The following is a 47,677-nucleotide window of genomic DNA, read 5'->3' on the forward strand; positions in this document are numbered from 1 at the left end:
GCCCCGATGCCACGCTGGCTTCATGCATCGTCATCGCGGCAGGCGCCGCGGGCCACGACGTCGTGCCGCTCTACAAGGCCATCCTGCACGCCCAATGGTGTGCCGACCTGGACATCTCGAGTCCGCAGACACTCGCCGAGATCCTGCAAGCCTGCGGTCTCGACGCCCAGGCCCTGATCAGCCAGGCGCGCACCGACGAGGTGGCCCGCTCCTACGCCGCACTGACCGACCGCGCGGTTTCGGCAGGGGTGTTCGGCTCGCCGAGCTACGTCTTCCGCGATGAGCTCTTCTGGGGACAGGACCGCCTGGACTTTCTCGAAGAAGCGCTGGCGACGTCCGATGGAGGGCGCGCTGGCCGGCTGAATGCCCGGTCCTGTTTCGACGACTTGGAAACGTAATGTGTGCAATTCCAGGGCCGACACATAGGCATACGCAATGTGCGCCGGAAGGGGAGGGCGCAGCGAACAATTCATTCGCTCCCTACCTGAGCTCGCTTCACTACCAAGGAATCACCATGAAGTTCTCTCGCATTGCCAGTGCTGCCTCGTTCTCGGTCCTTGCCGCTCTCGTTGGAGCGCAAGCCCATGCCGAGGAATACCAAGGCGTGTTGCAGACGCACTCGACGCTCGGCCGCAGCGACGTTCGCGCCCAGGCCGTCGCGGCCGCGCACTCCGCAGATCCCTATGCCGATGGCGCCTCCTCAGGTGTGGTTGCGGCGCTGCCCTCCCCGCTCGACCGCTCGGCAGTGCAGGCCGAAGCCCGCGCACTCGCTCACGCGCCGGCCCAGAACCTCTATGTCGAGGCCTTCGTCAACAGCCGGGTGCCTGTCCAGTACGGCATCCACGGGGCGCTCCCCACGCGCCAGGCGGGCATCGCCGATGGCGTCACCTTGCGCTGAACGCCGGAGCTCACCGTGACCATGAGATCCAACGTGCTGATCGGCGTGGCGGCTGTTGCGGCCTCGGTCGGCATACTCACCGCGGCGGCAACGCCGCCGGGAGGTGAGATTCCCGCCGGCGTTGCGCAGATCGCGCCCGAGTTCCAGAACATCGACCACTGGCTCAACTCCCAGCCGCTGAAGCTGCAGGACCTGCGCGGCAAGGTCGTGCTCGTCGACTTCTGGACCTACACCTGCATCAACTGCCTCAACCACCTGCCCCATGTCCAGGCGTGGAACGAGAAGTACAAGGACAAGGGCCTCGTCGTCGTGGGCGTGCACACGCCAGAATTCGCGTACGAGAAGTCCACCAAGAACGTGCAGGACGCGATCAGCCGGCTGCAGATCAAGCACGCCGTTGCGCAAGACAATCACTACGCCACCTGGAAGGCCTTCAACAACCAGTACTGGCCCGCGGTCTACCTGATCGACAAGCAGGGAAAGATCGTCTATTCGCACTTTGGCGAAGGCAGCTACGGCACCACCGAGAAAAAGATCCAGTCGCTGCTGGCCGAACCGGCGCCGGCAGCGGGAAGCTGAGATGAAGAAGCTCTGGTTCGCGCTCCTCTTCCTTGCGGGCGGCTTTGCGCATGAAGTGCGCAACCCGGTGAGCTGCCAATGCATCACCGCCCGCGGATTCACGGGGGCGACCCGGCGCCGCGCCCGTCCGATCGACCCGCCGCCTCCAGAAGAAAACTGACCAGTGCCTGCACCCGCGCGCTGCGCCCCTTGCGCGTGGGCACGAGCACCACCACCGGGGCCGCGCCGAATTCCCAGTCCGCCATCACGCGCTCGAGGCGGCCGGCGGCCAGCGCTTCGGCGGCATCCCATTGGGAGCGCAGCACGATGCCCAGGCCGTCCTCGGCCCACTGGCGCGCCACGCTGCCGTCGTTGCTGACGAAGGCCGGGTTGATGCGCAGCGTCTCGCTCTTGCGGGCGGCGCTGCCCGCGGGTCGCATGTGCCACAGCGTCACGTCCTCGTCGTTCTCGCGGATGCAGATGCAGGCGTGGTAGGCCAGGTCCGCCGGATGGCGGGGCGTGCCGTGCTCGCGCAGGTAGCCGGGGCTCGCGCACAGCCACCGTTCGTTGGAAGCGAGCGTGTGCGCCACCCATGAGGAGTCGCGCACTGCGCCCACGTGCACCACCGCGTCGGAATCGTGCTTGTCGGGCCACGGCGTTTCGCGCAGGTCCAGTTGCAGCCGCAGGGCCGGATGCAGGCGGGAGAAACGGGACAGCCATGGCGCGACGTGCGTGCGGCCATAGCCGAAGGACGCGGCCACGCGCAGCGTTCCGCTCAGGCGCCGGTCGTCGCGCTGCAGGGATTCGCGCAGGCCGTCGAACTTCAGCAAAAGTTCATAGGCCTCGCGCCCGAACCGTTCGCCTTCGGAGGTCAGGTGCAGCTTGCGCGACGTGCGGTGGGCCAGCGCCAGGCCCAGCGAGGCCTCGAGCTTGCGCAGGCGCATCGACAGCGCGGGCGGCGTGACACCCAGCGAGCGCGCAGCCGCGCTGAGCGAGCTCTCGCTCAGCAGCGCGGCAGCCAGGCGAAGGTCTTCGATCTGCATCATTCAGCAGAGCTTAACTATTGATGACGCAAGAGTGAAGCTCGAAGACGCCCTGGCACACCTAAAGTGAGCGCCATGCAAAACACTTCGACTCCCCATGCCGCGGCCGGACGCTATCCCCGGGCCGTGCTGTTCGACCTGCTCACCGCGCTGCTCGACTCGTGGACCGTCTGGAACGCGGCTGCCGGCTCCGAGCGGATGGGCCGCGCCTGGCGCGCCGAATACCTGCGGCTCACCTATGGCTGCGGCGCCTACGTGCCCTACGAAGACCTGGTGCGGCAGGCCGCCGCCGCCGTGGGGTTGCCCGCGAGCGCCCCGCAGTCGCTGGACGACCGTTGGGATGAACTGCCTGCCTGGAGCGGCGCCACCGAACTGCTGCGGGCGCTTCAGCCCCACTGCAAGCTGGCCGTGGTGACCAACTGCTCGCGGCGCCTGGGCGAACGCGCTGCCGAACGCCTAGGCATCGACTGGGACGTGGTCGTGACCTCCGAGGAAGCGGGCTTCTACAAGCCCGACCCCAGGCCCTACCGGCTGGCCCTGGAGCGGCTGGACGTGCAGCCGGGCGAGGCGGCCTTCGTTGCCGGCTCCGGCTACGACATGTTCGGCACCGCCAGCGTCGGCCTGCGTACCTACTGGCACAACCGCGCCGGCCTCGACCGGCCCGAAGGCGCGCCGTTGGCGGAGGTCGAGTCGCCCGCGCTCGACGGCGCGCTGCCATGGCTGCGCGGCTTCCGGCCGGCCGCTTCCTGATTCAATCCACCACCCCAGGACCTTGTCCATGATCTGCTTTCTTCGCCTGGCCGGCAGCCTTGCCGCCTTCTGCGCCGGCTTGCTGGCCGCGCCCGGCGCTTTCGCCCAGCCGTTTCCGAACCGCCCGGTCACGCTGATCGTTCCTTTCCCTGCCGGGGGCCCCAGCGATGCACTGGCCCGCGCCATCGCACAGAAGATGGCTGCGCCGCTGGGCCAGCCCATCGTCATCGAGAACCTCGGCGGCGCCAACGGCGTCATCGGCCTGACGAAGGCCAGCAAGGCTGCCGCCGACGGCAACACCATCTCGTTCGGCGGCATCGGCACGCACGTGGCCAACCTCGCGCTGTACAAGAAGCTGGCCTACGACCCTGTCGCGGACTTCGCGCCCATCGGCCCCGCGGGCGCGGCACCGATGCTGCTGCTGGCCCGCGCCGATCTTCCGGCCAACGACCTGCGCGAGTTCGGCGCCTGGCTGGCGAAGCACAAGGACAAGGCCTCCTACGGCAGCGCGGGCGGGGGGTCGATCTCGCACTACGGCTGCGTGTTGCTGCTGTCTTCCCTCGGCCAGAACGCCACGCACGTGCCCTACAAGGGCGTCGCGCCAGCGGTCAACGACCTGATGGGCGGCCAGACCGATTTCATGTGCGACCAGACCACCACCGCACTGCCGCAGATCGCCGGCGGGCGCATCAAGGCCATCGCCGTGCTGTCGGGCACGCGCCTTGCGCAGCTGCCTCGTATCGGCACCGCCGCGGAAGCCGGCCATGCCCTGGACGTGCGTTCCTGGAACGCCTTCTTCGCCCCGCGCGGCACGCCGCAGCCCGTGCTCGCGAAACTGACGAGCGCGCTGCAGCAAGCGGTCGCCGACCCGGCGCTGCGCAAGCAGATGGAAGGACTGGGCGTCGACCTGCCCGGACCCGCCGATGCAACGCCCGCGGCCGTCACCGCGCTCATTGCGCGCGGCATCCGCGACGACGTGCCGGCCCTCAAGGCCAAAGGCCAATACCTGGACTGATCCGAATGAGCAACATGCAGAACATCTCCCAAGATCTCGCCCACATCGACACCCCCGCAGCCATCGTGTCGCTGCCGTGCATGCAACGGAACATCGCGCGCATGCAGCAGCAGGCCGACGCGCTGGGCGTGCGCTTTCGCCCGCACGTGAAGACCAGCAAATGCGCCGACGTGGTCGCCGCGCAGCTTGCCGCCGGCGCGGCGGGCATCACGGTGTCGACGCTGAAAGAGGCCGACCAGTTCTTCGCCCACGGCGTGACCGACATCCTCTACGCCGTCGGCATGGCGCCGCACCGGCTCGCGCATGCGCTGGACCTCTGCCAGCGCGGCTGCGCGCTGCAGATCCTGACCGACAGCGTCGAAGGTGCACGGGCCATCGCCGAGTACGGCCGCGCACGTGGACACGCGTTCGAAGTTCTCATCGAGATCGACACCGACGGCCACCGCTCCGGCATCAAGCCGGGCGAGGATCTCCTGCTCGAGGTCGGCCGCATGCTGCACGAGGGCGGCATGCGCCTGGCCGGCGTGCTCACGCATGCGGGCTCCAGCTACGAACTGCATACGCCCGAGGCCCTGGCCGCCCTGGCCGAGCAGGAACGTGCCGGCTGCGTGCAGGCTGCGGAACGCCTGCGCGCAGCGGGCCTGCCGTGCCCCATCGTCTCGGTAGGCTCCACTCCCACGGCGCTGGAAGCCGCGTCGCTGGAAGGCGTCACCGAACTGCGCGCCGGCGTCTATGTCTTCTTCGACCTGGTGATGCGCAACGTGGGCGTCTGCCGCACCGAAGACATTGCGCTGAGCGTGCTCACCACCGTCATCGGGCACCAGGCCGACAAGGGCTGGGCCATCGTCGATGCCGGCTGGATGGCCATGAGCCGCGACCGGGGCACGGGCAGGCAGCAACGCGACTATGGCTATGGCCAGGTGTGCACCGTGGACGGAATGCCAATCGAGGGCTACCTGCTGTCGGCCGCCAACCAGGAGCACGGCATCCTGTCGCGCGAGGGCGCTGCGGACACGGACATCGTCGCGCGCTTTCCGGTCGGCACACGGCTGCGCATATTGCCCAACCATGCCTGCGCGACCGGCGCGCAGTTTCCCGCCTACCAGGCGCTGGCCGCGGACGGCACGGTGCAAACCTGGGAGCGTTTCCATGGCTGGTGAGAACGCCGCCGAGTCGCACAACATGCCGGGCCCGGTCCATGTCGCCGTGCCCGCGCTGGCCAGGCCGGGCGGCCACTACAGCCACGCTGCCATCGGCGGTGGCCTGGTCTTCATCGCCGGGCAGCTGCCGATCACGCCGGACGGCGAGCGCCTGACCGATGCGGCTTTCGAGGCGCAGGTGGCACAGACGCTGGCGAATGTGCAGGCGGCGTTGCTGGCCGCGGGCTCGGGCATCGACAAACTGCTGCAGGTGAGGGTCTATCTCGACGACATCGCCAACTGGCCGGCCTTCGACAGGATCTACGCGCAGTGGGCCGGAACCTCGCGCCCGGCCAGGGCCATCGTACCGACTGGGCCGCTGCACTTCGGGTTCAAGGTCGAGGTGGAGGCGATGGCGCTTGCGTGAATGGGCGTTTGCAGGGTGGAGGATTGGACGCTAGACTGACGTTAAAGCAAACATTAACGGATACTGCAATATGCCATTGAGAGCATCGGACATTGTTCCCATCAGCGAAGCGCGTGCCCGGCTCACCGAACTGGCGGAAGACGTGGTCGGCAGCGGCTCGGAGAAGGTGCTGACCAAGAACGGCGCGAGCTACGTTGCCTTGGTCGATGCACGCCGGCTGGATTACTACCATGCTCTCGAATCGGAGCACGCCAGCCTTGTGCTGGCCGAGGACGCCATCACCGGCCTGCGGCAGGCCTTGGCAGGCCAGTTCGTGTCTGACGAGGAACTGGACCGGGCACTCGGCGTCGCAACGGCGCCGTGAGCATTCCTGTCAATGCAAGCGTTCGGGCGGTTCCGAACTTTCTGGTGTGCCTGCATGCTGCACGTAGCTTCATGGAGGCACAGGACGACGCTTCTGCGCCGGCGCGCTTCAAGAAATTGCAGGCTGAAGTGGTCAAAGCGCGCGCGCTTCTTTCGTTCGCGCCCACAAGCGGGCGACCTGCTCGATTCCTCGATGCCAAGTCGGGCTGGGGGCAGTTTCAAGCTGAGCAGGCAAGACAAACTGCCGAGGCACTTGGCTTGCCTGTGTTGCGGGAGTTGGTGCTGGCTCGTCACGTCCTGCTCTATGCCCATTCCGAGAAAGAAGTGGTGTTGCTCTCACTGAGGCACGAGCGTCAGCTGGGTTACGGATTGCCCTGGCACCCCGTCTGACGGGCGCTGAGGAAGGCCTGATCCCTCAAGGCGCGCTGCGGCGCAGAAACACATGCGTGGCGCGCTCGCCTGCCACCTGCCGATCGCAGCGGTAGCCCAGCGCCGGCAGGTCCAGGCCTGCGAACAGCGCCTCGCCCTTGCCCAGCAGCACCGGACGCACGGCCAGGTGCAGTTCGTCGATCAGGCCGGCCTTCAGGTATTCGCGCACCGTTGCCACGCCGCCGCCCACGCGCACGTCGCGCCCACCAGCGGCGGCCTGCGCCAGCGCGAGCGCTTCGTGGATGCCGCCGGTGACGAAGTGGAAGGTGGTGCCGCCCTGCATCGTCAGCGGCGCGCGGGCATGGTGGGTCAACACGAAGACCGGCACGTGGTAGGGAGGCTCGTCGCCCCACCAGCCTTTCCAGCTTTCGTCGGGCCAGGGACCGCGCACCGGCCCGAACATGTTGCGCCCGAGGATCCAGGCACCCATCTCGGCGAAACCCAGTTCGGCCATCTCGTTGTCGATGCCGGTCTCGCCGTTGGCCTCGCCCGTCTTCTGCATCTGCTGCCAGACGCGCGTGGGAAAGAACCAGTTCATGAGTTCGGGACCGCGAACGCCCAGCGGATGCTCCAGGCTCTGGTCCGGGCCGGCGGCAAAACCGTCGAGCGAAACGCCGAAGCTGCGCACGAGCAATCGGGCCATGGGGTCGTCTCCTGCAAGAAGAAGGGGGCTGAAGTTTAGCGCGGGCGGTGCCTCGCGAACCACCGTTCGAGGCCATGGGCATCGCACAAAATGCGCGCATGAGCATCGAATACAGCAGCGTTGAAGAAGCCATTGCCGGCACCGGCCTGCGCATGGTGGTGGTGGGGCATATTCCCAGCCCCTGGTCGGAGGCGGCCAAGGGCATCCTGCATGTGAAAGGCATCCCGTGGAAAGCGGTGCGCCTGGCCTACGACAGCCCGCGACTCAAGGAGTGGGCCGGCCAGCGCAGCGCGCCCGTGGCCATCTGCAACAACGAGGCGCCGCGCTCGGGCTGGGCGGACATCCTGCTCCTGTGCGAGCGGCTCGCGCCGCAGCCCTCGCTTCTCCCGGCCGATGCGGCCGACCGGGCGCTGATGTTCGGCCTGGCCCACGAGATCTGCGGCGAGCAGGGGCTGGCGTGGTCGCGCCGCCTGCAGCTGGTGCAGGCCGGCCTGGCGGGAGAGGGCGGTTTCGCCGCACAGGCCGCCGCATACATCGGCAAGAAATACGGCTTCAGTCCGCAGGCGGGCGCGAGTGCACCCGGGCGTGTGGTGGCTGTGCTGAAGATGCTGGCAGCGCGCCTGAAGGCACAGCAGGCGGCCGGCAGCGACTACTACATCGGCAGAAGTCTTAGCGCCGTGGACATCTACAGCGCGACCGCGCTGGCGCTGATGCGTCCGTTGCCGCAGGCGGTTTGCCAGATGGACCCCGTCACGCGCCAGGCTTTCGAATTCCGCGAGCCGGTGACCGATGCGGCGCTGGACGCTGTGCTGCTGCGGCACCGGGACCTGATGTACGAGCGGCACCTGGGGCTGCCGCTGTCGCTGTGACGGTCCTGCGGAGCCCCGCGTTCGGCGGCGATGCCGGCGTTCAAGGTCGATGCATTCAATGCAATCACTGCGCTCTTGTCCGCTCGTCCAGCGGCCGGCAAACCTCCAGCACCATCCCGCGCAGCCACCGATGCGCAGGATCCCGATCCAGGCGCGGATGCCACATCTGCGACACGGTGATCGGCTCCGTAGGCATCGGCAGGGGGAAAGAGCGCAGCGTGCCGCGCGCCCTCAGGTGTTCGAAGTAGGAGGACGGTATCAATGCAACCAGATCGGTCGCGGCCGCTATCGACAGGGCGGTACCGAAGCTGGGCACCACGACCGCGGCATTGCGCACCAGGCCCACTGCCGCGAGCGCGTCGTCCACCGGTCCCACGCTCCGGCCGTGGCGTGAAGTGACCACGTGGTCGCAGGCCGCGTAGCGCTCGGCCGTGATCTCGGGTCCGGCGAGCAGCGGATGGCCCTCGCGCACGACCGCGATGAAGCGGTCGCGATAGAGCGCCTGAACGCGGACCTCCGGGCCCGACTCGCCGAGAACGCCGATATCCAGGTCGAGCAACCCCTCGCGCAGGGGACGGACGTCCTTGTCGGGCTTGGGCGCGAAGCGCAGGCGAACGCCGGGCGCCTCGCGCGCGGCGCGGGCCACCAGCTGAGGCGCGAAGCCCTCGATGAAGCCGTCGTTGGCCCGTATCGTGAACAGGTGCCGGAGCGTGCGGGGGTCCATGTTCGCGCCGGCAGGCTGAAGCACCGCGCGCGACTCCTGCACCAGCTCCCTGACGCGATCGCGCAGTGCCAGCGCATGCGGCGTGGGCACCATGGCGCGGCCCGCGCGCACCAGGAGCGGGTCCCCGGTCGATTCCCGCAGCCGCGCGAGCGCCCGGCTCATCGCCGACTCGCTCAGGCCCAGGCGCTCGGCAGCTTTCGCGACGCTGCCCTCGGAGAGAAGTGCGTTCAACGCAATCAGCAGGTTCAGGTCGGCTTCTGTCGGCATGCCCGAAGCTAGCACGGCCGCGAGGATTTCGACAGGCGCCGCATGCAGGAACAAGCTGCGCGCCGCGCGCTGTGCAAGCCGTGTGCGCAGTCCTAAGCTGGACTCATGCTGACATCCACACTTCGATCCAACTCCTCCTCCACCGCTTCGCCCACCGTCGAACCCCGGGAGGCGAACGATGCGAACGCGGCGCATGACGCCGACGGCCTGCCGCTGCCGCGGCGCTGCCTGGCCGTCGCCGCGATCCTGGGCGCGGGCGTGCTGGTGGTGCTCGATGGCGCCATTGCCAACATCGCGCTGCCAAACATTGCCCAGCAGTTGCAGGCGACACCCGCCGATGCCGTCTGGATCATCACCGCCTACCAACTGGCTGTGGTCATGTTCCTGTTGCCGGCTTCTGCGGTCGGGGAGAGCTTCGGGTATCGGCGGGTCTTCGCGGGTGGCGTTGCGCTGTTCACCGCGGCGTCGGTGCTGTGCGCGTTGGCGCCATCGCTGCCATGGCTCGTGGCCGCGAGGTGCCTCCAGGGCCTGGGCAGTGCGGCCGTGATGCCACTGGGGCTGGCGTTGCTGCGCTTCACTTATCCGCGCCGGCTGCTGGCGCGCTCGATCGCGTGGAATGCACTCGCCGTCGCAGCCGCTTCGGCGTCGGGACCCGCCCTTGGCGCCTTCATACTTTCCGCGGCGAGTTGGCCGTGGCTCTTTGCGGTGAACCTGCCGATCGGCCTCCTCGTGCTCGCCGCTTGTGCGGGGTTGCCGAGCCCGGCGCGCTCGGTGCGCCGCATCGATGGCTGGAGCATCGCGCTCAATGCGGTCATGTTCGCGGCTTTCGTGCTGGGGAGCGACCGGCTGGTGGCGCAGCCGCTGCACGGCGGCGCTCTGCTCGCGCTGTCGGCCGTTTGCATGGTCTGGCTGGTGCGGCGCGAAATGCCAAAGGCGGCACCGTTGATCCCGCTCGACCTGCTGCGCGTGCATTCCTTTCGGGTCTCGATCATTGCCTCCGTGTGCTGCTTCACCGGCCAGATGGCCGGCCTTGTGGCGCTGCCGTTCTACATCCAGCACGAACTCGGCCAGAGCGCGGTGACGGCCGGCCTCTTGATGACTCCCTGGCCCCTGGCGGTGATGCTGGCCGCGCCGCTGTCGGCACGCCTGGCCCAGCGCGTGCCCGGCGCCTGGCTGTGCGCGGCCGGCAGTGCATGCTTCGCGAGCGGCCTGGCCCTGTGTGCGCTGTGGCCGCTGCACGGCAACCCGGCCCTGCCGATCGCTGCGTTCACGAGCCTCGCAGGCCTGGGTTTCGGCTTCTTCCAGACACCGAACAACCAGAACATGCTGCTCTCGGCACCCAGGGAGCGCAGCGGTGCGGCCGGTGGCGCGCAAGGCACCGCCCGGCTCACGGGGCTGACGCTCGGCAGCCTGTTGATGAGCTTGATGTTCGAGCTGCTGCCATCCCACAGCGCGGTGCACTGGGGCTTGGTGATGGCGGCTCTGGCTGCGTTGGCAGGGAGCATGGCGAGCTTGCTCAGGAGTACCGCAAGGGTGCACGCCGCGTGATTTATATCGGAAGGCGGGGCTCTTTTGGGCTCCGACTTGCCGGTGCGAACGACCGCTTTTTGAGGTGCCTTGTATCGCCGCATCGGGGAAGCTCGCGCGCAGCCTCATCTTGCATGCGACGAGGGGCTTATCTGCGATCTCGTGAAGGTTCAAGCAGCCGACAATGTAAGCGCACGGCGCGCCTGTTCGACCCGGGCGCGTGTCACGCAGTCGGCAGCATGATCGTTGATCAGCCCTGCAGCCTGCATGAAGGCATACACGGTGGTGGGCCCGACAAACTTCCAGCCCTGTTTCTTCAAGACCTTGGACAAGGCCTGCGAGGACGCGGAAGCGGTTTGCGGCTCTGCGAGCTGCGCAGGGTCCGGCTCATGGCGCCAGAAGTAAGACGCCAGCGATCCCTCGCGCTGCGCCATCTCCTCGGCCATGCGCGCGTTGTGAATCACAGCCTCGATCTTGCCGCGATGGCGCACGATGCCGCTGTCGCCGAGCAATCGCTCGACATCAGGTGCGCCGAAGCGCGCGATGCGCCTGTAATCGAAGCCCAGGAAGGCCTGCCGGAAGTTCTCTCGCTTGACCAGAATGGTGCGCCAGCTCAGGCCCGACTGAAAGCCTTCCAGGCACAGCTTCTCGAAAAGGTGGTGGTCATCCGTGACGGGAAAGCCCCATTCAGTATCGTGATAGTGGAGAAACTCGGGAGCGGCGGCGCACCAGCGACACCGCGGCTGTCCATCGAGCCCGAGGAGAGTCGAGCCCATTTCAGGTACGTTCCACCAGGAACTGCAGGCGCTCGTCGACCCTGCCGGGCACTATCTCCGCGATCTCGACCTTGACCACGTCCTGCGCTACAAAGGGATCCATCGCTACGCGCTCCTCCAGCGCCTCGCGGGTGGTGTTGTGTGCCAGGACGGTGCCACCCTGGTTGCCCGAGAGGCTGCCTGTCAGGAGGAAGACGCCATCTTCAAATCCCTGCTCGATCCATCGCATGTGCTCCGCCATGTGGCGTGATGCCTGGCCTTTGTTGCTCGAGAACTTGAGAAACACACAGAACATGAATGACCTTTCTTGAACAGATGGCTAACACGAACGACCGGAGGCAGTTGGCTGCACGGGCGAGCAGGACTCGACCCAGGCACTCATGAGTGCCACCTCCTGTTGTACAAATTGCTTGTTGCGCAGGGACTGCGCGAGCACCGCCACTCCTTGGCTGCGCGCCAGGAGATGCAGGGCGAGCGCATCCGCTTCCTTGCCTCGGCCCATTTGGCGGAACTGCCCTCGCAGCCACACGCGGAAGAGATCCAGGATGGCGTTGGCCTCGCCTTGTCCCGGGTGCCCGAGCTTGGCAAGTTCCGTGCACAGGGTGCCGACCGGACAGCCATGGCGCATGATCTTGGCTTGATTGCGGATCAGCAGGGTGATGAACAGGCGGATGCGCTCCTGCGGGCCCTCGCCTTCCGTCTCCCACTGACTCAACATCGCTCGCGTGCGCTCCATTCGCGCGGCGATGACCGCCGTCAGGATCTCGTCCTTCGTCTTGAAGTGATAGTAGAAATTGCCGCGCGAGATCCTCACGGCATCCGCGATGTCCGCGAAGGACGTGTGCTCGAAACCGCGCTCGTAGAACAAGGCGTCGGCGGCTTGAACGATGCTGTCGCGGGTACGCAAGATCGAATAGGACAGTTGACCTAAAGAAGGCGCAAACTGTAGGACGTGTGTCCTAGGTTGTCAATCAAGATCATTGCAGCTCATTGGGGCCTGGATACGCCTGATGAAGTCAAGCATGAGCGCAACGGCCGCGGCCGCATGGGTTTCGAGCAGCAGGTGGCCTGCGTCCAGGACATGGGCTTCCATCCTGGGCAGCGCACGCATCCAGGACAGAACCTCGGCCAGGTCGAAATAGATATCGTGCCTTCCCCACACCATGAGGGCAGGGGGCTGCCAATGCTCGAGGTACTTGGCGATGGCGTCGAAGCGGGTGGCATAGTTCCCGTAGTCCGCGATCAGCGCCCGCTGGGTGTCCATATGTCCCGGCAGGTTCATCACTTGCCAATCCTCTTCCCAGTGTTCAGCGGGGATGCGCTCGGCCACTTCCGGCGGAACGCCGGCGATGTAAGTGTCGTGTGTGCCCGCGAGGGTCAGGTGCGCGGTCGCCGCCGCCTGGTTTTCTGCGTTGGGCTGCGTCCAGTAGGCCTGCGTCGCGGCCCATCCCGGTCCCCATCCCGTTCGATGCGCGTTGGCGTTCTGCACGATGAGGCCCAGCACTTTCTCTGGCGCCTGCATCGCGATCTGCAGGCCCACCGGCGCTCCCCAGTCATGCAGGTAGATGAATCGCGGACCGATCTCGAGCGAATCCAGCAGTTCGGAAATCGCCTGGCCAATGGCGGGAAACGAGGGGGCCGGCAGCGGGTCGGACTCGCCATGGCCGGGCAGATCCGGTGCGATCACGAAAGCGGCCTGCGACAGCGCGGGCACGACCGCCCGGAACAGCCGGGCCGAGTTGGGGGTTCCGTGCAGCAGCAGCAAGGCGGGTCTGGACACCTCGCCTGCGGTGGTGAACGACAGTTCGGTTCCGCTGGACAGGCGAAGCCGTTCTGTTCTCATGCCACGGCCCGTGCTGCTCGGCAGGGGCTTTCGCTTCAAGGCGGGTGGCTTCCGGGTTGCCATGCACGAATTCTGGCGTGAAGAGATCCGGGCCATGTCAGCGCAGGCCGCTACAGCGTGTCCTGGGATTGCCGGGGCGCGGAATCCCTTCTGCGCCGGTTCGGGAACAGCAGGCATGCCTTGACCTTGGTGTCCCCTTCGGGCACCGTGCCTGCATTCGCAAAAATGGCCAAAGTGGTATCAGCCGATCGATGCCTTCATCGGGCAGGTCGGCCCGTTCGGCTATAACCTCGATTTCCGCAGTGCCACCCGGGCGAGGGAGTTCTTGATGAGTTTGGATTTCACTTTCGGCCGCATGGCACTCGCCCTCTGCGCCGGTTCGCTCTTCGCCATGACTGCCGCGGTCGCCGGTGAGGTCGCCAGCCAGTCGCCAACTGGGAGCCTCGCCGCCGAAAAATTGGCTGCTCGCACTGGACCGGAGAGCGTTGTCGTGGAGAGCGCAGGGCCCTACGGCGTCGATACGGAAAGCGTCAGGCGCCATCTTGCCGACACCTTGGCAAAGGATTCGGCGCTGGCGCCGCTACCGCGCAACAACGAGCGGTACAGCTTCGATGGGAAGGTTCGCACCTATGTCGTGCCCGTGCGCCCGGCCATCGACAACCCGATCAACAGCTATTCGCCCTACGACAGCAGTTCGTTCCGCCGAGATGCCGTGGCCGCGGATGCGTCGAATCTCGGCTTGCTTCAGGCGCTGTTCAAGCGCCTCGCTGCGGATTGAACGAAGCGCCGGCAACGGCGCATCACTCACCGATTGAACGTCGGAGAAACCTGCGACGCAACCATTGCGGCAGTCAGCCGACGGTGTACGGCGTTTCGGGCACCTGCGTGTGGAAGCTGGCATTGAGCATGTTCCACGAGCGGATCGCGCAGACCGCGAACGAGAGGTCCGCGATCTGTGCGTCACTGAAGTGCCGCTTCACTGCGTCGAAGTCCGCGTCGTTGGGCGTGCGCTGCGGCAACGCGTTGACGGCCTCCGCCCAGTTGAAGGCGGCGCGCTCGGCTTCGCTGAAGAAGCGCTCCGCCTCGCGCCAGCCGGCCACAGCGTTGACATGGCGCGGGTCCATGCCCTGCTTGAGCAGCTCGGCCCAGTGCATGTCGATGCAGAAAGCGCAGCCGTTGATCTGGCTGATGCGCAAGTTCACCAGTTCACGCAGACGCTTGTCCAGCGTACGGCCGGCGGCGTGGGAAAACTGGGTACCGGCGCGCGCTGCCGCGGGCGCGAGGGCGTGGTAGTCGAGTCGTGCTGGGGACATGTTGAGCTCCTTGTAGCTTGAGGGTTGGGGGAACACCTCTTAGACGGGCGGGCACATGGCCTTGTGACAGGCACGGCGCCCCGTACTGCTCGACCATGCCTCGGCCCACGTGGATGGCAACCCTGACCAGGGGCCCCTGGAAAAGCGCGGAGTTCGTGGCGCACGCCGCGATCCGCGCGATGCCGCGAGGCAAGCGCGCGGTGGTGGCTGGCCGACGGCAGCCACATCCGTCATTCGCCATTCAGGCGGCAACCCGCCTTCTCGCCGGCGCTTCGGCCTCGTGCAGGTACGCCGTGAAGCCATCCTTGGCCGGCGGCACTGCATGGAGCAGCATCACTGCGCTGACTTGTCCGCGATGGCCCGCTCCGTGCATGAGGACATGCATGAGCATCTCCTCGCGGGACATGCGCCCCGGTGCGCCGTCGGTGAACGCGAAGTCGATCCGTTCGGCCAGCTGGTCGGGATCGAGCGTCGAGACATGGTCGATGTATTCCCGGTCGCTTCTTCTGAGATCGGCGGCCAGGGCTGCGAGCGTCGGCATCTCGCTCAGGTTGGCCGACGGGTACGTGTGGCCTTCTCGCCTGAGGTGGGCGGCGAATATGCGGTCCACCACATACGTGTGGCTCAACGCCTTGATGGCCAGTGCGGTGACCGGGGAGCTGTCGCCGAGCCCGGCGAGCGCCGTCAGCAGTTGGTCGTCGGCCCAAGCCTTGAATCCGAAGAGGCGGTGCAATGTGTCGTGCATGTCATGGGTCTCCTGGGGTGTTTGCGCGTCTGCCAAGAATATGAGCGATCATTCGCTTTTTCTACTCGCATTGACGGCTGCGGAACATGGCAAGAAAACCCGTCACCAAGCCCAGGAAAACCGCGGTTCAGGAGCGATCGCGCGCGACGGTCGGCAGCCTGATCGAGGCAACTGCTCGCATTCTGGTCAAGGAAGGCTTCGACAAGGCGAGCACCAACCGCGTCGCGGAAGTCGCGGGGGTGAGCATCGGCTCGCTCTATCAGTACTTCCCGAGCAAGGAGGCACTCGTCGCCGCCGTGATCGAGCGCCACCAGCAGCAGATCATGCAGATGGTCCGCAGCGAACTGGCGCAGGTCAGGGCCCAGCCGCTGGACCAGGCGATACGCCGATTCGTCGCGGTCGCGGTTGCAGCGCATCGGCTCGACCCCGCGCTGCACCGCGTACTTGCAGAGCAGATCCCGCGCGTGGGAAGGCTCGAGAAGCTGGAGACGTTCAGCCGTGAGAACTTCAGCCTGTTCAGGGCCTACCTCGAGGCGGCGCGGGACGAACTGGGCGTCGACGACCTGGAGCTCGCATCATTTGTCTGCGTCACCACGATCGAGGCATTGACGCACAACGCGGTGCTGCACCACTCCAAAGCGTTGACCGGCGATCGGATGGACGCGCTCATCGACGAGGGTGCGCGCCTCGTGACCGGCTATCTCAAAGGCTAGCCCGGCGGTTCATGGGGCACGGTTGCTGAGTTCTATCCATTCAGCACAAGAGACCCCTGCGGATATTGCCCGCACATGAATTCGACGAACGCGCGAACCTTCGGCGCGGGAAGCCGCCTCGATGTGTGCAGGACCCACAGCGCGACCTCCGCGCCCGAAACCATGCCCCACTGGACCAGCTCTCCGCGCGTGAGCTGGTTCCACGCGATGGACTGCGGGATCAGCGCAGCGCCGGCGCCGGCGACCGCGGCGTCGCGGATCATCAGGAACGATGAAAGCCTGAGCTTCGGGATCGGCTCCACGACAAGGCGTCCGTCGTCGAGCGTCCAATTCCCGCCTTGGAAGCTTGTTGAAACGATGCCCGGAGCAGGGCTGACCTTGCCCTTGCCTCGCTTCGGCACGGGCACGGAGGGCGCGGCCACGACCACCAGCCGGTCCTTGGCGAAGCAGCGGCCCACAAGGCTGCTGTCGGGGCCTGGATTGATCCGGATCGCGGCGTCGAACTGCTCCTCGACGAGGTCGACCAGGCGGTCGTCGGCCACCACCTCGCAGGCGACCTCGGGGTAGGCCGCGCAGAACTCGGCGCCGATGCGGCCCATCGCCAGCTGCGAGAACAGCACCGGCGAGGCGATGCGCAAGCGCCCGCGCGGCACCGACAGGCCCTCGCGCGCGGAAGTCATGGCGTCGGCCACCTCGTGCATCGGCCCTTCGGTGCGGTCCATCAGCATCTGGCCGGCTTCCGTGAGCTTGAGCCCGCGGGCGCTGCGCTCGATGAGCCGCACGCCGAGCTGCTCTTCCAGGTCCGCGATGCGGCGCGACAGCGTCGCCTTGGATCTGCCGCTCGCGCGGCTTGCCTTTCCGAGGCCGCCATTGGCTGCGACGAGCGCGAAGTCGGTCAATGCGTTCAGGTCCATGTGTTCCGGATTTGAGACGAGGTGTCTTCATTTTCGCGTCTTTGTTTTACCGATGCAACGGCCTATCTTCTCCTCATCGCAACTTCGAATGAGGAAATTGAAATGACCACCACCACCACGCAACGCGCTGTGCTGATCCGGGCCTATGGCGGCGCTGCCGCTGCAGAGGTCGCCGAGATCGCGAAGCCCGCAGCCGGGCCGGGCCAGGTCCTGGTCCGCGTTCGGGCCGCCGGTGTGAACGGCATCGACTGGAAGGTTCGTGAAGGCTTCGTCCGGGAGGCTTTCCCGCTTCAGCTTCCCGCCGTGCTGGGCATCGAACTCGCAGGCACCGTCGAGGCGCTCGGCCCCGGCGCCTCGCGCTTTCGCGTGGGCGATCGCGTCATGGGCCCGCTGGGCGGGCTCGGTGCATATGCCGACTTCGTGAGCGTCGACGAGGCGAACCTGGTGCGCACGCCCCAGGGCCTGGACGACGTCCATGCGGCCGGTGTTCCTGTCGCGGCCGTGGCCGCCTGGCAGAGCCTGTACCACGCGGGTCCGATCACCGCAGGCCAGCGGATCCTGATCCACGGCGCGGCGGGAGGGCTGGGCGGCTATGCCGTGCAGTACGCCAAGCGGGCAGGCGCCGAAGTCTTCGCCACGGCGTCGACCGCGCACCTCGAATACGTGCGCAGCCTGGGCGCGGACCACGTCATCGACCACCGGAGCGAACGCTTCGAGTCGGTCGCGCGCGACATCGACCTGGTGCTCGACTACGTCGGCGGCGAAGTGCTCGCTCGCTCGTGGCAGGTGCTGGCGAAAAACGGCGCGATCGTCGGCACGTCCTCGCCCGACATCCTGGCACGCACGCCGCCCGGGCGCCGCGGACTGTGGTTCATGAACAAGCCGGATGCCGCCCTGCTGGAACGGCTGGCGGCGGAGATCGCGCAAGGCACGCTGATCTCAAAGCTCGGCGAAGTCGTGGGCTTCGGCGACATCCCCGCGGCCATCGAACGCAACCGCACCGAGCCTCGCATCGGCAAGGTGGTCGCGGATTTCTCGCGCTGATCGATCTTTTTTTTCCTCTCTAACTTCCCAGGAGATTTCCATGAGCATTCTCGTCACGGGTGCCACCGGCACCATCGGTTCCCTCGTCGTCCAAGGCCTGTCCGCTGCCGGCGCCGAGGTCAGCGCCTTCGTTCGCACATCCGGAAAGCAAGCCTTCCCGTCGGGCGTCCAGGAGGTCGTCGGCGACCTGACCGACGTGCCCTCGCTGCGCGCGGCACTGTCTTCGGTGCGCACGCTGTTCCTGCTGAATGCCGTCACGCCCGATGAAGTGACGCAGGCCCTCGTCATGCTGAACCTGGCGCGCGAAGCCGGCATCGAGCGCATCGTCTACCTGTCGGTCATCCATGCGGACAAGTTCACCAACGTGCCGCACTTCACCGGCAAGCACGCGGTCGAGCGAATGATTGAGAGCCTCGACATTCCGGCGACCATCCTTCGTCCGGCCTACTTCATGCAGAACGAGCGCATGGTCCAGCAGGTGATCCAGGGCTACGGCGTCTACCCGATGCCGATCGGCTCTACAGGTGTCGCGATGATCGATGCGCGGGACATCGCGGACGTCGCCGTTGCCGAATTGCTGCGCCGCGATCGCGCGCCCGCGCCGTCACCGCGCATGACGCTCGAGCTGGTCGGGCCCGAGCTGTGGACCGGAGCGTCGGTGGCCAAGGTCTGGAGCGCCGCGCTCGGCCGCGAAGTGGCTTACGGCGGGGATGACGTGGCGGCCTTCGAAGGACAGATGGCCTCGTTCGGGCCATCCTGGCTGGCCTACGACATGCGCTTGATGATGGCCGGGATCCAGAAGTTCGGCATGCACGGCGCGGACGGTGCAGCGGATCGCCTGCAGGCCATCATCGGCCACCCTCTGCGCCGCTACGCCGACTTCGTCAAGGAGGCCGTTGCCGCGTCATAGGCAGCGCCCGTTCAGATCACGCCCTCGCGCCGCAGCCTGTCCAGCGCTTCGCTGCCAAGGCCCAGCGCCGCGTAGATCTCCGCGTTGTGTTCGCCGGCCGCCGGCCCGGTGCGCGGCGCCGCGGGCCTGAAGCCCGAGAAGCGCGGCACGATCGCAGGCGCAGGCAGCGACCCGAGGTCCGGGTCGGGCAGGCGGATGACGGCTTCGCGCGCAATGAAGTGCGGGTCGACCATCACGTCGTCCACCGCATAGACCTTGCTGTGGGGAACACCGCCGCGGGTCAGGGCCTCGGACAGTTCTGCGAGCGTCTGGCCCTCGCACCAGGCGGCCACGATCGCATCGATCTCGTCGATGTTCCGGACCCGGTCCGGCGTGGTGGCAAAGCGCAGGTCGTGCGCCAGCGCCGGCCGGCCCATGGCCTGGCAGATGCGCTTGAAGATCGGGTCGGACGAACCCACGATCGTGACCCAATGGCCGTCGGCCGTGCGGTACATGTTGGACGGGGCCGTGTAGGTGGCCCGGCTGCCCGAGCGGCTGCGCGCCTGTCCCAGCACCTCGTGCTCGACCGGCAGGGCTTCGAGCAGCCGGAACATGGCCTCGGTCGCCGCGAGATCGATCTCCCGGCCCGGTGCGTCGGGGTGGCGATGGCGTTCCGCGATCGCGGTGGAGATGGCGAAGGCACCGAACAGGCCCGCAATCACGTCGCCGAGCGGATAGTTCATGTGCTGCGGACTGCGGCCGCTTTCGCCGGTCAGGTGCGCGAAGCCGCTCATCGCCTCGAAGATGCGCGCAAAGCCCGGGCGCTGCGCATACGGGCCGGTCTGGCCGAAGCCGGTGAGGCGCAGGATGACGAGCCGGGGGTTGACCGACCACAGCGTGGGCGCGTCGAGTCCCCACTTGTCGAGCGTGCCGGTGCGGAAGTTCTCGACCAGCACATCGAAGGACGCGATCAGCCGCAGGAACAGCGCGCGGCCTTCCGGCTTGCGCACGTCGAGCGACACGCCTTTCTTGCCGCGGTTCGAGACCTTCCAGAACAGCGCGTGGTCCGGCGTGGTGGGCGAGAGCGAACGCAGCGGGTCGTTGCCTTCGGGCAGTTCCAGCTTGACGACCTCGGCGCCCATGTCGGCGCACAGCGAGGCCGAGAAGGGCGCCGCGATCACGGTGGCCATGTCGAGGATCCGGATGCCGCCGAGCGGCCCCTGTGGCGTGGCGGACGCGGACTCAGTGGCGGCGGTGTGTTGGCGGGCGTCGGATGGCATGCATCGGAGTCTCATTGCGCGCTCCATTTGCCGCAACTCATGTTTCGACATCCTGAACGCGGCGTTGACGTGCGCTATCGCAGGCCCAGCGAGAGTTCGATGCTGTGCGCCAGCGTGAGCAGCCGCGGCGCGACCTCCCGGCGCATCTGCGCGAAGCTGCCGCGCTTCGTTGCCACGGCGCAGTTCAGCACGAACTGCATGCCGTCCACCAGGCCGTGCAGCGGCACGGCAAAGCCATGCCGGTTCGGCTGCCAGTCGGCGCGGGCACTGCAGAAGCCGTCGCGTGCCAGCTCGTCGCGTGCCAGCTCGGCCGCCGCGGCGTGGCGCTCGAACTCGGCCGGCGCGGCGACTCGGATCTGGTTCAGCACCGACAGCCGGGCTTCGGGCGCGGCGCGCGCCAGCCAGGCGCGCCCGATGGCGGTGGCCAGCATGGGAAGCGGCGCGCCGATGTCGGGCGTCAGCACGAAGTCCTCGCTGCTGCGCGCAGTCTCCACATACACCATGTGGATGCGGTGGCGCAGCCCCAGCGAGACGGCGCCTTCGATCTCGCGCGCCAGCGTTTCCATCATCGGCCGCGCGATCGGGCGGATGCGCATGCTGGCCAGCAGCGGATGGCTCAGCCCGAGCACGGCCGCGCCCAGGCGGTACCTGGCGCTGGCCGGGTCGCGCCGCAGGTAGCCGAGCAGCGCCAGCGTGTGCGTCAGGCGCGCGACCGTGGGTTTGGACAGGCCGGTGCGCTGCGCGAAGTCCTTGTTCGCGAGGCTCGATTCGCCTGGATGGAAGCACAGCAGCAGGTCGATGCCGCTCGCGAGCGTGGTGGCGAACTGGCGGTCCTTGGTGTCCTCATCTTTCATGCCGCGGCATCCAGGTCGGCTTCCACGCTGCGCGCGAGCGCGACGAGGCGCGGGCCCACGCCTTGCTCGAGCTGGCGCGGGCCGAGCCGCGACGTGAGCACGCCGCAATTGAGCACCAGCGTCTCGCCGTCCTGGGGAATGCGGATCGGCACGCCGACCGCCTGCACGTCGCTGCGCCAGGCGCCGCGCGACACGCAGAAGCCCTTGCGCTGGAGGTCGGCCTGCGCCCGCACCAGGTCGGCTTCGTACAGCCGCACCTGGCCGGGCTCCGAAGCCTCGATCTGCGCCAGCACGGCGTCGCGCAACTGCGGCGGCGCGTGCGCGAGCCAGCCGCGCCCCATCGCTGTCGACAGCATCGGCACGGCCGCGCCGATGTCGGGCCGCCAGGCGCTGAGGTCGTGGCCGCGGCAGGTTTCGACGTAGACCATCCGCGTGCGGTCGCGCATGCCCAGCGACACCGAGCCGCCGACCTCGTCGGCCAGCTGCTTCATGCGGCCGCGCGCGACTTGCCGGATGCGCAGGCTCGCCATCAGCGGATAGCCGATCGTGAGGGCGGTGGAGCCCAGGCGATAGCGCCGCAGGTGCGCATCGAAGACCACCAGGCCGCGGGCCGCCAGCGTGTAGGTCAGCCGCGAGATCGTCGCCTTCGACAGCCCGGTGCGCTCCGACAGTTCCTTGTTGCCGAGCGCGGGCTCGCCGACGGTGAAGCAGTGCAGCACCTGCAGGCCGTGCTGCAGCGTGGTTGCGAAGTCGGGGTCGGGGTGGCGGGCGGCAGGCATGTGGGGCTGGTGTTGCGCGGTGAATGCTACGTCCGGCATGGCATGCCGGCGAGCGGCGGCATTCAAGATAGAGAAACATCGTTTTCCATATGTGATGCCGCTGCGTAGTCTCCGGGCCCTGGCAAAGAACCAACTGGAGACCCCATGCGCAAGATGTTCATGCTCGCTGCCGCCTGCCTGCTGGCCGCGGCTTCCGCGGTGCACGCCGACCCGGCTTCCTATCCGGCCAAGCCGGTCCGCCTCATCGTGCCCTTTGCACCGGGCGGCTCCACCGACGTGCTGGCGCGGCTGCTGGCCGCGGCCCTCGCTCCCGAATTGGGGCAGCCCGTCATCGTCGAGAACAAGGCCGGCGCCGGCGGCAACATCGGCGGCGACTACGTCGCCAAGTCGGCGCCCGACGGCTACACGCTGCTGATTGCGGCGGCAGGCCCCACGGTGATCAACCCGAGCCTCTACGCCAGGATGCCCTACGACCCCGCGAAGGACCTGCGGCCGGTGACCTTGCTGATCCAGGAGCCCAACCTGATGGCGATCAACCCCAAGATCCCGGCGAAGACGGTGCCCGAGTTCATCGCCTATGCCAAGTCCAGGCCGAAGGAGGTCAGCTTCGGCTCCGCGGGCAACGGCAGCCCGTCCCACCTGGCCGGCGAGTGGTTCAACCAGCTCACCGGCACCACGATGGTCCACGTCCCGTACAAGGGCACGGGCCCTGCGATGAACGATCTGCTCGCCGGCCAGATCGCGATGATGATCGACAACATGCCCGCCCTGTGGCCGCATGTGCAGTCGGGCAGGCTCAGGGCGCTGGCGGTGTCCACCGACAAGCGGGCCACGGCCGCGCCCGACGTGCCGACCATTTCCGAGTCCGTCAAGGGCTTCAGCTTCGGTGCCTGGAAGGGCCTGATGGTGCCCGCTGCGACGCCCACCGCCATCGTCGAGCGCCTGCATGCCGCCACGACGAAGGCGCTGGAAAAGCCCGAGCTTCGCCATCGCCTGGCGGCCTTGGGCGCCGAGCCGGTCGGCAACACTCCGGCGCAGTTTGCCGAGCTCATCAAGGCCGACACGGCCTCGTGGGCCGCGCTGGTCAAGTCCACCGGAACCAAGCTGGACTGAGGTCCGCGCGCATCCACCCCATGAAGCAAGGAGCAACACATCATGCAGCGTGATCCCCAAGCGTTCGAGCAATTCCTCGGCAGCCTGCGCAGCTACGTGCGCGAGCGGCTGGTGCCGAACGAGGCGCGCGTGGCCGACGCCGACGAAGTGCCCGCCGACCTGGTGGCCGACATGGCGGCGCAGGGCCTGTTCGGCTATTCGATCCCCGAGGCCTATGGCGGGGCGGGCATGACGACCGAAGAGCTGGTGCTGGCGGCGATGGAGCTGTCGCAGTGCTCGGTGGCCTTTCGGGCGCGGGTCGGCACCAACACCGGCATCGGCTCCGAGGCCCTGGTGGCCGACGGCACCGAGGCGCAGAAGCGGCGCTACCTTCCGCGGCTGGCCAGCGGCGAGCTGACCGGCGCGTTCGCGCTGACCGAACCCGAGGCCGGCTCGGACGCCGTGTCGCTGCGCACCTCGGCGCGGCGCGAGGGCGACCACTACGTGCTCAACGGCACCAAGTGCTTCATCACCAACGCGCCGATCGCCGGCCTTTTCACGGTGATGGCCCGCACCGATCCCCACGACCTGTCGGCGCGCGGTGTCACGGCCTTCCTGGTCGAGCGCGGCATGCCCGGGCTCGGCACCGGGCCGGCCTACCGGAAGATGGGGCAGGCGGGCTCGCCCGTGTCCGAGGTGCACATGAACGACTGCATCGTGCCGGCGGAGAACGTCATCGGCGGGCGCGAAGGGCAGGGCTTCAAGACGGCGATGAAGGTGCTGAACAAGCAGCGCATCCACCTCGCGGCTCTGTGCATCGGGCCGGCGATCCGCATGCTGCAGGATGCGGTGGCGTTCGTGTCCACGCGCCGGCAGTTCGGCCAGGCGCTCTCGGGCTTCCAGCTGATCCAGGCGCTGATCGCCGACAGCCAGACCGAGATCCATGCGGCCCGTGCGCTGGTGCTGGACACCGCGCGCAAGCGCGACGAGGGCATCGACGTGACGATGGAGGCGTCGATCTGCAAGTACTTCGCGTCCGAGATGTGCGGCCGCGTGGCCGATCGCTGCGTGCAGATGCTGGGCGGCTACGGCTACATCGCAGACCACGGCATGGAGCGCTTCTACCGCGACGTGCGGCTGTTCCGGCTGTACGAAGGCACGAGCCAGATCCACCAGCTCAACATCGCCAGGCGCACGCTGGCCAAGGCCGGCTACGGCGGCGAAGGCGCCTGATGTTCGGCTACAGCGACCGTCTTCCGGCATTGCGCGAGGCGGTGCGGCGCTTCGTCGAGGAAGAGGCCATTCCGCGCGAGCGCCCGGCACTGGCGCACGACCTGGACGCGCTGGAAGCCGCGGTCCATTCATTGCGCGCCAAGGCCATGGAGGCCGGCATCTACGCACCGCAGCTGCCGGTGGCGTGGGGCGGGCTGGGCCTGTCTTGGCGCGATCGTTCGGTGGTGCTCGAAGAGGCCGGCCGGAGCTTCCTGGCGCCACTGGCCATGAACTGCGCACCGCCGGACCAGCCCAACATGATCAACCTGCTGGCCGAAGGATCGCCGGCGCAGCAGCAGCGCTACCTGGTGCCGCTCGCGCGCGGCGAGGCCCGGTCGTGCTTTGCGATGACCGAACCCGAACCCGGTGCAGGGTCCGACCCGTCGATGCTGCAGACGGTGGCCGAGCGCCGTCCCGGCGGCTGGGTCATCAACGGCCGCAAGTGGTTCATCAGCGGGGCGGTCGGCGCCGCCTTCGCGCTGGTGCTGGCGAAGACGGGCGAGGGCGCGACGATCTTCATCGTCGATGCCGGCAACCCCGGCTACCGCGTGGTGCGCAACATCGCGAGCATCGACGGATTCCAGATCGGCGGGCATGGCGAGATCGAACTGCAGGACTGCTTCGTCGACGACGGCGCGGTGCTGGGCGAGGCGGGCCGGGGCTTTGCCCAGGCGCAGGCGCGGCTCGAACCGGCGCGCCTGTCGCACTGCATGCGCTTCATCGGCCGCGCCTCGCGCGCGATGGCGCTGGCGCAGGACTACGCCAACCGGCGCCACTCGTTCGGGCAGCCGCTCGCCCAACTGCAGCAGGTGCAGGCGATGGTGGCCGATTCGCACATCGACCTGCATGCCGCGCGCCTGATGACCTGGCACGCGGCCGCGAAGCTCGATGCGAAGCAAAGCATCAAGCACGAGTCGGCCATGGTCAAGGTGTTCGTGTCCGAGGCCGTGGGACGGGTGGCGGACCGCGCTGCGCAGATCATGGGCGCGCTCGGCATGTCGGAAGACTCTCCCGTGTCAATGATCCTGCGCGAGATGCGGCCTTTTCGCGTCTATGACGGCGCGTCGGAGGTGCACCGCTCGACGCTGGCGCGGCGCATCCTGAAGGAATCGCTGCGTCCTTGAGGCCGTCACTCGCCGGCGGTCAGCAGGACGGTGCCGTGCGCGAGAACGCGGGTCCGGTCGTCCGACCCTTTCATGCATCCCTGCAGTTCGATGATGCTGCCGCCTCTGGGACGGGCCGCGATCGACGAAACGCGCCACTCGATCAGCACCGTCTCGCTCGCTGATACGGGCCGCAGCAGATCGACCGAGAAGTTGATGCCCAGCACATGTCCTTTCTTCGCGAAATGCGTGGCGGTCAATCCCATCAGCAGCGAGGTGGTGTGCGTGGCGCTTGCGATCAGTCCGCCAAAGCGCGTGCCCCTTGCGAACACCGCATCGTGGTGCAGCGGGTTCTCGTCTCCCGCGGCCAAGGCAAAGGCCCTGACTTGCTCTTCGTCGAAAGTGTGGATTCGCGAGAAGCGGTAGCCGGGCTCGACAGGGGCGCGGGCAGCGGGTTCGAACTCAACCATGGCGCGCGAGGCCGGTGATGGCCTCCTGGCTTCCGGCCTGCTGGCGCAGGCGGAACTTCTGGATCTTTCCCGTGGCCGTCTTCGGCAAGCTGCTGAAGATCACCCGGCGTGGACACTTGAAGTGGGCCAGCCGCTCCCGGCAGAACGCAATGATCTCCTGCTCGGAAGGTGCCGGGATGCCGGCCCTGAGTTCGATGAACACGCACGGCACCTCGCCCCATTTCTCGTCGGGCTGGGCGACCACGGCGGCGTGCAGGACGGCCGGGTGGCCATGAACGACATCCTCGACCTCCACGGAGGAGATGTTCTCGCCGCCCGAAATGATCACGTCCTTCGAACGATCGGTGATCTGCGCATAGCCGTTGCCATGCAGGACCGCGACGTCGCCGGTGCGGAACCAGCCGTCGGCGAGCGCCCTGCGTGTCGCCGCCTCGTTCTTGAAGTAGCCCATCATCACGGTGTTGCCGCGCAGCATGAGTTCTCCTGCGGTTTTTCCGTCGCGAGGGACCGGCTCCAGCGTGTCCGCGTCGCCGACCATGAGGCCTTCGAACATGGCGGCGCGCACGCCCTGGCGCACCCGCAGCCTGCCTTGCTCGGCGGGTTCAAGATCGTCCCAGCCGTCCTGCCACGCGCAACTCACCGGCGTGCCGCAAACCTCGGTGATGCCGAACACGTGTTCCACCTCGAAGCCCATCGCCAGCACCGCGTTCAGCACGGCCAGCGGCGGCGGGGAACCCGCAGTCAGTACCCGCACGCTGCGGGACAGCCGGATGTTCCGGGCTGAATCCGAGAGCATGGCCATCACGACCGGCGCCGCGCAGAGATGGTCGATCTGGTGCGTGTCGATGGCCCGCAGCACCGCTTCGGCGGACACCCGGCGCAGGCAGACGTGGGTCCCGGCCGCCGCCGTCACGGCCCAGGTGAAGCACCACCCGTTCGCATGGAACATGGGCAGCGTCCACAGGTACTTCGGCGCCCGCGGCATCGCCCAGTTCGTGATCTGCAGCAGGCTCATCAGGTAGGTGCCGCGGTGGCTGGCGACCACGCCCTTCGGGTCTCCCGTCGTACCCGAGGTGTAGTTCAGCGCGATGGGCTGCCACTCGTCGCTCGGCCAGCGGCCGGGGAACTCCGGGTCGCCGCTCGCCAGCAGCGATTCATAGTCGGTCTCGCCGATGCGTTCGGCGGGCGGCGCGAGGTGGTCTTCGATGTCGATGACCGGGGGAGGGCTGTCCAGCAGCGCCAGGGCGGCGGCAACCGTTGCGGAGAATTCGCGGTCGACCATCAGCAATTTGCACTCGCCGTGACGCAGGATGAACGCGATGCCTTCTGCATCCAGGCGATGGTTGATCGCGTTGAGCACGGCACCTGCCAGCGGCACGCCGAAGTGCGACTCCAGCATCGCCGGCGTGTTCGGCGCCAGCACCGAAACCGTGTCCCCCGGCTGGATGCCCCTGGCCACCAGCGCCGATGCCAGGCGATGGCAGCGCTCCCGCGTCTGCGCCCAGGTCCGCGTCAGGTCGCCGTGCACCACGGCCGGGCGGTTGGGATGGGCCAGCGCGGCGCGGTCGAGAAAGCCGAGCGGGGTCAGCGGTACATGGTTCGCCTCGCAGCGGTCGAGGCCCTTTGCATAGGATGGCGCGCTCATGTCCTTGTCTCCTTCGTGCTGTCGTGGAATGCCGTGAAGGCGGAAACCGGCTCCCGCTCGGTGACCAGCGCGTTCTCGATGGAGGACTCGTCGGCGTAGCCCAGGCTCATGCCGCAGACGAGCATCTGGCCCGCGGGAATGTCCAGGAACTCGGCGATCTGGCGATGGAACTTCAGGAACGCGGCTTGCGGACAGGTGTGGAGGTTGCGGCCGCGTGCGGCGATCATCACGCTCTGCAGGAACATGCCGCAGTCCAGCAGGCTTCCTTCCTGCAGTGCGCGGTCGATCGTGAAGAACAGGCCCACGGGCGCATCGAAGAAACGGTAGTTGCGCCCGTGCTGCATGTGCATGCGCTGCTTGTCGCCCTTGGCGATGCCAAGCAGCCCATAGAGGTCCCAGCCCACCTTGCGGCGCCGCTCCAGGTACGGGGAGAGCCATTCGCGCGGGTAGTAGTCGTAGGGCTCGAGCAGTTCCTCCGTTCTGCCGGGATCGTCGTCGAGCGCTGCGATCACTGCGGACAGGCCGGCCTTCGCAGCCCCGGTCAGCACATGCACATGCCAGGGCTGCATGTTCATGCCGGAAGCGCTGTAGCGCGCGGTCGAGAGGATCGCTTCGATCTCTTGCTGCGGCACCGGCCTGGGCAGGTACGCCCTGATGCTGCGCCGCGTGGCAATTGCCCAATCGACTGCGCCTTGCAGCGCCTGCGCACCCAGCGGCGGCGCCATCATTCGGTTCATTGCGGGTTTCCTCGTTGCCGGACTGCCGAGGAGCTTAGTTCCGCAAGCGCCCGATGCCCATGCCCGCAGGCCTCGATCCGGCCGGGGCTTTCGGGCATGCGGACGTCACTGGCGGGCGCCGGGCGCTTATTCCCGCGCGTGCGCAGAGGAGCGATAGCTTCCGGGGCTCACGCCTGTCCATTTCTTGAAGGCGCGATGAAAGGCGCTGGTCTCCCGGAATCCGGTGCGGGCGGCGACCTCGGCCACCGTCAGCGGGGCGCTCGACAGCAGGTCGATCGCGATGTCCCGCCGCAGATCGTCCTTCACCCGCTGGTAGCTCAGCCCCTCCTGCTGCAATCGGCGCTGGAGCGTGGCGCCGGAAACGCAGAGCTCTTGCGCGAGCTTCTCCAGCTCGGGCCACGCATCGGGCATCTGGCTGCGCAACCGGTGCCGCACCTGTGCGCTGGTGCTCGCGTCATTGCGGTACTTGACCAGCAGATTGGCGGGCGCTGCCCGCAGGAAGTTGTCGACGGTCTGGGGGGATTCCGCGATCTTCAGATCGAGCAGGTCGCTGGCAAAGGTGATGTGCGTGGTCTCTGCGTTGAACTGCACGTTCTCGCAGAACCGCGTGCGGTAGTGGCTGTCGTCGGCCGGCGGCGGACAGCGGAACCGCATCTCGCGCAACGGGATTCGCCTGTGCACGAGCCAGCATGCCAGCCCGTGGACGAGGATGAACCAGGTGCCGTAGCCGAACAGCCGGCGCAGCACGCCACCGTCGTGCAGGATCACGCGCGCCTCGTCCGCTGATCGGACCAGCTCCCCGCGAAAGTCGTCCAGGTTGGCGTGAAGAAACCGGAGGATCCGGCGCAGGGCGTGCTCCAGGTTCTCCGAGTTGACCGCTGCGCGCGTCATGAGCGCATAGCTTCCGCGGCGCAGTCCGTGGCTGTCCAGGCCGAAGAACTCGTCATCCATCAGGTCGGCCAGCGCCACCCACATGCGCGAGTACGCAGCCGCCGAAATGCGCGCGCGCGGCGCATTCAGCAGATCGCGGTCCAGCCTTGCGATCTCGAGCACGCCGCTGATGTCCATGTTCCTGAGCGCGGCGGCGCGAATCGCCTCATGCACGAGCTCAATGGAAACGGTGCCCTTCAGCCCTGCTGACTTCATGCGGCGAACTCTCTGGGGAATGGTTGATCAGGGTGCGCCCCTGGCCGTCGGGGTGGCGCGGCCTGATCTTAGTCACTCCGGCCGGGGCGAAGCTGGCGAAGCGATCCGCCGCAAGGCGCAACGAAAACGACTTTCAATGCTCTTTCATCCCCAACAAGGCCCGAAGCGTCAACTCCGTCGCATCGTCGTCCAGCCTGGTCCGATGCGCAATGCCCAGCGCCCTCGACAGCGCCGGCCGCAGCGGTCGCATGCTGATGCGCCGATCCGGCGGCGGCGCGCCTGCCTCGTGCGGCAGCAGCGCGGCGCCGTAGCCTGCTGCCACGAGGTTCCTCATCGCGTCGTTGTAGTTCAATTCGATGCGCGCCTGCGGCCTCTCGCCGGCCGCGGCGAACCATTCGGCGGTCTGGCGGAAGAGCCGGGTGCCGCGGTCATTGGCAATCAAGGGCCGGGCGGCGAGCCAGGCCGGCGTCACGTGCGGCGGCGGTTTCCAATCGGCCGGGATGAACGCCAGCACCGGATCCTTGCGCCAGGCCTGCACGCGCAGGCCGCGGAGCACCGGCTGCGGCAAAGCCACAATGCCGATGTCCAGGCTTCCGGCGGCCAGCCGCGCCAGGGCTTCCTCGCTGGTCATCACCGCGACCTGCACGTCGATCTCCGGATGCCGGGCGGCCAAGGCCTCCAAGGCCTGCGGCAGCAGGTGCGCGAGCGCACCGGTGGACGCGCCCAATCGGACGCGGCCGCCGCGCGCCGCGATCTGCCTTTGAACGGTCTGCAGCAGGTCGTCGGCTTCGGCCAGCAGCCGCCGTGCCCTGTCGATCAGCAAGCTGCCGGCGGACGTCGCGGTGACGCCGGCCGGCGCGCGGTGCAGCAGGCGGGCCCCGAGGCGGGCTTCGAGCTGTGCCACGTGCAGCGTCACCGTGGGCGGTGCCAGATGAAGTGCCTTGGCCGCCGCCGCGAACGAGCCGAGATCGATCACCGTCAGCAGCGTTCGCAGGCGGTCGAGGTTGATTTCGCGCATCGTGCAACTTTCCTCGTTGGAAGGGGATTCAGAATTCCTGAATCCGTAGTTTGTCAGATTCAACTGGTGTGCATGCGATGGGCGATGCACCATGCGTTTCGAACTCAATCGGAGCGCTCCATGACCCCTCTCGTTTTCATCGATGGCGACCAAGGCACCACGGGCCTGGAGGTGCGGCAATGGCTGGCGGGGCGGACCGACCTTCGCTTGCTGCAATTGCCGTCCGAACATCGCAAGAGCGCGGCCCATCGCGCCGAGGCGCTGAACGACTGCGACATCGCATTGCTGTGCCTGCCGGACGACGCCGCGCGCGAAGCCGTGGCGCTGGTGCGCCGTCCTGGCGTGCGGGTGATCGACGCGAGCTCGGCCCATCGCACCGCGCCGGGCTGGGTCTATGGCCTGCCGGAGCTGGAGGCTGCGCAGCCCGGGCGCATCGCCAGCGCCGGACGTGTCAGCAATCCCGGTTGCTACCCGACGGGGGCGCTGGCATTGCTCAAGCCGTTGATCGATGACGGCCTGCTGCCGGCAGACTACCCGCTGGTCATTCACGCGGTGTCGGGCTATTCAGGACGGGGCCGACCCGGCCTTGAGGATCATGAAGGCGCCGGCGCTGCCACCGCGGTGCCCTTCCAGGTCTACGGCCTGGGCCTGAACCACAAGCACGTGCCCGAGATCCAGCAGCATGCCGGCCTGGCACATGCGCCGGTGTTCGTGCCGGCGTATGGCCATTATCGGCAAGGCATCGTGTTGACGATGGCGCTGCATCTGCGCCTGCTGCCCGCCGGCGTGACGGCCGCGCGCTTGCACGCCGCGCTTCAAGCGCGCTATGCAGGGCAAGCTTTCATCGAGCTGCAATCGCTCGACAAGGAGGTCGATGCGCGGCGGCTCGACCCCCGGGCACTCAACGGCAGCAACCGATTGCGACTCGCGGTTTTTGAGCAGGAGCGCACGGGCCAGGTGCTGTTGGCTGCGGTGTTCGACAATCTGGGAAAGGGCGCCGCGGGAGCGGCGGTGCAGAACCTCGATTTGATGCTCGGATTGTCGGCGGTACCACACCTGGAGCCGGTGACTCATTGGGCCGCGTGCGGGCGGCATGACATTTAGCCAGCGGTAGAGAGCGGCCCGGGCTTCCATCGCCCGTGTTGAATTTGCAGCCTTGTGTTGGCACCCATGCGGGTGCGTCGCGGCAGTGTCCTCTGTTCAGCCGCGGACATCCAGAGGCGCGAACGACTTCACCAGGTCGTCCAACACCTTCAGCTGCGCGAGGAAAGGCTCCAATTGGTCCAGCGGCAGAGCGCTGGGACCGTCGCATTTGGCCTGCGCCGGGTCAGGATGAGCTTCGAGAAAGAGGCCCGCCAAGCCCACCGCCAGGCCCGCGCGCGCTAGTTCAGCCACTTGCTCGCGTCGCCCGCCGGAGACAGCGGCGTTTGCCTCGCGTTGCTGGAGGGCATGGGTAACGTCGAAGATGACGGGCAGGTTCCCGGTAACCTTCTTCATGGCACCGAAGCCAAGCATGTCCACCACCAGGTTGTCGTAACCGAAACAGGTGCCACGGTCGCACAGAATGACCGGGGAGCTTCCCGCCTCCCTGATCTTCTCCACGATATTGAGCACCTGCGGCGGACTCAGGAACTGGGGCTTCTTGACGTTGATGACCTTGCCCGTCCTGGCAAGCGCGACGACCAAGTCAGTCTGGCGGGCGAGAAACGCAGGCAGTTGCAGAACGTCCACGACTTCGGCGACGGGATTCGCCTGCCATGGCTCGTGCACGTCGGTGAGGATGGGCACGCCGAACGCGGCCTTGACGGCTTCGAAGATTTTCAGGCCCTCTTCCAGACCGGGGCCCCGGAAGGAATGGATGGACGAGCGATTCGCCTTGTCGAAACTTGCCTTGAAGACGTATGGGATGCCAAGCTTGCGCGTGACCCGCACGTACTCCTCGGCAGCACGCAGGGCCATGTCCTTCGACTCGAGTACGTTCACGCCGCCAAACAGGACAAAGCCGTTGCTGTTGCTGACGTTGATTGCGGGGGTGATGGCGACGGTCGTCAAGAAGAGTTCTCCTGCAGTGTTGTTGCTCGCATTCTCGCGCTCCGGCCGGCCAATGAAGCACGCCTTTGGCCACCAGTGCCTGGAGCCGGCCAGCACCGACCGTCCACCCGACTGGGCGTTCCGGCTGCCGACGCCGTAGGATTTTCATGAAAACCTTCGAGCTTTATGCTCGGGTCTATGGGGCTGCCAGCAAACAACCATCCCGCTCACATCCATGTTCCTCCCCCCGCAAATTGCAGAGGTCACCGTTGACCAGGCGTGGCGCTACGAGACGCCGTACCCTCCGTTGGGGTTTCGACCTCTGGCCGAGGGGGCGCTCGGCAATGGAGACACGTTTGGGCTCTACTGGCCCATCGGGCTGGAAGCGCGGGAGCCTATCGTGGTCGAGACATGGCACGATTCATGGCAGATCCAACCGGTGTACTCGTCGCTTTCCTCATTCCTGGTCGCGCTCGCGAAGGCTGAGGACGCATACCCTGAACCGCCTTCCCTCATGGAGGACCCGCGCTCCCCGCGGGCGCTTCTCGAGAAAGCGAAGCGGAAGGTGCAGGCGCAAGCCGTGGCAGAGGCTGTCCAGCTCTTGGAAAGGGCACTGGACGTTCTGCCCGAGTACACGGACGCACTTTGCCTTCTGTGGGCCCAGCATGTTCGGCAAGGGCGCATCGATGAGGCGCTTGCAGTTGCGATCAGAGCCATCATTGCTCCACCGTCTTTGGGAGGTCGCGCGACCAGGCCGCTCAGATGGCTGCAGGCGCAAGGCGAAGCGCCGGCCTTGGAGCACGATCCCATCTGGCAAGCACGCGCTGAACTCAAGCTGTCCTATGGAGGCGCGAAGGAGAACGGCGACTACGCCATCTATCGCTCTGCCATCCAGGCCTACCTGGGCGCCTCGCGATACGTTGAGGCGAGCATGCTCATGCAAACCTATGCGGAACTGATGCAGGCGGAGACGGTCGCCTTCCAAGAGCGGCACGGTTTTGTGAAGGCGGAATTCCTGGCTGCGCAGATTGCCGCCAGCGCCAGGCTGCCGCATGGGCCAAGGGCCTGAGGAGACCATCGGCCAAAGGCAGAGGTCGAGTGCCCCAGGGACGATATCGACCTCGAGCGCCGCGTGGGAGACGGGCGTGGGTTGCCGATGACACCATGCTGCGGTAGCCTGCCGGCTCCAATACTGCGAGGAGTCTCCGATGCCCAGTCGCTTCATTCTTTCCACTGGCGCCGCCGTCGCCGCCGCCCTGATCATCGGTTGCGGAGCGATGGGGTCATCGGGCGGCAAGTCCATGAGCTTCTTCATCACCAGCGTCAACCCCGGAAAGGGCGGCGACCTCGGCGGCCTGGCCGGAGCCGACCGCTTCTGCCAATCGCTGGCCACGAGTGCCGGGGCGGGCGACAAGACTTGGCGCGCTTACTTGAGCACCGTCGCCGCGAACGGACAGCCGGCTGTCAATGCGCGCGACCGGATCGGCACCGGCCCCTGGACCAACGCCAAGGGAGTGGTCGTCGCCACCAGCGTGGCCGACCTGCACAGCGCCAACGCAAAGGTGGGCAAGGACACCTCGTTGACCGAGAAGGGCGAAGTTGTCTCCGGCTTCGGCGATCCGGTCAACCGCCACGACATCCTCACCGGCTCGCGCCCTGACGGAACCGTGGCCGTGCCCGAACCCGGCAAGGACACCACGTGCGGCAATTGGACCCGAAGCGACGGCGGCTCCGCCATCGTGGGTCACCACGACCACAAGGGCACCAATCCCGATCCGGTAGCCAACGCGTCGTGGAACTCCTCGCACGGTACGCGCGGCTGCAGCGTCGACCAGCTCAAAATGAGCGGCAGCGCCGGGCTGATGTACTGCTTTGCGGCCAACTGACCTTGGCAGATGGGCGGCCCTCGGTCCGCCGGCGTGCGAGCGCAGGCCGCCGACGTCCAGAAATTGACTCGAATCCCGGGAAGCGATGGTGGGAAAGCAACTCCAGATTGCCATGAATGAAGCGGACGAGAAGGACTTCGTCGCGTTCTTGCGCAGCGCGGCCGACATCCGGTTGATCGAGGCTTTTGCGCCCACGATCGAAGAGCTGTGGGTGGACGGCTTCCATCCCATCTTCAAGGGGCATCACACCTATGCAATCTGGAATACGGCATTTGCGTGGACGCCCGAATACGGAACTGTGGGCGAGCAAGCCCACGATCCGAACAGCGTCGGTTGGCGCTACGTGTCGAATGCCGACGGCGCCCCGCTGCTGCACATGACGCGCAGCAATTCGCTGTCGGGTGTCTCCGGCCGCTTGTTCTGGGCAAAGGACTTCGCTGCCCCCGGTGGACTGGCATACGACGTTGCTTCCTTCTCCCAGTGGATTGACTCGGTCTGGCGGTGGGTTCGCCGGCACGGGAAGAAGTCGAAGGACCTGGACCGGCCCGCAGGGGCGTACCGGACCAAACCGGCCGTTCGCTGATGACCGTCTCGCGAAGCCGCAGCCTCGGTTCTGTCGTTCGGCCCCCGCGCATCTGAGTTGAATTTTTAATTCTTTGGAACTACTCGACCACCAGCGGCTGGAGATCGACCCCGTGTCGATTCCGGGTGCCTGGGTGCGGCAGTCGCCCCGACGACGGCCTCGTGGTGCGTGCGGGCCTGCAGCTCAAGGGCCGAATCGATACCGCCGCCGGCAGGCTGCAGCCCTACGGCCGCATCGACGTGTTCCACGCCTCGGGCGGGGTCGACGCGGCGCAGTTCCTGAGCCTCGGCGGCAGCAGCACGGTCATCGGCAGCGATGCGGGGTCGACCAGCACCGAACTCGCGGGCGGCATGACGCTGGCGGTGGGCGGGCGCACCACGGTCTATGCCGAGCTCGGCAAGCGCTGGACCTCAGGGGGCGGCACGCGCGTGAAGAGCGGGCTCAATGCCTCGGTGGGTGTGCGCGTGAGTTGGTGAGGGGCCTGCGCCGGGCGGACAAGGCAGCTTGTCCGAGCACTTGGTCAGCCTGAGTCGCGCGAGCTGGTTGTGGCCCGCCACACGCATATCCCGAGTGAAAAGTGGTGGTGCCCTATCTGGGCATCGCCTTCACCGTTGTGCTGCGGGTTGCCCCCAAGCCATCCATCTGACGAGGGCCGCGGAAGACCTGATCGCCAGCGGTCGGCCATGACCGGGCACTGAGGGGTGCTGCCAGCTTGCCAGGGCATCGGTTCGCTGGGCTGAGTTCTGGAAGTCCAACCGCAGGCCCACACGCGTCGCGCGGACTGGATGAACCCCTCGGCCTTGCCGTTGGTCTGCGAAGCGAACTTGAAATCGGTGAACGGCCGCTTTGAAGTTTTCGCGGCGACGTATTCGCAGCCGGTGGTCCAATCGATGTGCGCTGCACCTGCATGCCGGCCGGCGGGCCCTGCCGGCGCCGGGTAGAGAATCCAGGGCTTATGGAACTCCGATCGCTGCGCTACTTCATCGCCGTGCTGGAAGCGGGCAGTCTTTCGCGCGCCGCGGGTGCGCTGTACGTGGCGCAACCCGCGCTCACGGCCCAGATCAAGAAGCTTGAGGAGGAGCTTGGCACGCAGCTCTTCGAGCGTTCGCACGTCGGCGTCACGCCCACGGCGGCCGGGCTGCAGCTCTATCACGACGCGCGCAAGCTGCTGTCCGACGCCAGCGCGATGCGCGAGCGCCTGCAGCGCACGCCCGATGGGCCCGAGGGCTCGGTCACGGTGGCCGTACCTTTCCTTCTAGCCTCGCTGCTGCTCGGGCCGGCCTTGGCGCGGCTGAAACAAAGGCATCCTCGGATTCGCGTGTTCGTCATCGACGACCTGAGCCTGATGGTGCGCAAGGCCATGGTCGAGCGGCGCGCGGACATCGGCATCCTGGTGGACAGCGATGAAGTGAACGGGCTCGATGTGAAGCCACTTGCGCGAGAGGCGATGTTCGTCTGCGGCTACGACGCCGACGGCAAGGTTGCGGCCATGACCGTGCAGCCTGCCACCGGTGCATCGAAGAAGCGCAAGGCGGCTACGGTGCCGAGGCCCGAGATGCCCTTCGCCCGTGCGGCCGGCCTCCCGCTGGTGCTGCAATCGCGCCGATTCAGCATTCGCGCGCAGGTCGAGCGCACTGCGTCGGACCTGGGCCTGGAGCTCAACATCGCGCACGAGCACGATTCCGCTCGCGTGATCCGTTCGCTGTATTTGGCGGGCGCGGGCTTCACCTTTTCTCCCGCCTGCGCCCTGGGCGACGCACCAGCGGGCGGCAAGCGGTGGCTGGTGGCGCGCGTGGTGCGTCCCGAACTGGCGCGCACCTACTTTCTTGCAACCCCGTCAACGCGCGAGCCCGACCCCGCGACCCGGGCAGTGATGGACGTGCTCGTCGAAGAAACGCGCCGCATGATCGCATCGGGCCGCTGGGAGGCGGAGTTCCTGTTAGGAGAGAGGCCCGCACCAGGAGCGTCAGGCAAGCCATAGCGCCGGGCACCCCGAGTTGGCAGGGCCATCAACTCTTTTGATGGCCGCGCATCAGCAATCCGTATTTGTTGTTGCGCGCCTTCCGCTGCCAAAGTCGTCTCCATCCCGTGCCGTGGCTCGGACATCCAGGAGACAACTTGCAAACCACAGCCCCCGAGATCGCCAACGTCGGCGAGCTCACATCCCGTGCCGCTCGCATCCACGCGAAGCGGCTTGCCGTCACCAGCGCGCAGCGCTCGGCCACCTACGAAGAACTTGAGCAGCGCTCCAACCGTCTGGCCAACGCGCTGTGCGGCCTCGGCTTGCAGCGCGGCGACCGGGTGGGCGTGTACCTGCCGAACTGCATCGAAATCGTCGAGCTCGAACTGGCGTGCTACAAGGCCGCGCTCGTGAAGGCGCCCATCAACGCGCGGCTGGCGCCGGTCGAAGTGGCCGAGGTCATCGCGAACAGCGAGGCGACGCTGATCGTCACCACCGCCGAACGCGCCGAGAGCTTCTTGCCGCAGCTCAAGAGCGCGCCGCGCCTGCTGCTGCTCGACGCCGCGGAAGACTCCCCCACGTCATACGAAGGCGCGCTTTCTCGCGCCAGCGACCGCTTCACACCCGCACGGGTGAGCGCCGACGAACTCGCGGTGCTGCACTACACCTCGGGCTCCAGCGGCGTGCTCAAAGCCGCGATGCAGACCTTCGGCAACCGCCTCGCGCAACTGCGCAAGTTCCTGATGCGCGCCGACAACCTTCAGCCCGGCGACCTGCTGGGGCTGGTGGGACCGATCACGCACGCATCGGGCATGCAGCTGGTGCCGGCGCTGTGCAGCGGCGCCACGATCCGGCTTTTCAGCGGCTTCGATCCCGCACGCTTCATCGCGGAGATGAAGCGCGAGCGCGTGACCCACACCTTCATGGTGCCGACCATGATCAACATGCTGCTGGCCGAGGTGCAGGGCCGCTACCGCCCATTGCCCGACCTGCGGCGCCTGGGCTACGGCGCCGCGCCGATGGCGCCGGCTCGCATCATGCAGGCCATGGACGTGTTCGGCCCGGTGCTCTCGCAAGGCTATGGTGCGGGGGAGACGACCTCGGGCGTGTGCGGCCTGAGCGTTGAAGACCACCTGTTCGCGAGGGCCGCCATGCCCGAGCGGCTGGCATCGTGCGGGCGGCCGTTTCTCGAGTCGCGGGTGGACATCGTCGACGACGAAGGCCAGCCGGTCGCCGCCGGTGAGATCGGCGAGATCGTGGTGGGAGGCGCCGATGTCTTCGCGGGCTACTGGCGCGCTCCCGAGCTCACGGCCGAGGTGCTGAAGAACGGCTGCTACCACACGGGCGACCTGGCACGTGTGGACGACGACGGCTACATCTATATTGTCGACCGCAAGAAGGACATGGTGATCAGCGGAGGCTTCAACGTGTACCCGTCGGAGGTCGAGGCGGTGTTGTACCAGCACGCCGCGGTCGATGAAGCGTGCGTGTTCAGTGTGCCCGACGACAAGTGGGGCGAGGCCGTGGCCGCGCACATCGTGTTGAAGGCCGGCTCGGCCGCGGACGCGGCCGCGCTCGATGCCTTCTGCGCCGAACGGCTTGCGGGCTTCAAGCGGCCGCGCCGCATCGAGTTTGTCGAGGCACTGCAGAAGAACACCAACGGAAAGATCGCGCGCAAGCTCATCCAGTCGCCGTACTGGGTGGGCCACGACCGCCGCGTGAACTGAGAAGCCGCACAACCATGACCACGCAAACCATTGCATCCGGGCCCACGGGCGCGACCACCGCTGCTTCCAGCGTGCGCTCTCCGCTGTTCGACGGACCGTTCGAAGGTTCGGAACGCGCGGCCGAATTGATTGCGCGCATCGGTGACTTCATCGACGGCGAGCTGGCCGCGCTGGTCCGCGAGCAAGGCATCGATCACGAGCACGGTGCCGACAAAGCCACGCTGCAGCGCGTGTGGCGACGCTCGCATGAACTGGGCTTCTACGGCATGACGCTGCCCACGAAGATGGGAGGCCTGGGGCTCTCGCTGCTCGACCACGTGTTAATCAAGGAATCGATCTACGCGAGCGGCTCGCCTCTGGCACCTCATGTGTTCGGAGAACTCAGCGGCCCGCCGCGCGTGGGAGCGCTGGCGCGCTATGCCACGCCGATGCAGCTCGCGAATTTCATCGTTCCGGTGGCGCAGGCCGAGAAGGCCATCTGCTTCGCGCTCACCGAGGCCGAGGCCGGTTCGGACCCCGGCGCGCTGCAGACGCAGGCGCGCCTCGAGGGCGACACCTACGTTGTCAACGGGCGCAAGCGCTTCATCTCGGGCTCGCCCTTTGCGGACTACGCTGTGCTGATGGCGTCCACCTCCGACAACCCCGAACGACGCGAGATCTCGGCCTTCTTCGTTGACCTGCGCCAAGACGGCGTGGAGGTGAAGGCCGGCTACAAGACCATGGCGGGCCAGTCGACCACCGGCGACATCCTGCTGACCGATTGCCGCGTGCCCGCCGCCAACCTCATCGGCGAGCCGGGCCGCGGGCTGGCGCTGGCGCTGGGCCGGATCACCGTCAACCGGCTGCTGCACTGCCCCGGCATGGTGGGCCTGGCCACGGTGGCTTTGAAGGATGCCCGCGACTACGCGCGCACGCGCCGCCAGTTCGGCCGCCCGATCTCGCAGTTCCAGGCCATCCAGCATTCGCTGGCCGACATGGCCACGCAGCTGGCGGCGGCGCGCGCGCTGATGATCTCGACCGCGCGCCAGCTCGACGCAGGCGGCGATGCGCGGGCCGATGCGTCGATGGCGAAGCTCTTCTGCTCGGAAGCGGCCTTTCGCATTGCCGACGCGGCGGTGCAGATCCACGGAGGCGAAGGCATCGTGCAGGGCCGGCGTGTGGAGTTCCTGTTTCGCATGCTTCGCATGTACCGCGTGCTCACGGGCACCAGCGAGATACAGAAGAACATCATCGCGCGCGAGCTGCTCGGCGAGGCGCCGTAGGCAGGCCAGGACGAATCACAAAGCAAAAAGATCCGGAGACAAGCGAAATTGAACAACGAACTTACCGATTGCATCGACCATTCACGCCGTGCGCTTTGCCGCGCGCTGGCTGCATCGCCTATGCTGCCGCTCGCGAACGCCGCAAAGGCCGCCGACCAATGGCCCAGCCGCCCCGTCAAGTGGGTTGTGCCCTACCTGGCAGGCACCGGTCCCGACACCGGCGCGCGCATCCTCGCCGAGTCCGCCGGCCGCTTGCTTGGCCAACCCGTCATCATCGAAAACAAGGGCGGCGCCGCCGGCAACATCGGCGCGCGCCAGGTTGCCCGTGCCGCACCCGACGGGTACACATGGATCTACTCCGCCGCGCCCATGGCGGCGAACGTGCTGATGTACCGCAGTCCCGGCTACGACGTGATGAAGGACTTCCGCCATGTCATGCGGCTCACCACGTCGGATGTGCTGCTGGTCGTCAACCCGGCGTCGGGCATCGAGACGCTGCAGGACCTCGTTACCAAGGCGCGTGCCGCCCCCGGCAAGCTGGACTATGCCTCCGGCGGCGTGGGCACGCCGTCGCATCTTGGCGTGGAGCTGTTCCTCAATGCCGCGGACATCAGCGCCACCCATGTACCGTACAAGGGCGCGTCCGAACTGGTCAACGCCGTGCTGGGCGGGCAGGTGAGCTTCGGCATGCCCATCTTCGCGGTGGCCTTCCCGCAGGTGAAGGCCGGCAAGCTCAAGGCACTGGGCGTTGCCGGCACGCGGCGCAACGCCAGCCTGCCGGACGTGCCAACGCTGGCCGAGCAAGGCGTGCAGGGCGTGCAACTGACGTCATGGGGCGGGCTCTCGCTGCCCGCGGGCACGCCCGATGCGATCGCGGCGCGTGTTTACGAGGTCTTCAGCCAAATGCTCAAGGACCCCCAGGTGATCGCATCATTGAGCGAATTGGGTAGCCAGGTTTCGCCTTCGACACCCGAGGGTTATCTGCAGGTTATCCGGCATGAAGTCGAGTTGACAGGGCAGATGATGAAGAGCGCCAAGATATCGCCGCTTTAGAGAAAGCTCGCGCTGGGGTGCTCGGCCGAATGAACTGCCTTCGCGTTTTCCTTTTCCTTATGGGGCGATGTTCTTATCAGGTCCTGCAGTGGCCGCCGAGCTTGGCTGTGGCTTCAGAAATGCGCTCTGCGAAAACCAGCTTCGAGAGCTCGCTACTTCGGCTTTGGAGATAGGCGACCGGCGGCCTCGGGCCCTGAGCGGAAGTCTGGCCCTATGCAAAGCGGTCACTGCGGACAGGCGCAGTGGCACTCCATGGCGCGAGTCACTTTCTCATCGCTTTCCATGCCCCCACTGGTCCGCCCAAGCTGACAACGGCTTCAGCGCCTTCGCAAGACGGCGCCCTTCGTCCGTTAGTCGATAGCCACCCTCGGCATGTTCGACAAGGTCGACTTCCCTCAGTTCAGTGAGCCGCGTGTTGAGCAATCTGGTGTTCGTCTCGCACGCGTCTTGGAGGGCTCTGAAGGTCAGCGAGCCCTCCCGCAGCTCCCAGAGCACGCGCAGCGCCGTGCGCCGTCCCAGCAGGTCCAGAGCAACCATGATGGGACGGCCGGTGGTGGAACCGCGAACTGGTTGGCCGATACGAGGTGTCGTCATGCTTTACTTTATACAGCAGGAAGCCTACGATAGCGCGGCCATTGAATCAGGAGTCCGTATGCCCGCACGCATTGAGCCAGCAACGCCACCATTTGGTGAGGACATTTCCAGGCCACTCGACAGGCTGATGAAGGGACAGCCCCCTCTTCGGCTGTTCACGACGCTGGCACGCGACGCTCGTCTATTTCAAAAGTTCTTTGCCGGCGGGTTGCTGGACAAAGGCAACTTGAGTATCCGACAGCGCGAAATCGTGATACATCGCACAACGGCATTGTGCAAATCCGAATATGAATGGGGCATCCACGTCACGGCCTTCTCAGGGCTCGCTGGCCTGACGCCAGAGCAGGTCCTGGCGACCGTCACGGCTTCGGGGAACGAAGCCTGCTGGTCAGCCGAGGAGCATGTCCTTCTGCGCCTCTGCGACTCTTTGCACGAGCATTCCGACATCGACGATGGACTGTGGGACGAGTTGCGGAATTACTTTACCGAGGAAGCCATCATTGAACTGCTGATGCTGGCTGGCTTCTATCGCACCGTCAGCTACCTGACGAACGGGCTCCGCATGCCCTTGGAAGAGGCGGGCGCACGATTCCCGGCTTGAGGCCGCTTCTGGGCGAGGCGTCGGCGCATTGACTACCGTGCAACAACAGGAGAACTCTCGATGATCAAAGTCAGTGTCATGTACCCGTATGCCGGAGACGTCCGATTCGATCACGCTTACTACCGCGAGACGCATATGCCAATGATGAAACGGCTGCTCGGCGCTGCATGTCTGTACTACATGGTGGACAAGGGCATCTCAGGGCGCGCCCCAGGCATAGACCCTGTTTACGTAGCCAAATGCGAATTCGTCTGTACTTCTGTCGAAGCTTATCGGGCAGCTTCTGGCCAGCACCAGCAGGAGATCAGGGGCGACATCGCCAATTACACGGATATTCAACCCGTGGTGCAGATCAGCGAAGTGGTAGTAGAGCGTTCGGAAGTTTGACCAAGGTGCGAATTGGCCAAGCACCGCATCCGCGTATGGCAAACCCCGGGGATAGCGCGGTGCTTTGCAAGCGTTTCACCACGTCGACGTAGTCGCGAAGCCAGCCCAAGCGGCGCGATCTCCGGTTGTGGCCGACTGTAGCTGGTCGCGCTTCCATCGTGAACGGGCCCGGAGCTACCGCTCTGCTCGCCTCGATTGCGGGGGCTCATTCTCTGCAGTCGGCGCGGCGAAGGCCGAGACACAGAACTGCAAACGATGGGCGGTCGGCAGTCCACTCGGTGACACCAACGCGAGGTGCCCCCTTTGGCATCTGATAACTGTGCTGTACGGCAAGGCCCCGCTTCACAAACGCCCCTGGGAATTTTTTTGCGCTTGGTTGGAGGAACTCGCTCGTCGGCTCGCGCTCATACGGGAAAATGCCGCCTGGAACCGCGCCGGTGGCAATCGACCGTCGGGGTGGGCCACGAATGTTTGTACCCCCAGAGGCCCCGCCCGGCAACATCACGAGAACCCCTCAATGACGATCATCGTGTCTGCTGACAGGCGCCGCGAAGGCATATCTGCCGCGGCGGCTCGGCTGGTGCCCTATCTGGGCATTGCCTTCACCGTTGTGCTGCTAGACCAAGCGTCGAAGTCGCTCGCCACACGATTCCTAAGCGGGGGCGAAATCCTTCCCATCACGCCCTTTGCCGATCTCGTCCTGGCGCACAACCGGGGCGTCGCCTTCTCTTTCTTGGCCGACGCTTCGGGCTGGCAGCGATGGCTGTTTACGGCGCTTGCCATCGGGGCGGCTGCATTCATCCTCAAACTGCTGGTGCAGCCCGGCGGAACGCTGCTGTTCAGAGCGGCCTTGGCACTTGTGCTCGGCGGCGCGCTGGGAAATGCGATCGACCGCTCGTGGCAGGGACATGTGGTCGACTTCATCCATCTTCATTGGCGCGACGTCTACGACTTCGCCATCTTCAACGTAGCCGATTGCGCCATCACTGCAGGCGCAGCACTTCTGGTGCTGGCTGAAATCAGGCGGCCGCGAGCTGCTTGAAGCAGATTCGAGCTTGCTCTCACGGAGCCGGATCCGCCGCCGCAACTGATCGGTCGCATGGGACTTGGCATTTTGGTGGTGAACGCGAAGGCCAGGTACTGGTCGGTGACGGCTGTTGCATCCATGATCGGGAGCTTTACCAGAATCGGCCGATAAAGTTGACGGCCTTCTCAAAGAGGCTGTTCGGCAGCACGGTGCTCATGACAATGCAAGCCCACCCGATGAGACCGATCAAGAAGCCAGTCCGATCGCCGCTGCCCCACATCAGGTAGCCGATACCCGCAATGGCTGAACCCAAAGCGAACATGAGAAGTCGACCTTTCCAGGTAGCCATCAAACTCCAATCTTTGCGCGGTTGATCAGAAGCCTTCTTTCGCCTTCGCGGTGGAGCGGGCCCGATGGGAATTGCCCATCGACCACGCCGTCATTACGAAGGTCGGGTCATGGCCCGCATTCTGCCTTTCCTGCTGAGGCCGCAACGGTTGTCGAGGGCGGCTACTTGGCGCTCTCGCGACCTATGAGGTCCCACGCAAGGCCTGCAACCCAACCGATGCCCACCAACCATGCCCCGGCCTGAACTGTGTCGACGTCGACCGGCGCGGCCCAATTGACCACCGCCGCGAGCGCCAAGCCGACAGCGGCGCCAAGACAAGACAATGGTGAGACGAGCGCGTCAAGCATTTGAGAGGTATGGGCGAATGTCTGGTTCTGGCCGAGCTTTGCCCTAAGCGGCATGCGGTTCAAATGAGCCCGCTGCCGAGGCAAAGTGTAGGGGTAGCGCTGATGACTTGACTTGGCCAGCCAGCCCTCGCGCAAGAAACTGCGCCATGCCCATTTTGAAATGCTCGGGCGAATCACTGCGTGGCACCGTGACGACTTCCCACAAACCACTTGCGCCGACGGTGCTCCAGCAGAACAAATCGCCATCATCCGAAATAGCCCATGGCAGGAGGCCGCCTGGCTCAAAGAAGAGCGGGAATGGGAAGTTCTCCGGATAGCTGGTCCGGAGTTCGCGCAGCGCCGAGAGCTGAATGAACATCTGGTCCAGCAGGTTCACATGTGGGTTCGCGCTGAAAGGGTTGAGAACGGTCAAGAAACTATTGATGGTCCCCGAACCGTAGTGGTCAATGAACTGCATGTAGTCGGTAGGCAACGGGCCACCAAGCTTGGACGTCACGGCACCCCATTGACCCGTGGTGCCTTGCTCGGTCAGCCGGGCAGGGCGTGGGAGCAGACTGAGGAGTTCGTCAATGACCATGGGAATTGGGCCGATGTCGGTTCATGACTGGATTCTGGCCGACGACTGAACGTCCGATGTTGGCCGTCAGTTGCCGCCAATCGCGTTAGTCCGATGCGCTCGGCTCGAGATGCTGATGGAATTCTTGTCGAGGTCTTTGGCATTCGCGAACGCATACCCGTTGGCTTCGTGCACGGCACCGAATAAGAGCCCTCGTAACTTGGCTTGCGCGGCAAACGCTGCCACGTCTTTCACATGAAAGCTCAGCTTCACCCCTACTTGGCCAAATTTCACGGACTTGGCTGCTTGATGAATGAGCATGCCAGCGCCCCCGCCCGGATGCTTCAGCTCGATCAGGCCCTCGATGACTTCACCATTTGTGAGGAAGCCGAAATGCCGGGCATAGAAAGCGGTAGCCTTTTGCATGTCTCTGGCGTAGATGATGTCTGTTCCTAGTGGCGAATCCATACTGCCTTTTCATGTGGATTGGACGCTAAGCGCCGGCTCTTTTGCCGACTGTAGCCGAAGGGCGGTCGGCGCCGCGGGGCCCATACCAGTCTCTCAGACCTTCGGTAGTGCGGCCGTTTGGGCGCAAGCAAGCGCGTCCTCGTCGGCTCCAAAGGCTAAGGCGTAGAAGCCAAGGTCCGAAGGAAGAAATCTGCGATTCGCGAATTGAGTGCGGGTACCACCTGACCCCGGTCGAAATTGGGCGGGTCACTCAGCAGGCGCTGCGTCACGCCGCCAGTCTCCAAGGGAGGCATGGGCGAGAGCATCGAACCGTGGCCACCTTCCGGGATACGCATAACGACTTCGCATCGGGGTTCACATGCCGCGAGGATTGCTTCCGCGTGGAAGCGGGGCACCTGGTTGATGTCTTTGTCCGCGATAACGAGTCCCAGCGCAGTCGAGGGCTGCTTCAAGCTCGCTGGGTCAAAGTCCGCGGCGAAGGGGACCATTGCCACCACGGACTTGACTCGCGGGTCGAAGCCGCTTTGAATTGCATCGTCGGAGAAGCGCGCTGCGATTACGGCCTTCGCCAGCCAAATTTTTAGGCTGTCCAGCCAGTCGCTGTTGAGCAGTGTGAAGAAACCGACGCAAGATGAGAAATCTTCTCTGGTGTGCTTTTCGCAGTGATTCCTGAAGCGCGCCTTTGACCATTTGCCGCCGGCCATCGACAAGGCCGTATGTCCGCCAGCGGACCCTCCGAACAGGCCTACCGAATCAAGGCGCAAATTAGCCGCCAGTGATTGGGTGCCGGCGACGACATCGATTGCCTGAGAAACTTCGATCGGCCGCTTGATCCAACTCGCAGGCCCAGGCTCCGATGGGTCGAGGTAGTTGTCGCCTGCGTGCTGAGGCAAGGCGACCGTAAATCCCCGTTGCACCAAAACTCGCGCCAAGTCCGCGTGCACCCAAGGGCTTCCGCCCGAGCCATGCGAGATCACAACGAGGTGTCCATTGCCCCTGGATACGCGACCGTTGGCAGCCCATGACAACTTGAACGGTCCCTGTATGGCAGGCATCTCTGGGTCCGAAGACGGATAGAAGATTGTGACGAGTCCAACGCCAGGCTGCGGCAACTGCATGAAGCCCAGTGTGGGCGCTTGTGCGCGCGCGGATTGCCCAAGTGCCAGCAAGAAACCACAGAGGGTTAACAGTGCGTGCCGGTGAAAGGAGGCTTTCCTGGTCACAACAATTGAGGTGCGAATTCTTGTCGCGATCTGGAACGGTGTCATGCCAGAATTATCGTGAACTGGGCGGCTGTCTCGAATGGCGGTTTGTGGCCGCTACTAATCTTTCGATTGCTGGCGCGCGGCTCGCAACGTTTCGTATGCGTCATTCATCGACCACCACTTTGGCGAGAGGTGTGTGGCCAACCATGCCGTTGTCGGTGAGTAGCTGCTGACATAAAGATCGAACAGGAACTGCCTCTCACGCGGCTGGCGCCTGGGTGGCTTGAACCGAAACTCAAGCGCCAGATCTGGTCGCGGTCGCTCGACACGCTCCGCTCCGCGAACCAAAGTAACCTCGCTCCTTGCATCTAGTTCAAGATAGGCTGTCGAGTCTCCTGGTTCCGCAAGATCAATGAATCTGATGCTCTGACCTCCTCCGATTCCTAGACTTTGAGTTCTGAGGCCCGGCACCGGAGAATGACCAAAGGAGCCAAAGAACTGCTGCAACAAGACTGTGTCATCACCCGAAGTCAGCAAGTAGATTAGACAAGCCTGGGGTGAAACGGGTGGAAATCTGCTTGAGAACTTCGGAAGTGGACGACCTGCGGTTCGCTGCATGAAGTCGGTGAGTACATCGCATATGAAGCGGACATCTATTTCATCCTTTAGATCAACCAAAACATGACTAGAACCTGCGCCAGGCAGCGGACGTTTCCATGAAGGCTGTCCGGCAAATGCGTCAATGTTTTCCGTCATGGGGTGTTTGCGAGAGAAAAGCGAAATTTGGTGCAGCATTCGGAAGGAAAGCTAGGCGCTTCACGAACGTCTCCTTCGGGGCCGACAGCTGAGCTTTTCAATTAAACAGGCATTTCCGACTTGGCCTGGCGTATCCATGGTGAAGTCTTGCTTTCCCTCCAGGCAGACCATCCCAATGGCAGGTTTGCAAGTTCAACCAGAGTCTCGTCCAGCCTTAACAACTGCTCCAGCGCCACGATCATCGCTGCTGAAACATCGGCACCATTGTCGGGCAGCATCTGCCAAGCGCCATCGTCCTCATCGTGGTACACGAGGAGAATTGGTGCGGCCTCGCCCATGATTGACTTCACGGTGAAGCATGCGAGATTCGGAGCGTCTTCGAAAGGCCACGCATCATCAAAATTGGGCATGTTCTTGTTTCGGTGAAATGAAGGAAACCGGCGCAACTGAGAGACGCCGTCGAACGTCGGCTCCTGGCCGACTGTAGTCCGTCGCGCTGCCGCCGCGACGAACCCGTTGCCGACCTGTGCTTTGCGCAAGAGCAACAGCCGTTCAAAACGTCAGCGTAGCCTTTCCGCACTGCACGAGGCGCAGAAACTT

The 47,677-nt window shown here is 66.0% G+C and carries 56 protein-coding genes (1 of these 56 cut by a window edge); 30 read left to right on the forward strand and 26 right to left on the reverse strand.

Going from position 1 to position 47,677, the window contains the following annotated elements; all coding sequences use genetic code 11:
• From IB278_RS27685 to IB278_RS27695, 3 genes are all read left to right on the forward strand, one after another.
• A protein-coding gene (locus IB278_RS27685) for a 2-hydroxychromene-2-carboxylate isomerase (RefSeq protein WP_192326841.1) crosses the window boundary here: on the forward strand, positions 1-398 show its 3' portion. The gene continues 151 nt to the left of window position 1, outside the view; 398 of the gene's 549 nt are visible here — the last part of the coding sequence; the start codon falls outside the window, past its left edge; the stop codon is at positions 396-398.
• 116 nt (positions 399-514) lie between these two features.
• The gene (locus tag IB278_RS27690; protein ID WP_192326843.1) at positions 515-898 is read left to right on the forward strand and encodes a hypothetical protein; all 384 of its coding nucleotides are present in this window, start codon (positions 515-517) and stop codon (positions 896-898) included.
• A 15-nt stretch (positions 899-913) separates the two neighbouring features.
• Positions 914-1,477, forward strand: coding sequence for a thioredoxin family protein (locus IB278_RS27695; RefSeq protein ID WP_192326845.1), 564 nt, complete (start codon positions 914-916; stop codon positions 1,475-1,477).
• Between the two features lie 98 nt (positions 1,478-1,575).
• Here IB278_RS27695 and IB278_RS27700 read toward each other — a convergent pair whose 3' ends face one another.
• Positions 1,576-2,502 (reverse strand): LysR family transcriptional regulator, encoded by a 927-nt coding sequence (locus tag IB278_RS27700; RefSeq protein WP_192326846.1) that lies wholly within the window; start codon positions 2,500-2,502, stop codon positions 1,576-1,578.
• 72 nt (positions 2,503-2,574) lie between these two features.
• Here IB278_RS27700 and IB278_RS27705 point away from each other — a divergent pair, with 72 nt between their 5' ends.
• The 6 genes from IB278_RS27705 to IB278_RS27730 all read left to right on the forward strand — a co-directional run bounded on the left by IB278_RS27705 (position 2,575) and on the right by IB278_RS27730 (position 6,583).
• A complete protein-coding gene (locus IB278_RS27705) occupies positions 2,575-3,249 on the forward strand; it encodes an HAD family hydrolase (RefSeq protein ID WP_145747156.1) in 675 nt (224 codons plus the stop codon).
• A 28-nt stretch (positions 3,250-3,277) separates the two neighbouring features.
• On the forward strand, positions 3,278-4,264 hold the full coding sequence (locus IB278_RS27710) for a tripartite tricarboxylate transporter substrate-binding protein (protein ID WP_192326847.1): 987 nt from the start codon (positions 3,278-3,280) through the stop codon (positions 4,262-4,264).
• A gap of 5 nt (positions 4,265-4,269) precedes the next feature.
• Positions 4,270-5,424 (forward strand): DSD1 family PLP-dependent enzyme, encoded by a 1,155-nt coding sequence (locus IB278_RS27715; protein WP_192326848.1) that lies wholly within the window; start codon positions 4,270-4,272, stop codon positions 5,422-5,424.
• Positions 5,414-5,830 carry a RidA family protein gene (locus IB278_RS27720; RefSeq protein WP_374710120.1) on the forward strand — a complete coding sequence of 139 codons (417 nt, stop codon included), beginning with the start codon at positions 5,414-5,416 and terminating at the stop codon, positions 5,828-5,830. Before IB278_RS27715 ends, IB278_RS27720 begins: the two co-directional genes overlap by 11 nt.
• A 70-nt stretch (positions 5,831-5,900) precedes the next feature.
• Positions 5,901-6,194 carry a type II toxin-antitoxin system Phd/YefM family antitoxin gene (locus IB278_RS27725; RefSeq protein ID WP_145747152.1) on the forward strand — a complete coding sequence of 98 codons (294 nt, stop codon included), beginning with the start codon at positions 5,901-5,903 and terminating at the stop codon, positions 6,192-6,194.
• On the forward strand, positions 6,191-6,583 hold the full coding sequence (locus IB278_RS27730; RefSeq protein WP_192326849.1) for a hypothetical protein: 393 nt from the start codon (positions 6,191-6,193) through the stop codon (positions 6,581-6,583). The genes IB278_RS27725 and IB278_RS27730 overlap by 4 nt, the downstream gene beginning before the upstream one ends.
• Positions 6,584-6,608: 25 nt before the next feature.
• On the opposite strand, the gene IB278_RS27735 is transcribed toward IB278_RS27730, so the two are convergent.
• Positions 6,609-7,265: a dihydrofolate reductase family protein gene (locus tag IB278_RS27735; RefSeq protein ID WP_192326850.1), complete on the reverse strand. Its 657-nt coding sequence runs from the start codon at positions 7,263-7,265 to the stop codon at positions 6,609-6,611.
• Between the two features lie 98 nt (positions 7,266-7,363).
• Here IB278_RS27735 and IB278_RS27740 point away from each other — a divergent pair, with 98 nt between their 5' ends.
• Positions 7,364-8,134: a hypothetical protein gene (locus IB278_RS27740; RefSeq protein WP_225613214.1), complete on the forward strand. Its 771-nt coding sequence runs from the start codon at positions 7,364-7,366 to the stop codon at positions 8,132-8,134.
• Positions 8,135-8,198: 64 nt separating this feature from the next.
• On the opposite strand, the gene IB278_RS27745 is transcribed toward IB278_RS27740, so the two are convergent.
• A complete protein-coding gene (locus IB278_RS27745) occupies positions 8,199-9,125 on the reverse strand; it encodes a LysR family transcriptional regulator (RefSeq protein WP_192326938.1) in 927 nt (308 codons plus the stop codon).
• Between the two features lie 105 nt (positions 9,126-9,230).
• On the opposite strand from IB278_RS27745, the gene IB278_RS27750 reads away from it, so the two are divergent.
• Positions 9,231-10,673 (forward strand): MFS transporter, encoded by a 1,443-nt coding sequence (locus tag IB278_RS27750; protein ID WP_192326852.1) that lies wholly within the window; start codon positions 9,231-9,233, stop codon positions 10,671-10,673.
• A gap of 149 nt (positions 10,674-10,822) precedes the next feature.
• On the opposite strand, the gene IB278_RS27755 is transcribed toward IB278_RS27750, so the two are convergent.
• From IB278_RS27755 to IB278_RS27770, 4 genes are read right to left on the reverse strand one after another with little or no spacing between them, the layout of a single operon-like run.
• The gene (locus IB278_RS27755) at positions 10,823-11,428 is read right to left on the reverse strand and encodes a DNA-3-methyladenine glycosylase I (protein WP_192326853.1); all 606 of its coding nucleotides are present in this window, start codon (positions 11,426-11,428) and stop codon (positions 10,823-10,825) included.
• A gap of 1 nt (position 11,429) precedes the next feature.
• Positions 11,430-11,723, reverse strand: coding sequence for a YciI family protein (locus tag IB278_RS27760; protein WP_192326854.1), 294 nt, complete (start codon positions 11,721-11,723; stop codon positions 11,430-11,432).
• A gap of 24 nt (positions 11,724-11,747) precedes the next feature.
• Positions 11,748-12,335 carry a TetR/AcrR family transcriptional regulator gene (locus tag IB278_RS27765; RefSeq protein ID WP_209503207.1) on the reverse strand — a complete coding sequence of 196 codons (588 nt, stop codon included), beginning with the start codon at positions 12,333-12,335 and terminating at the stop codon, positions 11,748-11,750.
• Between the two features lie 60 nt (positions 12,336-12,395).
• Positions 12,396-13,310 (reverse strand): alpha/beta fold hydrolase, encoded by a 915-nt coding sequence (locus IB278_RS27770; protein WP_225613215.1) that lies wholly within the window; start codon positions 13,308-13,310, stop codon positions 12,396-12,398.
• A gap of 289 nt (positions 13,311-13,599) precedes the next feature.
• Between IB278_RS27770 and IB278_RS27775 the strand changes: the two genes are divergently transcribed.
• A complete protein-coding gene (locus tag IB278_RS27775; protein WP_192326855.1) occupies positions 13,600-14,049 on the forward strand; it encodes a hypothetical protein in 450 nt (149 codons plus the stop codon).
• Between the two features lie 73 nt (positions 14,050-14,122).
• Here IB278_RS27775 and IB278_RS27780 read toward each other — a convergent pair whose 3' ends face one another.
• Positions 14,123-14,584 (reverse strand): carboxymuconolactone decarboxylase family protein, encoded by a 462-nt coding sequence (locus IB278_RS27780; protein ID WP_192326857.1) that lies wholly within the window; start codon positions 14,582-14,584, stop codon positions 14,123-14,125.
• Positions 14,585-14,825: 241 nt separating this feature from the next.
• Positions 14,826-15,329: a DinB family protein gene (locus IB278_RS27785; RefSeq protein ID WP_192326859.1), complete on the reverse strand. Its 504-nt coding sequence runs from the start codon at positions 15,327-15,329 to the stop codon at positions 14,826-14,828.
• Positions 15,330-15,415: 86 nt separating this feature from the next.
• Between IB278_RS27785 and IB278_RS27790 the strand changes: the two genes are divergently transcribed.
• Positions 15,416-16,042 (forward strand): TetR/AcrR family transcriptional regulator, encoded by a 627-nt coding sequence (locus IB278_RS27790; RefSeq protein ID WP_192326861.1) that lies wholly within the window; start codon positions 15,416-15,418, stop codon positions 16,040-16,042.
• A 32-nt stretch (positions 16,043-16,074) separates the two neighbouring features.
• On the opposite strand, the gene IB278_RS27795 is transcribed toward IB278_RS27790, so the two are convergent.
• Positions 16,075-16,956: a LysR family transcriptional regulator gene (locus tag IB278_RS27795; RefSeq protein WP_192326863.1), complete on the reverse strand. Its 882-nt coding sequence runs from the start codon at positions 16,954-16,956 to the stop codon at positions 16,075-16,077.
• Positions 16,957-17,058: 102 nt separating this feature from the next.
• Here IB278_RS27795 and IB278_RS27800 point away from each other — a divergent pair, with 102 nt between their 5' ends.
• Together IB278_RS27800 and IB278_RS27805 are read left to right on the forward strand one after the other, a co-directional pair.
• A complete protein-coding gene (locus IB278_RS27800; protein ID WP_192326865.1) occupies positions 17,059-18,000 on the forward strand; it encodes an NADP-dependent oxidoreductase in 942 nt (313 codons plus the stop codon).
• 40 nt (positions 18,001-18,040) lie between these two features.
• The gene (locus IB278_RS27805) at positions 18,041-18,910 is read left to right on the forward strand and encodes an SDR family oxidoreductase (RefSeq protein WP_192326867.1); all 870 of its coding nucleotides are present in this window, start codon (positions 18,041-18,043) and stop codon (positions 18,908-18,910) included.
• An 11-nt stretch (positions 18,911-18,921) separates the two neighbouring features.
• On the opposite strand, the gene IB278_RS27810 is transcribed toward IB278_RS27805, so the two are convergent.
• The 3 genes from IB278_RS27810 to IB278_RS27820 all read right to left on the reverse strand — a co-directional run bounded on the left by IB278_RS27810 (position 18,922) and on the right by IB278_RS27820 (position 21,802).
• On the reverse strand, positions 18,922-20,169 hold the full coding sequence (locus tag IB278_RS27810; protein ID WP_192326870.1) for a CaiB/BaiF CoA transferase family protein: 1,248 nt from the start codon (positions 20,167-20,169) through the stop codon (positions 18,922-18,924).
• 74 nt (positions 20,170-20,243) lie between these two features.
• Positions 20,244-21,023 (reverse strand): IclR family transcriptional regulator, encoded by a 780-nt coding sequence (locus IB278_RS27815; protein WP_192326873.1) that lies wholly within the window; start codon positions 21,021-21,023, stop codon positions 20,244-20,246.
• A complete protein-coding gene (locus IB278_RS27820; protein WP_192326876.1) occupies positions 21,020-21,802 on the reverse strand; it encodes an IclR family transcriptional regulator in 783 nt (260 codons plus the stop codon). The genes IB278_RS27815 and IB278_RS27820 overlap by 4 nt, the downstream gene beginning before the upstream one ends.
• A 144-nt stretch (positions 21,803-21,946) precedes the next feature.
• Here IB278_RS27820 and IB278_RS27825 point away from each other — a divergent pair, with 144 nt between their 5' ends.
• Genes IB278_RS27825 through IB278_RS27835 form a run of 3 tightly spaced genes read left to right on the forward strand, consistent with a single transcriptional unit; the run spans position 21,947 to position 25,290 of the window.
• The gene (locus IB278_RS27825; RefSeq protein ID WP_145747133.1) at positions 21,947-22,915 is read left to right on the forward strand and encodes a Bug family tripartite tricarboxylate transporter substrate binding protein; all 969 of its coding nucleotides are present in this window, start codon (positions 21,947-21,949) and stop codon (positions 22,913-22,915) included.
• Between the two features lie 42 nt (positions 22,916-22,957).
• The gene (locus IB278_RS27830; RefSeq protein WP_192326879.1) at positions 22,958-24,127 is read left to right on the forward strand and encodes an acyl-CoA dehydrogenase family protein; all 1,170 of its coding nucleotides are present in this window, start codon (positions 22,958-22,960) and stop codon (positions 24,125-24,127) included.
• On the forward strand, positions 24,127-25,290 hold the full coding sequence (locus IB278_RS27835) for an acyl-CoA dehydrogenase family protein (protein WP_192326882.1): 1,164 nt from the start codon (positions 24,127-24,129) through the stop codon (positions 25,288-25,290). Before IB278_RS27830 ends, IB278_RS27835 begins: the two co-directional genes overlap by 1 nt.
• 5 nt (positions 25,291-25,295) lie before the next feature.
• Here the strand turns inward: IB278_RS27835 and IB278_RS27840 are convergent, their stop codons facing one another.
• From IB278_RS27840 to IB278_RS27860, 5 genes are all read right to left on the reverse strand, one after another.
• On the reverse strand, positions 25,296-25,739 hold the full coding sequence (locus IB278_RS27840) for a MaoC family dehydratase (protein WP_145747130.1): 444 nt from the start codon (positions 25,737-25,739) through the stop codon (positions 25,296-25,298).
• On the reverse strand, positions 25,732-27,384 hold the full coding sequence (locus IB278_RS27845; RefSeq protein ID WP_192326885.1) for an AMP-binding protein: 1,653 nt from the start codon (positions 27,382-27,384) through the stop codon (positions 25,732-25,734). The genes IB278_RS27840 and IB278_RS27845 overlap by 8 nt, the downstream gene beginning before the upstream one ends.
• The gene (locus IB278_RS27850; protein ID WP_192326888.1) at positions 27,381-28,121 is read right to left on the reverse strand and encodes a nitroreductase; all 741 of its coding nucleotides are present in this window, start codon (positions 28,119-28,121) and stop codon (positions 27,381-27,383) included. Before IB278_RS27850 ends, IB278_RS27845 begins: the two co-directional genes overlap by 4 nt.
• Before the next feature lie 126 nt (positions 28,122-28,247).
• Entirely contained in the window at positions 28,248-29,267 is a 1,020-nt protein-coding gene (locus tag IB278_RS27855; RefSeq protein ID WP_192326891.1) for an AraC family transcriptional regulator, read from the reverse strand.
• Between the two features lie 133 nt (positions 29,268-29,400).
• Positions 29,401-30,285, reverse strand: a complete 885-nt coding sequence (locus IB278_RS27860; protein WP_192326894.1) for a LysR family transcriptional regulator — start codon at positions 30,283-30,285, stop codon at positions 29,401-29,403.
• A gap of 120 nt (positions 30,286-30,405) precedes the next feature.
• Between IB278_RS27860 and argC the strand changes: the two genes are divergently transcribed.
• Entirely contained in the window at positions 30,406-31,389 is a 984-nt protein-coding gene (gene argC, locus IB278_RS27865) for an N-acetyl-gamma-glutamyl-phosphate reductase (RefSeq protein WP_192326897.1), read from the forward strand.
• A 96-nt stretch (positions 31,390-31,485) separates the two neighbouring features.
• Here argC and kdsA read toward each other — a convergent pair whose 3' ends face one another.
• A complete protein-coding gene (gene kdsA, locus IB278_RS27870; protein ID WP_192326900.1) occupies positions 31,486-32,337 on the reverse strand; it encodes a 3-deoxy-8-phosphooctulonate synthase in 852 nt (283 codons plus the stop codon).
• Positions 32,338-32,551: 214 nt separating this feature from the next.
• Between kdsA and IB278_RS27875 the strand changes: the two genes are divergently transcribed.
• The 8 genes from IB278_RS27875 (at position 32,552) to IB278_RS27910 (ending at position 40,787) form a co-directional block, all read left to right on the forward strand.
• Positions 32,552-33,385 carry a tetratricopeptide repeat protein gene (locus IB278_RS27875; RefSeq protein ID WP_192326903.1) on the forward strand — a complete coding sequence of 278 codons (834 nt, stop codon included), beginning with the start codon at positions 32,552-32,554 and terminating at the stop codon, positions 33,383-33,385.
• Positions 33,386-33,524: 139 nt separating this feature from the next.
• A complete protein-coding gene (locus IB278_RS27880; protein WP_145747122.1) occupies positions 33,525-34,202 on the forward strand; it encodes a hypothetical protein in 678 nt (225 codons plus the stop codon).
• 112 nt (positions 34,203-34,314) lie between these two features.
• On the forward strand, positions 34,315-34,785 hold the full coding sequence (locus IB278_RS27885; RefSeq protein WP_192326906.1) for a hypothetical protein: 471 nt from the start codon (positions 34,315-34,317) through the stop codon (positions 34,783-34,785).
• A gap of 161 nt (positions 34,786-34,946) precedes the next feature.
• A complete protein-coding gene (locus tag IB278_RS27890) occupies positions 34,947-35,261 on the forward strand; it encodes an autotransporter domain-containing protein (protein WP_192326909.1) in 315 nt (104 codons plus the stop codon).
• Positions 35,262-35,740: 479 nt separating this feature from the next.
• Positions 35,741-36,766 (forward strand): LysR family transcriptional regulator, encoded by a 1,026-nt coding sequence (locus tag IB278_RS27895; RefSeq protein ID WP_145747119.1) that lies wholly within the window; start codon positions 35,741-35,743, stop codon positions 36,764-36,766.
• Positions 36,767-36,903: 137 nt separating this feature from the next.
• Positions 36,904-38,472: an AMP-binding protein gene (locus IB278_RS27900; protein WP_192326912.1), complete on the forward strand. Its 1,569-nt coding sequence runs from the start codon at positions 36,904-36,906 to the stop codon at positions 38,470-38,472.
• Positions 38,473-38,486: 14 nt separating this feature from the next.
• Entirely contained in the window at positions 38,487-39,734 is a 1,248-nt protein-coding gene (locus IB278_RS27905) for an acyl-CoA dehydrogenase family protein (protein WP_145747117.1), read from the forward strand.
• A gap of 120 nt (positions 39,735-39,854) precedes the next feature.
• On the forward strand, positions 39,855-40,787 hold the full coding sequence (locus IB278_RS27910; protein WP_192326915.1) for a Bug family tripartite tricarboxylate transporter substrate binding protein: 933 nt from the start codon (positions 39,855-39,857) through the stop codon (positions 40,785-40,787).
• A gap of 270 nt (positions 40,788-41,057) precedes the next feature.
• On the opposite strand, the gene IB278_RS27915 is transcribed toward IB278_RS27910, so the two are convergent.
• A complete protein-coding gene (locus tag IB278_RS27915; protein WP_125951901.1) occupies positions 41,058-41,381 on the reverse strand; it encodes a winged helix-turn-helix transcriptional regulator in 324 nt (107 codons plus the stop codon).
• Positions 41,382-41,439: 58 nt separating this feature from the next.
• On the opposite strand from IB278_RS27915, the gene IB278_RS27920 reads away from it, so the two are divergent.
• The 3 genes from IB278_RS27920 to lspA all read left to right on the forward strand — a co-directional run bounded on the left by IB278_RS27920 (position 41,440) and on the right by lspA (position 43,411).
• Positions 41,440-41,982, forward strand: a complete 543-nt coding sequence (locus IB278_RS27920; protein WP_192326917.1) for a carboxymuconolactone decarboxylase family protein — start codon at positions 41,440-41,442, stop codon at positions 41,980-41,982.
• Positions 41,983-42,042: 60 nt separating this feature from the next.
• Positions 42,043-42,369: an EthD family reductase gene (locus tag IB278_RS27925; protein ID WP_192326920.1), complete on the forward strand. Its 327-nt coding sequence runs from the start codon at positions 42,043-42,045 to the stop codon at positions 42,367-42,369.
• A gap of 517 nt (positions 42,370-42,886) precedes the next feature.
• On the forward strand, positions 42,887-43,411 hold the full coding sequence (lspA, locus tag IB278_RS27930; RefSeq protein ID WP_192326922.1) for a signal peptidase II: 525 nt from the start codon (positions 42,887-42,889) through the stop codon (positions 43,409-43,411).
• Between the two features lie 136 nt (positions 43,412-43,547).
• Here the strand turns inward: lspA and IB278_RS27935 are convergent, their stop codons facing one another.
• The 6 genes from IB278_RS27935 to IB278_RS27960 all read right to left on the reverse strand — a co-directional run bounded on the left by IB278_RS27935 (position 43,548) and on the right by IB278_RS27960 (position 47,616).
• Complete coding sequence (locus IB278_RS27935) at positions 43,548-43,745, reverse strand: hypothetical protein (protein WP_145747114.1); 198 nt, start codon at positions 43,743-43,745, stop codon at positions 43,548-43,550.
• A 390-nt stretch (positions 43,746-44,135) separates the two neighbouring features.
• Positions 44,136-44,669 (reverse strand): SMI1/KNR4 family protein, encoded by a 534-nt coding sequence (locus tag IB278_RS27940; protein WP_145747113.1) that lies wholly within the window; start codon positions 44,667-44,669, stop codon positions 44,136-44,138.
• A gap of 66 nt (positions 44,670-44,735) precedes the next feature.
• A complete protein-coding gene (locus IB278_RS27945) occupies positions 44,736-45,116 on the reverse strand; it encodes a VOC family protein (protein WP_192326924.1) in 381 nt (126 codons plus the stop codon).
• A gap of 155 nt (positions 45,117-45,271) precedes the next feature.
• A complete protein-coding gene (locus tag IB278_RS27950; RefSeq protein ID WP_225613216.1) occupies positions 45,272-46,384 on the reverse strand; it encodes an alpha/beta hydrolase family protein in 1,113 nt (370 codons plus the stop codon).
• A 54-nt stretch (positions 46,385-46,438) separates the two neighbouring features.
• Positions 46,439-47,077, reverse strand: coding sequence for a hypothetical protein (locus IB278_RS27955; RefSeq protein WP_192326926.1), 639 nt, complete (start codon positions 47,075-47,077; stop codon positions 46,439-46,441).
• A 101-nt stretch (positions 47,078-47,178) separates the two neighbouring features.
• Positions 47,179-47,616, reverse strand: a complete 438-nt coding sequence (locus IB278_RS27960) for a hypothetical protein (protein WP_192326928.1) — start codon at positions 47,614-47,616, stop codon at positions 47,179-47,181.
• Positions 47,617-47,677: the final 61 nt, after the last annotated feature.

Source organism: Variovorax sp. VRV01 (assembly GCF_014852545.1).
GTDB classification, from domain to species: domain Bacteria; phylum Pseudomonadota; class Gammaproteobacteria; order Burkholderiales; family Burkholderiaceae_C; genus Variovorax; species Variovorax beijingensis_A.

Coding starts and splice junctions, on each gene's coding strand:
- IB278_RS27800 (WP_192326865.1), top strand. CDS start 17,059: ATGACCACCACCACCACGCAACGCGCTGTGCTGATCCGGGCCTATGGC.
- IB278_RS27715 (WP_192326848.1), top strand. CDS start 4,270: ATGAGCAACATGCAGAACATCTCCCAAGATCTCGCCCACATCGACACC.
- IB278_RS27775 (WP_192326855.1), top strand. CDS start 13,600: ATGAGTTTGGATTTCACTTTCGGCCGCATGGCACTCGCCCTCTGCGCC.
- IB278_RS27935 (WP_145747114.1), bottom strand. CDS start 43,745: ATGGCTACCTGGAAAGGTCGACTTCTCATGTTCGCTTTGGGTTCAGCC.
- IB278_RS27720 (WP_374710120.1), top strand. CDS start 5,414: ATGGCTGGTGAGAACGCCGCCGAGTCGCACAACATGCCGGGCCCGGTC.
- IB278_RS27735 (WP_192326850.1), bottom strand. CDS start 7,265: ATGGCCCGATTGCTCGTGCGCAGCTTCGGCGTTTCGCTCGACGGTTTT.
- IB278_RS27920 (WP_192326917.1), top strand. CDS start 41,440: ATGCCCGCACGCATTGAGCCAGCAACGCCACCATTTGGTGAGGACATT.
- IB278_RS27880 (WP_145747122.1), top strand. CDS start 33,525: ATGCCCAGTCGCTTCATTCTTTCCACTGGCGCCGCCGTCGCCGCCGCC.
- IB278_RS27950 (WP_225613216.1), bottom strand. CDS start 46,384: ATGACACCGTTCCAGATCGCGACAAGAATTCGCACCTCAATTGTTGTG.
- IB278_RS27835 (WP_192326882.1), top strand. CDS start 24,127: ATGTTCGGCTACAGCGACCGTCTTCCGGCATTGCGCGAGGCGGTGCGG.
- IB278_RS27860 (WP_192326894.1), bottom strand. CDS start 30,285: ATGCGCGAAATCAACCTCGACCGCCTGCGAACGCTGCTGACGGTGATC.
- IB278_RS27700 (WP_192326846.1), bottom strand. CDS start 2,502: ATGATGCAGATCGAAGACCTTCGCCTGGCTGCCGCGCTGCTGAGCGAG.
- IB278_RS27705 (WP_145747156.1), top strand. CDS start 2,575: ATGCAAAACACTTCGACTCCCCATGCCGCGGCCGGACGCTATCCCCGG.
- IB278_RS27910 (WP_192326915.1), top strand. CDS start 39,855: ATGCTGCCGCTCGCGAACGCCGCAAAGGCCGCCGACCAATGGCCCAGC.
- argC (WP_192326897.1), top strand. CDS start 30,406: ATGACCCCTCTCGTTTTCATCGATGGCGACCAAGGCACCACGGGCCTG.
- IB278_RS27885 (WP_192326906.1), top strand. CDS start 34,315: ATGAATGAAGCGGACGAGAAGGACTTCGTCGCGTTCTTGCGCAGCGCG.
- IB278_RS27785 (WP_192326859.1), bottom strand. CDS start 15,329: ATGCACGACACATTGCACCGCCTCTTCGGATTCAAGGCTTGGGCCGAC.
- IB278_RS27815 (WP_192326873.1), bottom strand. CDS start 21,023: ATGAAAGATGAGGACACCAAGGACCGCCAGTTCGCCACCACGCTCGCG.
- IB278_RS27805 (WP_192326867.1), top strand. CDS start 18,041: ATGAGCATTCTCGTCACGGGTGCCACCGGCACCATCGGTTCCCTCGTC.
- IB278_RS27725 (WP_145747152.1), top strand. CDS start 5,901: ATGCCATTGAGAGCATCGGACATTGTTCCCATCAGCGAAGCGCGTGCC.
- IB278_RS27895 (WP_145747119.1), top strand. CDS start 35,741: ATGGAACTCCGATCGCTGCGCTACTTCATCGCCGTGCTGGAAGCGGGC.
- IB278_RS27760 (WP_192326854.1), bottom strand. CDS start 11,723: ATGTTCTGTGTGTTTCTCAAGTTCTCGAGCAACAAAGGCCAGGCATCA.
- IB278_RS27810 (WP_192326870.1), bottom strand. CDS start 20,169: ATGCCATCCGACGCCCGCCAACACACCGCCGCCACTGAGTCCGCGTCC.
- IB278_RS27790 (WP_192326861.1), top strand. CDS start 15,416: ATGGCAAGAAAACCCGTCACCAAGCCCAGGAAAACCGCGGTTCAGGAG.
- IB278_RS27780 (WP_192326857.1), bottom strand. CDS start 14,584: ATGTCCCCAGCACGACTCGACTACCACGCCCTCGCGCCCGCGGCAGCG.
- IB278_RS27845 (WP_192326885.1), bottom strand. CDS start 27,384: ATGAGCGCGCCATCCTATGCAAAGGGCCTCGACCGCTGCGAGGCGAAC.
- IB278_RS27875 (WP_192326903.1), top strand. CDS start 32,552: ATGTTCCTCCCCCCGCAAATTGCAGAGGTCACCGTTGACCAGGCGTGG.
- IB278_RS27795 (WP_192326863.1), bottom strand. CDS start 16,956: ATGGACCTGAACGCATTGACCGACTTCGCGCTCGTCGCAGCCAATGGC.
- IB278_RS27940 (WP_145747113.1), bottom strand. CDS start 44,669: ATGGTCATTGACGAACTCCTCAGTCTGCTCCCACGCCCTGCCCGGCTG.
- IB278_RS27955 (WP_192326926.1), bottom strand. CDS start 47,077: ATGACGGAAAACATTGACGCATTTGCCGGACAGCCTTCATGGAAACGT.
- IB278_RS27710 (WP_192326847.1), top strand. CDS start 3,278: ATGATCTGCTTTCTTCGCCTGGCCGGCAGCCTTGCCGCCTTCTGCGCC.
- lspA (WP_192326922.1), top strand. CDS start 42,887: ATGACGATCATCGTGTCTGCTGACAGGCGCCGCGAAGGCATATCTGCC.
- IB278_RS27915 (WP_125951901.1), bottom strand. CDS start 41,381: ATGACGACACCTCGTATCGGCCAACCAGTTCGCGGTTCCACCACCGGC.
- IB278_RS27690 (WP_192326843.1), top strand. CDS start 515: ATGAAGTTCTCTCGCATTGCCAGTGCTGCCTCGTTCTCGGTCCTTGCC.
- IB278_RS27830 (WP_192326879.1), top strand. CDS start 22,958: ATGCAGCGTGATCCCCAAGCGTTCGAGCAATTCCTCGGCAGCCTGCGC.
- IB278_RS27945 (WP_192326924.1), bottom strand. CDS start 45,116: ATGGATTCGCCACTAGGAACAGACATCATCTACGCCAGAGACATGCAA.
- IB278_RS27925 (WP_192326920.1), top strand. CDS start 42,043: ATGATCAAAGTCAGTGTCATGTACCCGTATGCCGGAGACGTCCGATTC.
- IB278_RS27840 (WP_145747130.1), bottom strand. CDS start 25,739: ATGGTTGAGTTCGAACCCGCTGCCCGCGCCCCTGTCGAGCCCGGCTAC.
- IB278_RS27850 (WP_192326888.1), bottom strand. CDS start 28,121: ATGAACCGAATGATGGCGCCGCCGCTGGGTGCGCAGGCGCTGCAAGGC.
- IB278_RS27755 (WP_192326853.1), bottom strand. CDS start 11,428: ATGGGCTCGACTCTCCTCGGGCTCGATGGACAGCCGCGGTGTCGCTGG.
- IB278_RS27855 (WP_192326891.1), bottom strand. CDS start 29,267: ATGAAGTCAGCAGGGCTGAAGGGCACCGTTTCCATTGAGCTCGTGCAT.
- IB278_RS27750 (WP_192326852.1), top strand. CDS start 9,231: ATGCTGACATCCACACTTCGATCCAACTCCTCCTCCACCGCTTCGCCC.
- IB278_RS27820 (WP_192326876.1), bottom strand. CDS start 21,802: ATGCCTGCCGCCCGCCACCCCGACCCCGACTTCGCAACCACGCTGCAG.
- IB278_RS27740 (WP_225613214.1), top strand. CDS start 7,364: ATGAGCATCGAATACAGCAGCGTTGAAGAAGCCATTGCCGGCACCGGC.
- IB278_RS27745 (WP_192326938.1), bottom strand. CDS start 9,125: ATGCCGACAGAAGCCGACCTGAACCTGCTGATTGCGTTGAACGCACTT.
- IB278_RS27825 (WP_145747133.1), top strand. CDS start 21,947: ATGCGCAAGATGTTCATGCTCGCTGCCGCCTGCCTGCTGGCCGCGGCT.
- IB278_RS27905 (WP_145747117.1), top strand. CDS start 38,487: ATGACCACGCAAACCATTGCATCCGGGCCCACGGGCGCGACCACCGCT.